Origin of the sequence: Candidatus Macondimonas diazotrophica (assembly GCF_004684205.1) — a bacterium.
Classification (GTDB): Bacteria; Pseudomonadota; Gammaproteobacteria; order UBA5335; family UBA5335; genus Macondimonas; species Macondimonas diazotrophica.
The window spans coordinates 167,420-217,100 of the sequence record NZ_SRIO01000004.1; the positions used below are offsets into that span (position 1 = coordinate 167,420).

Here is a 49,681-nt window from a genome sequence, read left to right on the forward strand (position 1 = left end):
AAGTCCGGCCCAAAGCATCCGGCGGGCGTGGCGTAGCCAGGCGGGCATTCGCCGGCGAGCACGCGTTGGGCGATCTCGAGCGCGGTCCAGGCAGTGAGCGTGTAGGCATTGGGCAAGGTCAGCCGGGCGTGGACGCAATGGCCCGCTGTGTCGCACGCCTCGCCCCAGCAGACCGTCATTTCGCGTGCCCGGGCTTGGGAGTCCGGCCCGACGAGGGTGCGCTGGATGAGGGCCTGAAGCACTTGCCGGAGCGCCGCAAAGCGCAGCAGACCCTGCAGTCGCGCCCCACGTCGGATCCACCGGATCGCCGCAGGCGGCAGGATGAGGTAGGTCTCGATATTGGGGATGCCGGTTGTGTGCCAGGCGGTGGCGACATCGCCCCAGGGGATGGTCATGGCCTCGACTGACTCTTCACCGAGGTCGAGGGTGCGACACTTGTGAGCCAGCGGCACGCGTTGCAGCGCGCCGTCGCGCCGAATCCAGCCCGCCTCGTGGCCCAGTTCGATGGCTGTTCGGGCGGTACCGCGGGACAGCCGGTTCAGGCCGCGGAAGGCCAATGCCAGATGGCTCGCCTCGGGTAGTGCGCGTTTGAGATGGGCGGCCAGACAGTCGGTCGGCACCACATCGAATCCGACACCCGGCATCAGCAGGATGCCGGCTTCCCGGGCCGGTCCGTCCAACGCCATCAAGGCGTCGAAAACGGGAATTTCACCGGTGATGTCGAGGTAGTGGACCCCGGCTTGCAGGCACGCACGGGCGAGTGGTTCGGCGGTGTGGACGAAGGGGCCGGCGGCGTTGAGCACCACGCCGACATCGTTTAGATTCGCGGCGACCGTGTGCGGATCATCCAAGTCGAAAATTCGTGCGGCACAACCGTATTCCGCGGCGATATGACTTACCGCAGCGGCGTTGCGTCCAGCAACGATCAAGGGAACCCCGGCTTCTCGGGCCCGGTCTAAAATCAGTCCAGCGGTATAACCGTTGGCGCCATAGAGCAGAATATGCGGACTCATCGGGTTCCCTCGGTGTCCTCGGATGACGTCGGATTGATGTGCGCGACACGGAAGCGTCAAACTGTCGCGCGTCTTGCAAAGGATAGTGAGAGATGAAGCGCACCATACACTTCTTGATCGGTTGGATCTTCCTTTTGAGCTTGCCGTGGGCGGCGAACGCGGCTGAGTGGCATCTGGGCAAGGATGCGGACGGTGTTCGGGTCTATTCGCGCGATGCCGCCGACGGAAGCATCGAGGTGAAGGCCGAAACCACGCTCGATGTGCCGCTCGCCAGCGTCATGGCACTGATCGTCGATTACGACGCTGCGACCCGTTGGCGCAGCGAGATGATCAAATCGATGAAACTGAAAGACCACCCCAATGATCGAACCTGGATTCTTCAGGTCCATGCCGAGCCGCCATGGCCGCTGCCTGCCAGCGACAACGTAATCGAAGCCGTGCTCTATGCCGAGCCGGAGCAGGTCGTCTACAAGTACAAGGAACGACCGGATCTGCAGCCCCCGGGGACCACCAGTGCCCTCGGCGCCATGAACGGCGAGTGGATCCTGCGTCCGGCGGGTCCGCAACGGACGAAAGTGATCAGCGTCATGTTCATGAAACCAAGCGTTCCGGTGCCCAACTGGTTGATCAAGCGCATGGTGTACAACACTCCCCATGAGCAGATGCTCAAGATGGGCAAGGTCGTCCAGGAGCCGCAATATCGACCCGCTGCGGTGTCGCCCAAGCTCAAGGAATTGCTGGCCCCGACCTTGAAGTCAGCCATATCCGTCGAGCGGAGGGCATCCGCTTCCTGACGCGTGTATTGCATCGGAACTCCAGGGTCTAGGGTGGTGGCGGCCATTTCGCAGCGTGAGACTGTAAAGCCGCTGATCGGCAGGCCGATGATCAAAGGATCACGGCCCACGCAGGCGAACGATGGCAACAGAATGCGGTGCACGTCTCGCGCATATCCATGGGGATTGCTTCGGTATCCGGGAGCATCTCCTCGATGAGCATCTGCGGGACGTCGCCCGCCGCGCGGCCGACCATGCGGAGGCCTTCGGCGGACAGGATTGGGCGTATCTGGCCGGTCTGTGGCACGACCTCGGAAAGTATCGGCCGGGATTTCAGCGTTATCTGCGCGCGGCCAGCGGTACCGAGGCTGAGAACGCCCATATCGAGGGCGGCGCCGGGCGGGTGTCGCACTCCACCGCCGGTGCCTTGCTCGCCTGCGAGCGTTTCGGCACGCCCGGCCGGGTGCTGGCCTATCTGATCGCGAGCCACCATGCCGGACTGTACGACTGGCATTCCGATTCAAGCAGCCTGGAAATGCGGCTTGGCTCGGACGCCGGTCGTACCGAGCTCGCCGAAGCGTTGGCGGCGGCGGCACCGCCAATTCTCGACCATGGCGACTTCGCCCCGGATCTGCGCACCGTGCCAGGCGGTTCGGCTGGCTTCGCGCTGTGGCTGCGGATGCTGTTCTCGGCGCTGGTGGATGCCGACTTCCTCGACACCGAAGCCTTCATGGATGAAGGCAAGGCCGCCGCGCGCGGCGCCTGGCCGGATTTGGCGACGCTGCGCGGGGCGTTCGATGCCCACATGGCCCGGCTCGCGGCGGATGCGCAGAACACGCCCGTCAACCGCCTGCGCGCCCGCATCCTCGCCCAGTGCCGCGACAAGGCACCAGAAAAGCCTGGCATCTTCTCGCTCACCGTGCCCACCGGCGGGGGCAAGACGCTGGCCTCGATGGCCTTCGCGCTCGACCACGCGCTCGCGCACGGCCAGCGGCGGATCATCTACGTCATCCCCTACACCAGCATCATCGAGCAGACTGCGGACGTGTTCCGCGGCATCTTCGGCGAGGCTGTCGTCGAGCACCATAGCAACGCCGAATCCGACCCTGGACGCGAGAACCTGCGCAGCCGCCTGGCCTGCGAGAACTGGGATGCACCCATCGTCGTCACCACCAGCGTCCAGTTTTTCGAATCGCTGTTCGCCGCGCACACCAGCCGCTGCCGTAAGCTGCACAACATCGTGGGTAGCGTGGTGGTGCTCGATGAGGCACAACTGCTGCCGCCAGAGTTTTTGAAGCCGATCCTCGGCGTGCTGAACCTGCTCACCCGCCACTACGGCGTGACCGTGGTGCTCAGCACCGCCACGCAGCCGGCACTCGCCCGGCAGGAATACTTCGATCCGCAAAAGAGCATCGCCGGGCTCGATGACGTGCGCGAGTTGATGCAGGGCGGCCCGCATGTCGCAATACCGGACGAGCTGTACCGGGACCTGCAGCGCGTGCGCGTGCGCCTGCCGGCCAACTGGCAAGCGTGCACCGCGTGGGAGGATCTGGCTGCCGAACTTGTAGCGCACGAAAGCGTCCTGGCGATCGTCAATACCCGCCGTCACGCCGCTGTGCTGCACGCCGTGCTGCCCAAGGACACGCTGCACCTGTCGGCGCTGATGTGCGGCGCGCATCGGGCGGACGTCATCGCCACCATCAAGGCGCGGCTCAAGGCCGGCGACCCTACGCGCGTGGTCAGCACCCAGCTCGTCGAGGCCGGCGTCGATCTCGACTTCCCAGTCGTCTATAGGGCACTGGCCGGACTCGACTCTATCGCCCAAGCCGCCGGGCGCTGCAACCGCGAAGGCCGGTTGCCGGAGTTAGGCGAAGTGGTGGTGTTCGTGCCGCCCGACGCGGCGCCGCCGGGCCTGCTCGCCAAGGGCGAGGGCGCCTGCCGCAGCGTGCTGCACGGCCACGCCGGCGATCCGCTCGACCGCACGCTGTTCGAGCGCTACTTCCGCCAGCTCTATTACCAGTGCGAGCTGGACAAGCACGGCATCGAGAAGCTGCTCACCGTGGATGGCAAGACGCTGGCGGTGAACTTCCGCACCGCCGCCGAAAAATTCCGCCTGATCGACGAAGCCGATCAGGCCAGCGTCGTCGTCCTCTACCGCGGGCCGGACGGGCAGGACGCCACCGTTGATCAGCGCCTCGCGCAACTGCGCCGCGACGGCAGCGCGCGCTGGTTGCTGCGCGCCTTGCAGCGCTACACCGTGAGCATTCCCCAGCGCGACGCCGAGCGTTTGCTGGCGCAGGGCGATATTGAGGAGTTGCTGCCGGGCCTCTTCGTGCAGGTGAGCGATGTGCTTTACCACCCGGTGCTGGGGCTGTTGACCGGCGATGTTGCGGCACCCACAAGCGCGTGGATCGTTGCTGGCTGAGCCGAGGATGGAAACCAATAGACGAACAGACACGCTATGCGGTCTTTGAAATTGTGGGGGGCTTGCGCCCCCCATTAAGAACCGTATTTAGCCGATCTTGGTTTCAATCCGCGTCCAAGCTAGGACGACAGCATATTACCTGTATTGAACCGATCTTGGAAATAAATTAATGTTGCGCCGTCCCTTCGGCTTGGGCGGTGCGGTATGGAATGGATGGTTGGCTTCTTGCGCGAACTGAGGCTACTCCTGACCGAGCTGCCGCCAGACCGCTTCTATGTGCTTTGCGCACTCGCCTTGGCTGTAACGTTCGTATGGTGGTTTCGGTGAGGCGCCACAGGGAGAGAACGACATGAATACCTACTGCCTCGAAGTCCGCGGCGATTTCGCCTGCTTCACCCGCCCGGAGATGAAGGTCGAGCGCGTGAGTTACGACCTCATCACGCCCTCCTCGGCGCGGGCTGTGTTCGAGGCCATTTTGTGGAAGCCGGCCATTCGCTGGCGGGTCCGGCGCATCGAGTTGCTCACCCCCATCCGCTGGATCAACCTGCGCCGCAACGAGGTGGCGGGTGTGGTCTCCACGCGCAACGTGGAGACCGCCATGCGCGCCGGTAGCGGCGATCTCGGGCTCTACATAGAGGACGAGCGCCAGCAGCGCGCCGGTCTTTTTCTGCGCGACGTGGCCTACCGCCTGCACGCGGAAATGACCCTGCAGCCCAACGCGCCGCCGGGCGAGAAGCTCGTCAAATACCGCGAGATGTTCGAGCGCCGCGCCGGCAGGGGCCAGTGCGTGAACCAGCCTTACCTCGGCTGCCGGGAGTTCGCGGCCGCGTTCCGGCTGGTGTCGGACCCGGCCGCCGAACCCGCGCCCATCGCTGAGACGCGCGATCTGGGCTTCATGCTGCACGACCTCGACTTCCTCAATCCGGCCGATCCGGTGCCGCGCTTTTTCCGCGCGCAGATGACGGACGGCGTGGTGGCGGTGCCGGACTTCGATGACGCGGAGGTGTGCGCATGATTCTGCAGGCGCTCGCCGACTACTACCGGCGCAAACAGGCCGACCCTGACCCGGCCGGGCGCCTTCCGGCCTACGGCTTCGAGGAGAAGGAGATTCCCTTCATCCTCGAAATCGACGGCGAGGGCCGGCTGGTACAGATCCTCGACACTCGCAGCGGTGAGGGCAAAAAGAAAACCGCCCAGCGCTTTCTGGTGCCCAAGGCAGTCAAAAAAACCTCCGGCGTCGCGGCCAATCTGCTCTGGGACACCGCCGAGTACGTGCTCGGCATTGACACCCGCGGCAAGCCGGAGCGGGTGGCCGCGCAGCACGCCGCCTTTCGCGCCCGCATCGACGCGCTGCCGGCCGAGGCACAGGCGGATGCGGGCATTGTCGCCGTGCGGGCGTTTCTCGATGGCATCGACATCGATGCACTTGCTACCAGTCCCGTGTGGGAGGAGATCAAGGTCACTAACCCGTTGCTGAGCCTGCGCCGGCACGGCGATGTGGAACTGGTCTGCCAGCGTCCGGCGGTGACCGTGTTGGCAGGGGACGAGCCGGAGGACGAGGCCACCGTGATCTGCCTCGTCAGTGGCGAGCAGGCCGCGCCGGAGCGCCTGCACGCTGCCATCAAGGGCGTGTGGGGTGCGCAAAGCTCGGGCGCCAACATCGTTTCCTTCAACCTCGACGCCTTCAATTCCTACGGCAAGAGCCAGGGCGCCAATGCGCCAGTGGGCAAGGCCGCGGCCTTTGCCTACACCACTGCCCTCAATCACCTACTGGCCAAGGGATCGTCGCAGCGCATCCAGGTGGGCGACACCTCGACGGTATTCTGGGCCGAAGTGCCGCACGAACTCGAAACTGCCTTGCCGGACCTGTTCGGCGAGCCGCCCAAGGACGACCCGGACCGTGGCACCGACGCACTGCGCGCGCTCTACCGTGCCGTCGAGACCGGGCGTTTCGCCGTGGGCAGCGACGACACCCGCTTTTACGTGCTGGGTCTTGCACCTAACGCGGCGCGTATTGCCGTGCGCTTCTGGGACACCGCGCCGGCCATCGAACTGGCGCGGCGCATCCGGCGGCACTTCGACGACATCGCCGTGGCGCGTTCGCCGCGCGACCCGGAGCACCTGTCGCTGTTCCGTCTGCTTACCGCGACCGCCGTGCAGGGCAAGGCCGACAACATCCCGCCCAATCTCGGCGGCGAGGTGATGCGCGCCATCCTCGAAGGCCTGCCCTATCCCGCCACCCTGCTCAACGCCGCCGTACAGCGCTGCCGCGCCGAGCAGCAGGTGAGCTATCCGCGAGCCGCCGCCATCAAGGGCTGGCTCAACCGAGACCACCGGCGCCGCCATTCCGACCTGCCCCTCGACCACAGCGAGTTCAAGGAGAACCTCGACATGGATCAAACCGACGTGCCCTATCGGCTCGGCCGAATGTTCGCCGTACTGGAGCGTATTCAAGAAGAAGCAGCGAAGCCGAGGAAGCTCAACAGCACCATTCGCGATCGGTACTTCGGCGCCGCGTCCACTGCGCCGGTTGCCGTGTTCATGACGCTATTGCGTTTGAAAGTGAGCCATGCCAAGCAGCTCGCGCCGGAATACGCAGGCTACTTCGAACGCCTCTTGGGGGAGATATGCGGGACCGTCGCCGAACCGAAGGTCAGCGACTTTCCGCGCCAACTGTCCCTGCCCGATCAAGGCCGCTTCGCGCTCGGCTATTACCACCAGCGCCAGAGCTTTTTCACCAAACGCGCCGCCGAATCCACAGAAAGTGAAGCCACTCAGGGAGAACCCGCATGAGCCTTGCCCATCGTTATGACTTCGTCCTGCTGTTCGACGTGAAGGACGGCAACCCCAATGGCGACCCGGACGCCGGCAACCTGCCGCGTTTGGATGCCGAAACCGGCCATGGTCTGGTGACTGACGTGGCGCTCAAGCGCAAGGTGCGCAATTTCGTCGGGCTGGTGAACGGCGAGCAGCCGCCGTACGAGATTTACGTGAAGGAAAAGGCCATCCTCAACAACCAGCACAAGCGGGCGTATATCGGCATCGGCCGGGAAGACCTGCTCGTCGGCGACGACAAAAAGCGCAAGGGCGGCGATGCCGTGGATGACGCCCGCACCTGGATGTGCCGCAACTTCTTCGACGTGCGCACCTTCGGCGCCGTGATGTCCACCGGCATCAACTGCGGCCAGGTGCGCGGGCCGATCCAGCTCACCTTCGCGCGCTCGGTCGATCCCATCGTCGCTTCGGAACATTCCATCACGCGCATGGCCGTCGCCACCGAGGCGGAAGCCGAAAAGCAGGAAGGCGACAACCGCACCATGGGCCGCAAGCACACCGTGCCCTATGGCCTGTACCGGGCACACGGCTTCGTGTCGGCTTTTCTCGCCAAGCAGACCGGCTTTTCCGATGACGATCTCACGCTGTTCTGGCAGGCGCTGTGCCAGATGTTCGAGCACGACCGCTCCGCCGCGCGCGGCGAGATGACCACGCGCGGGCTGTACGTGTTCCAGCACGATTCGGAGCTTGGCAATGCGCCCGCGCATGCGCTGTTCGAGCGGGTGCAGGTGCAGCGCAATATGGGGGTGGAAGTACCGCGCTCGTTTGCGGATTATGCGGTGAGCGTCGCGGCGGACGACCTGCCGAATGGCGTGACCCTGATGCAGCCTTGTTGAGAGCCGATACCGGAGCGATACCGATGAGCGAACTTCACGTCATTGTCGAACAGGCCCCGGAGGGCGGCTACCTCGCCCGCGCCGTCGGCGCGGACATCTTCACCGAGGCCGACGACCTGGAGCAGTTGCGCGCCCAGGTGCGGGACGCGGTGCGCTGTCATTTAGAGCCCGGCCAATGCCCGAGCCTGATCCGCCTGCACATCTCGCGCGAGGAGGTCATCGCCGCGTGAGACTGCCGCGTGACCTCACCGGTGCGGAACTGGTCCGGCGCCTGGCCAGGCTCGGGTATGGCATCACGCGCCAGACCGGCAACCACATGCGCCCAACCAGCCAACTGCGCGGTGAACATCACGTCCCGGTGCCACGCCACGATCCGCTGCGCGTGGGAACCCTTGCGGCCGTCCTGGACGCCGTCGCTGCTCATCACGGCCTCGACCGGGATGAGCTGCTGTCGCGCCTCGTGGAGTGAGCTGTGCGCGAGGACGGCGACCCCATTCCTCTCTCCGCCCTCCAGCACTGGTGCTACTGCCCGCGCCAGTGCGGGTTGATTCATCTTGAGCAGGCGTTCGCCGACAACCTCCACACCGCGCGCGGCAACGCGGTGCATCGGCTGGTGGACACGCCCGGCTACGAGATGCAGGCTGGAGTGAAGGTGGAGCGCGCGCTGCCACTGTGGTCCGATCAGTTTGGCCTGATCGGCAAGGCCGATCTGGTCGAGTTCCACTCCAACGGACGCATTTTTCCGGTCGAGTTCAAGCACGGCCGGCGGCGCCAGAAGCGCCACGACGACGTGCAGCTCGCCGCCCAGGCGCTGTGCCTTGAAGAGATGCTCGGCCGGCCGGTCACGCACGGTGCGATCTACCACGCCTCGAGCCGCCGCCGGCGCGAGGTGGAGATCACCCCGGCGCTGCGGGCGCTGGTGGTCGAGACCGCCGGGGCAATCCGCACGATGCTGGCGAGCGGCCGCCTGCCGCCACCGGTGAACGACGCGCGCTGCCGTGAGTGCTCGCTGATCGAGATCTGCCAACCGGCGGCGCTGGCGGGGCAGAACGTGCAACGCGAACTGCGTGCCGAGCTGTTCAGCGCCACCGACGAAGGGTAGCCGCCGTGTACACCCTGCAAAACACGCTCTACGTGATGACGCCAAACGCCTACGCGCACCTGGAGAACAACACGCTGCGCATCGACGTGGAGCGCGAAAAGCGCCTGCAGGTGCCGCTGCATCACCTGGGCAGCCTGGTCTGCTTCGGCAACGTGCTGGTTTCGCCGGCACTGATGCACCGCATGGCCGACGAGGGCAAATCGGTGGTACTGCTGGACGGCAGCGGCCGCTTCAAGGCGCGGCTCGAAGGGCCGGTGTCGGGCAACATCCTGCTGCGTCAGGCACACCATCGCAGCGCGGCGGATGGTGCGTTTGCACTCGAATTTGCCCGCGCCGTCATCGCCGGCAAGCTCAGGAACAGCCGCAGCCTGCTGCTGCGCGCGGCGCGTGAGGCTGCGGATGCCGCAGAGCAGGCGCAGCTTACGCGCGCGGCGGACAACCTCGCCGCGTCGCTGCGCGCCCTGGCGCAAGCACGCGATCTCGACACCCTGCGCGGCGTGGAGGGCGAAGCTGCGCGCGGCTATTTCGCGGCGCTGAATCTGGTCGTCAAACCGCAGGCGCGCGAGCACTTCGCGCTCAACGGCCGCACCCGCCGGCCGCCGCTCGATCGCTTCAACGCGCTGCTGTCGTTCCTCTATTCCATGCTGATGAACGACTGCCGCTCGGCGCTGGAAACTGTCGGCCTTGATCCCCAACTCGGCTATCTGCACGCGGTGCGCCCCGGCCGCGCCGCGCTGGCGCTGGACCTGCAGGAGGAATTTCGCGCCGTGCTGGCTGATCGACTGGCGCTCACCCTCATCAACCGCGGCCAGCTCGGTCCCAGGGATTTTGATGAACGCGAAGGTGGCGCGGTGATGCTGCGCGACAACGGCCGCCGCGCCGTCGTCACCGCCTGGCAGGAGCGCAAGCAGGAGGAAATCACCCACCCGCTGCTTGGCATCAAGGTGTCGATCGGCATCGTCCCCTTCGTGCAGGCGCGGCTGATGGCGCGCACCGTGCGTGGCGAAATGGACGGCTATCTGCCGTACCTGCCGAAATAGGAACTCATCATGTTGGTCGTCGTCACCTACGATGTTTCTACCGAAACCGCCGCTGGCCGACGGCGCCTGCGCCGCGTGGCCAAAGTCTGCGAGAGCACGGGCCAGCGGGTGCAGAAGTCGGTGTTCGAATGTCAAGTCAACGAGATGCAGATGGAACAGCTCGAACGCGCGCTGCTCGCCGAGATCGACGAGACGGCAGACAACCTACGCTTCTACCGGATCACCGAATCGGCCCACCTGCGGGTGAAGCAGTACGGCGTGTTCCGGGCGGTGGACTTCGAGGGGCCGTTGGTGATTTGATGAGGCTGCGCGGACCCTGAGTGAGGTGAAATTCCCCGGACGGTTCGCGCAACGGCTTAATTATTGAAAAGAAAGGAAAGTCTTGTGTTGTGCGGAACTTTACCAAGAGGCAATTGCGCCCGCAGAACAAATTTCGCGCAGCACGCAGAGAATTCGCTTTGGTGGCCGATGGCTGCCAAGGTGGAGTATCTCCCGGCTAAAAAGCCGGGAGCGGATTGAAACCGTGACGAAAGACGCATTTACAGCGAGCCATCCGAGCGTATCTCCCGGCTAAAAAGCCGGGAGCGGTTTTGAAGCTGCTATTGGACTGCCTGTAGCGCTTGACCGGCGGCGGTTTCTTTTTTTCGCGAAGCTCCGGTTCATTCGCCCGGATGTTGCTGCGCCAGGAAGAGCGCCAGACGGGTCATCCTTTCCAGCGCATTGACCGATAGCGTGGCCCCGGAAATGCCGTTGATAGAGCGATCAAGGCGCTGGTTATCGTTCAGGCTGGCGCCTTCGAACTGGCGCGTGAACGCCGGATAGCGTACCTCACCGCCGCGGCTCTCCCGATAGATCAGAATGCGGACCCTTTCGATCCGGCCGTCCTGAATCAGAATACCTGTCGTGATTGGCTGCTCCTTGCCGATTTCCTCGAGAATGAACGCCACACGCCCGGTGGTCCGCCAGTAGGTAATTCGCGGTGGTGGGCGATGCCCCAGGATCGCCGTCGCGCCCTCGCCCAAAGGCCCGGTGAGCCAGAGTGTCTGCGCCGGTGGTGGGTTGCCGTCAAAGCTGTCGGCGATGAAGTCCTCGGGTGCCTGGTACACGCGGGTTGCCCCGCACAAGGCCGCGATCAGAACGACCGCGTATCCGGCGCGCACGACGCGCCGGATACGGGTCTTCCAGCGCGCCGGGGCGCTTCTGTCGTGATGCTCAGAATTGATAGCCGATGCCCAGATTGAAGCCATCGAAGCCACCGCGCCCATCGGGGCCGTTCTGCCACTGATAGTCGGCCTTCAGCACCACTTGCGGAATGGGCCAGAAGTTCACGCCGATGTCGGTCTGGTCGAAGGTGTTGTCGCCCGCTGCGCCCGCTTCGGTCTCCCATTCGCTGTAGCGCGCAAAGACGCCCCACTGCGGCGCAATGCGCCAAGAGGGCTCGACATACCAGCCATACTGCTCATCCCGGCCAACCGCTTCGGCCTCGGCGCTGTCCAGGTCCCATCGTGCGTAGAGGGCGCGCAGGCCCAGCGGACCCCGCTCCAAGGCGACATGGGTTTCCACCAGCACAGCAGGGGTTTCAGGTCCTTCACCCTGGGTGATGTCGCGTTGGTACTGCGACGAAATTCCCCAGGAAACACCCGGTACCCCGGCCCAGCGCAACCGCCCGGTCACGGCCGGATCGCTTGCATCGGCTTCGGAGACTTTCTGGCGTCCGCCGCGGATGCTGAAATCATCGCTGTTCAGCCCCGAATGCAGGGCCAGATCGTATCCCCAGCCGGTTCCGAAGTTGCCGGAGAGGGCAGCGCCGCCTTCCCACCAGGTGGTCGGGATGATCACGCGCTCGATGGGATTGCGTTCGACGCCGTAGAAGGTCGGGGGTTCGTGGGTTTCATTGAGCATCCCCACCGGGACCAGAAACAGGCCGCCCTTGGCCTGCGTGTTGTCGTTCAGGTCAAACTCGATGTACGCCTGTTCCAGCTCGATTTCGCCGTTCTGATCGTCGCCGGCAATGGCGTGTTCCAGCTCGACTTCCGAGCGAAAGCGGATGCGGTCGGTGAAGTCGTAGCCGAGGAACATCACGAAGCGATGAAAATCGATCTCGTCTTTGGTGGCGCCGGTTTCATCGTTTTCCAGATTGTTGTAGTGCAGCTCGCCGTAACCGCCCAAATGGAAGCCATCGAGCGGAGATGTGGCGTTCCCCGGCGCTTCGGCGGCATCGGCCAGCGCGTCGAGCCGGCGTTCGGTTTCCTCGAGCCGCTGGCGCAGATTGTCGATCTCTTCCTGAGGCGTCGGGGCTGCGAATGCGGTTCCCAGTCCTGCCAGGCTTAGTCCACCGAGTTGTAACGCGGTCTTGATCAGTTGCGCTGATGTGGAATTTTTCATTATGGCTATTCCATCTGTCCTGAGTAGAGGAGCGTGCGAATTTACCAAAACGCTTGGATAATGAGAAGTATTATTGCTATTTGTCGCTTTCCGTATCCTCGCCGGTCCGCCCGCGGCGGTTCGACGGTGCTTGCCGGTCAAGGCAGCGTTGGCGGTGCAGGTGACCGGCCTGAAGGATCGGCATGAAAGAGCGCCGAGCCGGGATCGAGCGGTCGAATGGATCGGCTTGGGTCGCGTCGCGGCATCCAAATCTGGCGCGGGCGCGCGCATTCCCTTAAAATTTAAGCCTTTGAGCGCTCTTGGCGATCACTCTAGCGGTTTGTACCCATGCATTACCCCGAATCCTTCGATGTCATCGTGATCGGCGGCGGCCATGCCGGCACCGAGGCGGCGCTGGCGAGCGCGCGGCAGGGGTGCCGCACGCTGCTGCTGACCCACAATCTGGAAACCCTGGGGCAGATGAGCTGCAACCCGGCGATCGGCGGCATCGGCAAGGGGCACCTGGTGCGGGAGGTCGATGCGCTGGGCGGCTTGATGGCGCAGGCGGCGGACCATGCGGGGATCCAGTTCCGCACGCTCAATGCGCGCAAGGGGCCGGCGGTTCGGGCGACCCGTACCCAGGCGGACCGGGCGCTTTATCGTGCGTTTGTGCGTCAGGCACTGGAGCGGCAGCCTAATCTGACACTGTTTCAGCAGGCCGTGGATGATCTTGTCGTCGAGCAAGGACGGATCGGTGGCGCCATCACCCAGATGGGGCTGCGTTTCCGGGCGCGAACGGTGGTCCTGACGGCGGGAACCTTCCTGGCCGGTCGGATCCACATCGGCCTTGCGCAGCACGAAGGCGGCCGTGCCGGCGACCCCCCCGCCCAGACACTGTCCGCCCGGCTGCGGGAGTTGTCTCCGCGCGTCGGCCGGCTCAAGACCGGAACGCCACCGCGCCTGGATGGCCGCACCATCGACTACGCGCGCCTGCAGCCGCAGCCGGGAGACGATCCGCGACCGGTCTTCTCGTTTCTTGGACGAGCGGAACAGCACCCGCCTCAGGTGCTCTGCCATATCACGCACACCAACGAGCGCACCCACGACATCATCCGCGCCGGGCTCGACCGCTCGCCGATGTATACCGGTGTCATCGAAGGCACCGGCCCGCGCTATTGCCCGTCGGTGGAGGACAAGATCACCCGCTTTGCCGACAAGACCGCCCATCAGGTCTTTCTGGAACCCGAAGGGCTGCATACCTCGGAGGTCTATCCGAACGGCATCTCCACCAGTCTGCCCTTCGACGTGCAGTACGCGCTGGTGCGCTCCATGGCCGGGCTGGAAAACGCGCATATCCTGCGGCCGGGCTATGCCATCGAATACGATTTCTTCGATCCGCGCGATCTGTGGCCGTCCCTGGAATCACGGTATCTGCCGGGTCTGTTCATGGCTGGGCAGATCAATGGCACCACGGGCTACGAGGAAGCCGCCGCCCAGGGTCTGATCGCTGGACTCAATGCCGCCCGGCAGGCGCGCGAGTTGCCGCCATGGACGCCGCGCCGGGATGAGGCCTATATCGGGGTGCTCATCGACGACCTCATCACCCGTGGCACGGCCGAGCCTTATCGTATGTTCACCAGTCGCGCCGAGTACCGGCTGCTGCTGCGCGAGGATAACGCCGATCTGCGACTCACGCCGATCGGGCGGGAACTGGGGCTGGTGGATGAGACGCGCTGGGCAGCGTTCGAGCGCAAGCAAACCGCAATCACCCACGAACAGGCGCGGCTCCGGCGAACCTTCCTGCGTCCAGGCGATGGCGCTGCAGCAGCGCTCGAAACGCTGCTGGGCGCGCCGCTCGAGCGCGAGCAGCGTGCGCTCGACCTGTTGCGCCGGCCCGAGGTGGATTACGGCGCGCTGGCCGCGATCATTGGTGATCCGGTTGCGGATCCGGCCGTGGCCGAGCAGATTGAAGTACAGGCCAAGTACGCCGGTTACATCGAGCGCCAGCAGCGCGATATCGAGCGCCAGCGCGTCCATGAGGAAACCCCCTTGCCGGTCGCCTTCGACTACGGGCAGGTCGCCGGCCTGTCCCATGAGGTGCGCCAGAAGCTGGACGCCGGCCGTCCGACCACGCTGGGTCAGGCGGCACGCCTGCCGGGCATCACGCCGGCGGCGATTTCCCTCCTGCTCATCCACCTGAAGCGTCGTGCCGCATGAAGTCACTGATTGTCCAGGCCATTTTGAGATCCGCCATCCTGATTACCGTTTTGGCCGCACTTGCCGGCTGTTCGGACGGCACCGACCGCGACCCGCGCCAGGGTCCGGCGATCGAGGCGGGGCAGTCGATGCTGCGCAAGGCCAACGGCGCCGAGCCGCAGACGCTCGATCCGCATCGCGCCGAGGATGTCTCGTCGTCCAACATCCTGCGCGACCTTTACGAAGGTCTGGTGCTGACCGGCGCCGAGGGGCCGCGGCCCGGCGTGGCCGAGTCCTGGGAAATCAGCGCGGACGGGCTGCGCTATGTGTTCCATCTGCGGCCGGCTGCGCGCTGGTCCAACGGCGATCCGGTGGTGGCCGAGGATTTCGTCGCCGGGCTGCGCCGCACGGTCGATCCGGCGACCGGCTCGAACTACGGCTTGATCCTGGCGCCCATCGCCCAGGCCGAGGCCATTCTGGCCGGGCAGGCCAAAGCCGAGACCCTGGGCGTACAAGCCCTGGATGACCACACGCTGGAGATCCGGCTGAAGGCACCGACGCCCTATTTTCTGAGTCTGCTCACCCATTCGACCACCTATCCCATCCATCGCGCTTCATTGGCGGAATTTGGCGATCGCTTCACCCGACCGGGCAATCTGGTGAGCAACGGGGCCTATCAGCTCACCGAGGCCGTGGTCCAATCCCATGTCATGCTGAGTCGCAATCCACACTACTGGGACGATGCCCAGACCCGCATCGACAAGGTGCGCTATTCGGCCATCGAGGAAGCCTCGAGCGAATTCAAGCGCTACCGCGCCGGGGAAGTGGACTGGGGCGGCGTGCCCACGGCGGATTTCGCCTGGGCGCGCGAGAACCTTGGCGATGAACTGCACATTCAGCCGTACCTGGGCGTGTACTACTTTGGCCTGAACCTCACGCGCCCGCCGTTCCAGGATGCGCCGGCGTTGAGACAGGCCCTGACCCTGGCGGTCGATCGCGAAATCCTGACCGAAAAGATCACCGGCGGCGGTGAGATTCCCGCTTATGGCTGGGTGCCCCCTGGCCTGCCCGGTTACCAGCAGGCCACGCCGGATTACGCTCACTGGACGCGGGAAGCCCGCTTCGCCGAGGCGCGGCGGCTGTATGCCGAAGCGGGCTATTCGGCCGAACGGCCGCTGAAAGTCGAGATCCGCTACAACACGCAGGAAGACAACCGCAAGATCGCGGTGGCCGTTGCCCAGATGTGGAAGCAGGTGCTGGGGGTGGAAGCCACGCTGTTCAACGAGGAATGGAAGGTCTTTTTGCAGAACCGCAAGCAGAAGCAGGTCACGCAGGTGTTTCGCAGCGGCTGGATCGGGGACTATGCCGATCCCTATACCTTCCTGGAGCTGCTGCACTCCCAGCATGGCATCAATGATTCGGGATACGCCAATCCGGCCTATGACGCCTTGCTCGCCCGCATCAGCGCCCTGCCTGGCGGTTCCGAGCGCAATGACCTGATGCGCCAGGCCGAGGCCATGATGCTCGCCGACGATCCGGTGATTCCACTGTTCTTCTATGTCAGCAAGACCCTGATCAAGCCTTGGGTGAAGGGCTACCGGCCCAACATCATGAACCAGCACTACACCAAGGATTTGTGGATCGAGCCGCTCGGCGGCTGAGCTCGCCGTGCGGGAGTGCCGTTCCCGAATCGGGGCATCATCGCAGAACGGATGTTTGTCGGGGCGGTTGCGATGGATGAGTCCACCGAGCCAGCCGTCGGCTGGTGGCACTTCCTCCACGGAGCGGACATTTTGGTGTGAGCGGCTCCGGTCCCAGCTTCTGGGGCAAGCCTTCGAGCAGGCGGCGCTGATCGCCGTCATGACCCAACCGGGACGGGTGCGGCCGGTTCAGGCTGTTCCTATCGCGTGTACGCGCCCGATCCCGAAACCCTGCTGGTGGACTAGCTCAATGCCGTGGTCTACGAGATCGCCACCCGCAGCATGCTGTTTGGCCGCTTCGAGGTGGTGATCGAGGGCTCGTATCTGGCCGCCACGGCCTATGGCGAGCCGCTCGACCCGACACACCATCATCCCGCCGTGGCGGTCAAGGGTGCCAGCTATACTGCGCTGCGGGGGTGGCTCGGGAATTGCGGCCTGCGCCCTGGATGTCTGAGGAGGTTCGCCATGGATCTGGGCGCGCTCGAACGACAGGGTGATTTCACTTGGCATCTGCCGTGGCGGGATGCGATGCGGGTGCCCGGCGTGAGAATTAAGGGGATGCCAGATCTTTTGGGCGGAATGGAATGGACAGCAAAGTCGCCGAGCCGTCGCGCAACGTGGTTGTCTGCCCGGAATCGTCGAAGCGGCCTATGCGCTGCCCGATGCCCACTGGGGTTATGGCTTTCCGATTGGTGGGGGTGCGGCCTTCGGTCCGGCCGAGGGCGGCGTGATCTCCGCCGGTGGAGTGGGTTGCGATATTGTCTGTGGGGTACGCCTGCTGCGCACCGGTCTCATACGTGCCGAGCTGGAGCCGGTCGTCCGCACTGCGCGGGCCGATGCGCGGTTTGCAACCATCCCGGTGGGGCTCGGCCGTGGTGGGGCGCTGCTCTGGATGCCATGCTGGCGGCGGCGCATGAGCCAGCATGAGGCGGTGCGCCGCTGGCAGGAGCGGGCCGTGGTCGACGATTTGGCCGACCGCGGCGTTCTGATTCACAGTCCGTCACTGCGCGGTATGGCCGAAGAAGCGCCCGGTTTGATCCGCAACGTCGCTCGTCTTTTGCCGCGGATCTGCATCCAGGGGTGGGAGTGTCCGGGGAGATTCCGGTGAGATCATCCGAGGCGGACGGGGGCGTCCGGCGCATTCTGCACGTCGACATGGACGCGTTCTTCGCCGCGGTCGAGGTGCTTCGCCATCCCGCGCTTGCCGGCAAGCCGCTGGTCATCGGTGGGCGCGGTGATCCGTTTGCGCGCGGGGTGGTGTCGACAGCGTCCTATGAGGCGCGCCGGTTCGGTGTCCATTCGGCGATGCCGCTGCGTATGGCGCACGAACGGTGCCCGCAGGCCGTTTTCCTGCCCGTGGACTACCGCGAGTACGCCCGCGTTTCGGCGCGGATCAAAGCGATCCTCCGGCAGTTTTCACCGCAGTTGGAGGATGTGGGTATCGATGAGGCCTACCTCGACGTGTCGCAGCTGACGGATCCGTCATCGCGCCTCGCCCGGGCGATCAAGCAGCGCATCTTGACCGAAATCGGCCTCACCTGTTCGATCGGAATCGCGCCCAACAAGCTGTTGGCCAAGATCGCTTCGGATCTGGAGAAACCCGATGGCGTGACGGTATTGACCGAGGTCGATGTCGCCACCCGGATCTGGCCATTGCCGGTGCGCAAGCTGCAGGGCGTGGGGCCCGTTACCGAACGACGCCTCGAGGCGATCGATATCCACACCATCGGCGAGCTGGCGGCCACCCCTCAAGCGCGTCTGGCGGCCCTGTTCGGCCCGGCCCACGGCCGCTTCCTGTGGCGATCTGCGCAAGGCGAGGACGATCGCACGGTCGTGACCCATCGCGAACCCAAGTCACACAGCCGGGAAGTCACGTTTCAGGCTGATGTCGGGGACCGGCAGACCTTGTTGCGGGCCTTGGCGGGCCTGTCGGAACGGGTGGCCGAAGAGCTCCGTGCAGCGGGCCGGAGCGGGAGCACGGTGGGAATCAAGCTGCGTTTTGCCGATTTCGAGACCCGTACCCGAGTCCGGACACTGGCCGTGCCCACACACGCCGGCACGGCTATCTTCGCCGGGGCCCGCGCGTGCCTGGATCGCATTGACCTGGATCGCAAGGTGCGGTTGCTGGGCGTGCGGGTGGGCGAGCTGCGTATCGATCAAACCCGGGCCCTTGAGACGGCGGCTCATGTCGCCGAGGGACAGATGCTCACGCTCGACTTCGGTCATCCAGACGATCCGGCGGTTTAAGCCTGGCGCGGACGGCGCGGAATGTCCGGGGCCGCAATCTCGCGGGCCCGGTTCGAATCGGTCATGTGCAAGGGCTGGGCTGCATCGCTGACCTCCATGCGCGTACGCGATGGGTCTCAGCCGCCCTGACTCGAGCCGGCCCGGTGAACGCTGCTCGCCCATTGCTTCGACGAAACGGACCGCGTCGCCGATCGCCAGGCGAGCGAAGTCGCCTTCCACCAGCGCATGGTGATGGAAATTAGAGATCGCGACCGTCCGGGGGGTTGAATGCGGCCATGGTCACCGTTAGGGCTGATCTCGCGATGGCGGCGGCGCTCGGCGGCGTCGAAACTATTCCGAATCGCGACTTGCAGCTCTTCATGGGTGTGATACACGAGCCCGGATCCCGGCTGACCACCACTGCATGCCCGGGCAGCGTCGCATCGATTCGGACGTGATAGATTGTGCCCTGGTGGTGATGCCGGTGCGGCGCCTCGATCATTACGCGGCAGGCCATGCGGTCGGGCGCGAGCCGTTCGAGCTTCCGGACGCGCGGGCGGACCTGCTTCTCAATGGCCAGGCTGCCGTCCAGATTGCGGTCAGTTCCAGGGGGCTTGCAAGAGCGCCCTCCAAGCGATGGATTGCGGGTGCGGGGTCGCATCGCATGATTCCGGCAGGGACCGGCTCGCTTCGGTGACTGCGCGCCGGTGATGGCCGGTCGTCAACGGCTGGCGTGGGTGCCCTGACGCAGGCCAGCGCGACGTCGTTTCGGGGCGATTGCGGCCTGGATGACGCCGAACCCGGAGGCCGCCGGTTTGTTCGGACCCTTGCGGCAAGCAATCTTCCCGTGATAAAAAGGGCGTTTAGCGCGCAAGGCTGGCAGAGAATGCCGAATGGCCGGCGCGCTCCGCATCGACCCGATTGAGGATTGGATCCCATGTCCCGAGTTTGCCAGGTTACCGGGAAGCGCCCCATCACTGGAAACAACGTTTCCCATGCCAATAACAGGACCAAGCGCCGGTTTTTGCCCAACCTGCATGAGCAGCGCTTCTGGGTCGATTCCGAGCAGCGTTTTGTGCGTCTGCGCGTCTCCACCAAGGGCATCCGCATCATCGACAAGCTGGGAATCGATGCCGTTCTGGCGGATATCCGCAAGCGTGGCGAGAAAGTGTGAGGGGATGAGTCATGCGTGACAAGATCAAATTGGTTTCGACTGCCGGTACCGGTCATTTCTATACCACCACGAAGAACAAGCGCACCAAGCCGGAAAAGATGGAGATCAAGAAGTTCGATCCCGTCGTTCGGCAGCACGTGCTCTACAAGGAAGCCAAGATCAAGTGACCACCGGCGGCTTGGTGCGCTGAGCCGCAGTCGCTGAATTCCAAAAAGCCCGCTTCGAGCGGGCTTTTCCTATTCTGGAATCGGATCGATGCCCGAATTGCCCGAAGTGGAAACCACTCGCCGCGGCATTGCCGCGCAAGTGATCGGTTGCCGTATCGTCCAGGTCTTGGTGCGCCAGAGCGCGTTGCGCTGGCCTGTGCCGGATCTCCCCCTGCACCTGGCGGAGCAGCGCATCGAGGCGATCGGCCGACGGGGCAAATACCTGCTGTTCACGTTTGCCGACGGTACGATGCTGATCCACTTGGGCATGTCGGGCAGCTTGCGTCTGGTGCCCGTCGGCACGCCTGCGATGACGCACGATCATGTGGAGTGGCAATTGGACAATGGCTGGACACTCCGTTTCAACGACCCACGCCGCTTCGGCGCGGTGCTATGGACTGATGCGCCGGTCGAGGAGCACCCGCTGATCCGCCATCTGGGTCCGGAGCCCCTGTCCGCAGCGTTCAACGCCGATTATCTTCGGGCGGTGACTCGCGATCGCAGCGCCGCCATCAAAACGGTGCTGATGGATTCCCGTGTGGTCGTGGGGGTGGGCAACATCTATGCGAACGAAGCGCTGTTTCGTGCCGGCATTCATCCCGCCCGCGCGGCGCGGCGCATCGGATGGATACGCCAGCAGCATCTGGTCGGCTCGATTCGTCACGTCCTTGCGGAGGCGATCGCGGCGGGTGGGACCACACTCCGTGATTTCGTGGGTAGCGACGGTCGCCCGGGGTATTTTGCCCAGCAACTGAGTGTTTACGGCCGCGTTCAAGCGCCATGCCGCCAGTGCGCCACGCCGATCCGGCAGTTCCGTCAGGCACAGCGTTCCAGCTACTTCTGCCCCCGTTGTCAGCGATAAGCCGTGCCCGGTCAAGCGCATCGCCCGGGCGTTGATGACAAATCATTGATTAGCCGTGACAGTTGCGGTAGCATTTTGCCTCTTTTGTCGCCAGCTTGGCGATTCTCCTTGCCTCACCGGCACCGTCGGGAGGCTGTAATCCGTGAGGAGTGTTCATGCGTCACTACGAAATCGTGTTTTTGGTGCACCCCGACCAGAGCGATCAGGTTCCCGCCATGTGCGAGCGGTATCGCTCGGTGATCGAAGCCGATGGCGGCCATATCCATCGTCTGGAAGACTGGGGACGTCGCCAGCTGGCCTATCCCATCGAAAAAATCTACAAGGCCCATTACGTGCTGATGAACGTCGAGTGCAGCCAGAGCGCACTGGGCGAGATCAAGAGCGCATTCCGCTTCAACGACGCGGTGCTGCGCAACCTGATCATGAGCCGTCCCGGTCCGGATACCGCCCCTTCGCCGCTGCTCAAGTCTCGCGATGAAGAGCGCAGCGAGGAAGGTCGTTCCCGTTCGGCCCAGCGTGAAACCGCAGTGGCCGACGAGGACGACGAGGACGGGGATGCCGAGGACAGCAACGACTGAAATCGTGTGGGTTCTGCCCCGGCGCATTCGGCGCCCGGCCCATGAGTCGTGTTTAGGAGAGAATCATGTCGCGTAATTTTCGCCGCCGTAAGTATTGCAAGTTCACCGCCGAAGGCGTCACCGAGATCGACTACAAGGATCTGGCGACTCTCAAGGCCTACATTGCCGAGACCGGAAAGATCGTTCCGAGCCGCATCACGGGAACCAGCGCACGCTATCAGCGTCAGTTGGCCAAAGCCGTGAAGCGTGCGCGGTTCCTGGCCTTGTTGCCCTATACCGACCAGCACTGAGGCGATCCGCAGGGGACAGCATGCAGGCGCTCGCCCGCTATTCATTGTCCGGTCCCTGGCAGGCGGTCCTGGTGATCAGCTTGCTTGGGATCGGCGCTTGGATCTTGTTTCCCCTCATGTATCTCTCTGGAGCATTGCTCGCGCTGGTTGCGATGCAGATGGGGCCGGGAAAGGCGAGTCAGGTGCTGCTGGGTGGACTGGTGGCGCAAGGCATCGCCGGTACGGTACTGATGGCGTCGCCGAGTGTGGCATTGGCGCTGGCTGCGGTGATCTGGGTACCGATCGTTGCTCTCGGTGGGCAGGTCTGGAATCGGGCGAGTCTGCCCCCGGCACTGGCCACGGTGGCGCTCTTGGGGCTGGTTGCCGTGATGGGATTCTATCTGCTGCATGAGGATCCCGGCCTCTGGTGGCAGGAGCGTCTGGAGCACACCATGGCCGTACGAGCCCCTGACGGCTTGATGCCGGGTGGCGACGAGGATCTGGCCGCCCTGATCGGCAGAGTGGCCGCGTACCTGCCAGGCGCATTTGCCGGTGTGTGGGTAATGGGGCTGGCTGCCGGGTTGGTACTGGGGCGCTGGTTGCAATCGTGCCTGTATCGTCCTGGCGCCTTTGGCATTGAGTTCCAGGCTTGGCGACTGGGCAAGCGCTGGTCAGGGGTCGTGGCGGCGTGTCTGTTCGTGGCGAGCTGGCGGACGGATCTGGCGATCAACCTGCTGGTTCCGCTGACCGTGGTCCTGAGTTTGCCGGCCTTTGGCCTGATGCACGCCTTGTTGCAAGGCCGTGCCGGCGCGAAGATCTGGTTGGGATTGCTCTACGCGGCGCTGCTGTTGATGCCGCATCTGGTGGTGGTTTTGGCTGTAGTGGCCTTGTTGGATGGTTGGTTGGATTTCCGGGCGCGCGCACCGAAGATCTGACTGATGAATGTGAACGTATTGGGATGATGACGAGATGGATGTAATTCTTCTGCAGAAAGTCGAAAATCTGGGCGGCTTGGGGGATCGGGCGACCGTGCGTCCCGGGTATGCCCGTAACTATCTCATTCCGTTTGGCAAGGCGGTTCCCGCCACCCCAGACCGGATTGCCGAGTTCGAAAGCCGCCGCGCCGAGCTTGAGCGTGAGGCCGCGGAGAACTTTGCCCATGCGCAAGGTCGCAAGACCGAGCTGGAGAGCGTGACCGTGACCTTGCGGGCCAAGGCATCCGGTGAAGGCAAGCTGTATGGTTCGATCGGCACGGCGGATGTTGCCGAGGCCCTGACGGCCTCCGGTCATCCGGTCGAACGTCGCGAAGTGCGTTTGCCGGAAGGCCCGATTCGCATGGCGGGCGAATACGACGTTACCGTTCATCTGCATTCCGATGTGGACGCGGTGGTGCATATGGTGGTCGTCGGCGAGGAGTGATTCGCTCCAGCGGTGACCGGCAAGCGGGATCTGCGGGCATGGGTGAGCAGGGCGGCAAAGCGGGCTCGGGTCAGCCCGCCGATCTTTCTTCGATGCGGGTTCCACCGCATTCGAGAGAAGCGGAGCAATCCTTGCTCGGCGGTCTCATGCTGGATGAGGCCAGCTGGGAATCCGTCGCCGATCAGGTGACGGAAGAGGACTTTTATTTCTCAGCGCACCGGCTGATCTTCCGTGCCCTGGCTCATCTCGCCGAAACCATCCAGCCCCGTGATGTGGTCACCGTTTCCGAGTGGCTGCAGCGGGAGGGCAATCTGGAAGGCGTGGGCGGTCTGGCCTATCTCGGGATGTTGGCCCGGGATACCCCAAGCGCTGCCAACGTCGCCGCCTATGCCGCCATCGTTCGCGCCCGCAGCGTCCTGCGCCAGCTGATTCGCATCGGCACTGATATTGCGCAAAGCGGCTATGAACCACAGGGGCGCGAAGTCCCTGAGCTGATCGACGCAGCCGAGCGGCAGGTGTTCCAGATTGCCGAGGCGGGGCTGCGCCACAAGCAGGGCTTCGTGCCCATCCGCCGCCTGTTGTCCGAAGCGCTGGACAAGATCGACACTCTGTTCCAATCGGACAATCCCATTACCGGGCTCGGGACCGGGCTGGTCGATTTCGATGACAAGACGGCCGGGCTGCAACCGGGAGATCTGGTCATCATCGCCGGCCGCCCTTCGATGGGCAAGACCAGTTTTGCCATGAACCTGGCCGAGCATGCCGCGATCCGCGACAAGGTGCCGACGGCAATCTTCAGCATGGAAATGCCGGGTCAGCAACTGGCCATGCGCATGATCTCGTCATTGGGCCGGATCGATCAAAGCCGGGTTCGGACAGGCCGTTTGGCCGACACGGATTGGCCGCGCATCACCTCGGCGGCGACCCTGATCGCCGAGGCGCCGATGTTCATCGATGACTCGCCCGCGCTCTCACCGACCGAGATCCGCGCGCGCGCGCGCCGCCTCAAGCGAGAACACGGCCTGGGCCTCATCGTCGTCGACTATCTGCAGTTGATGCAGATTCCGGGCAATCAGGAAAACCGGGCCTCGGAAATCGCCGAAATTTCCCGCAGCCTGAAGGCTCTGGCCAAAGAGCTGAATGTTCCGGTCATTGCCCTGTCCCAGCTCAACCGCAATCTCGAACAGCGCCCCAACAAACGCCCTGTGATGTCCGATTTGCGTGAATCGGGCGGGATCGAGCAGGATGCGGACCTCATCATCTTCATCTACCGCGATGAGGTCTACAATCCGGAAAGTCCCGACAAGGGCAGCGCCGAGATCATCATCGCCAAGCAGCGCAACGGGCCAACCGGGACGGTGCGTCTCACCTTCCTGGGGCAATATACGCGCTTCGAGAATTTCGCCTCGGAGGAGTACGGTGGGGGCTACGCATGAACAGGGTTCCGCGCGGCGCACCCTGGATTCAGATTGACCTTACGGCGCTGACGCATAACCTCGCCGTGGTCCGCCGCCATGCGCGGACCGCGCGGGTGATGGCGGTGGTCAAGGCCGATGCCTACGGTCACGGGCTGCTGGCGGTGGCGCGTACCCTGGCCGCCCATGCCGATGCCTTGGCCGTGGCGCGGCTCGATGAGGCGCTGCGGCTCCGGGCGGGTGGAATCCAGACACCGGTCGCCGTACTGGAAGGCGTGTTCGATGCCGACAGTCTGCAGCTCGCCGCACAGCTCGGTCTGGAGTTGGTGGTTCATGATTCCTTCCAAGTCGATCTCCTTGAGCAGACGGCATTGACGGGGCGTCTGCGCATCTGGCTCAAGGTCGACACGGGTATGGGACGACTCGGAGTCGATCCGGCTCATGCCGGCGCGCTCTGGCGACGGTTGATGGATTGTCCGGCGGTCGAGGCACCGGTCGGGTGGATGACCCATCTGGCTCACGCCCAGCGCGGTGTTTGCCGGGAGACCGATCGGCAATTGGAATGTTTTTCAATCGCGTGTGACGGCCATCCGGGTCCCCGGAACATGGCCAATTCTGCCGGAATTCTGGCGTGGCCGGCGAGTCACGGCGATTGGGTGCGGCCAGGCATCATGCTTTACGGCGTATCGCCATTTTCCGGAGAGCAAGGCGCCGATATCGGTTTGCGTCCGGTGATGTCGCTGCGCTCAGAGCTGGTATCGGTCAAACCATTGGGCCGCGGGGCGCGAGTGGGTTACGGCGGGCACTGGCAGGCGGATCGTGATACCCGGCTTGGCGTGGTCGCGGCGGGCTATGGAGACGGCTATCCACGCACGCTACCCAGTGGAACCCCGGTGTCGGTCAATGGCCGTGCGGTGCCATTGGTGGGTCGTGTGTCGATGGATCTGTTGACCGTCGATCTTGGACCCACCTCCGACGATCGGGTGGGCGCCCCGGTCGTGCTGTGGGGGAACGGCGGTCCTGCCGTCGAGACATTGGCGACCGCGCTGGGGACGATCGGCTACGAACTGCTGTGTCGGGTGACACCACGGGTCCGGCGGGTCGCTGGCGGCCACGATGACGCTTGCGCCGCGCAGGCGCCGGTGGGCGCCCCAATGATCGGCCACCCCGCAGAACGATGCGGGTAAGTGGAGTGATCTGACGAGTGGATGGACTTCACGGGCGTCCACGGACGTGGTGTCGTGCCCCCAGTGATCCGGTCGATCTCCCCGTTCCACAGATTCTCTTCAGTTCACCGTGGATGAAGCATCCAGCACCGGCGCTTCATCCCTGGCCGCCGCCTGGCTGAGTTGCGCACGCAGTCGAGGCAGCGCGTCGGGATGATGCGTTTGGAGATAACGGATCAGACCTTCCCGCACTGCGCAACGGAGATCCCACGCCTGGGGCGCATTGCGCGCGCTCATCAATGCACGCAACTCGATCACCCGTTCACGGCTGTCGGTGACCTGCAGAACATTGACTTTGCCATCCCAAAGGGGATTGGCCTGCAGCAAGCGGGTCAGTTCGGCGCGCAGCGGCTCCAGTGGGACCGCATAGTCGGTATAGAGAAACACGCTGCCGATCAACTCGGCCGAATTGCGCGTCCAGTTCTGAAACGGCTTTTCGATGAAGTAGTTGATCGGTAAGACGATTCGTCGCCAGTCCCACAATCGCACCACCACATAGGTCAGGGTGAGCTCCTCGATCCATCCCCATTCGTTTTCGACGATCACCGCATCGTCGATACGGATGGGTTGGGTCAGGGCGATCTGAAAGCCTGCCAGCAGGTTCCCAAGGATTTTCTGGGCTGCGAATCCCACCACCAGGCCGAGGATGCCGGCGGAGGTCAGCAGGCTGGTTCCCAGCTGGCGGGCACCGTCGAACAACATTAACGTGGACGCGCCGGAGATCAGGAGCACCAGAAAGATCCCCAGTTTCTTCAGAAAGGAGAACTGAGTCCGGATGGATCGGGCCTGAAGATTGTCCTCGACATTGATCGGATAACGGACGGCGACCAGACGTTCCAGGACACCGAGCGCCCGGATCAGCACCCACGCGACGGTGCCGATCAGCAGGATCGAGACGATGAGATTGACGAGCGTGGTATAGCGCGGGGCGGTGGGGAGCAGGGGCCGTGCCAGGAGCAGGGCGATCAGCGGCAGAATGAGTTGCAGGCCATTGGCCAGCACCGGTATCAGCAGTGCCTCCAGCGTCGTGGTTTGTTTTTCACCCCATCGTTCGGCGTATCGGGCCAAGCGGCGCGCGACACGATAGAGCACCCAGAATGTCCAGGCGAAGAGCAGGATATCGGCAAGGCGTTCCAGGGGTGCCAGCACCACGATGCCGGTGTTGCTTTCCAGCGTCTGCATCAAAGGACGCAGAGACAGGTAGCAGCCGGCCACCAGCGTGGCACTGACTACCGGATAGCGGGATGCCACCAACAGTTCCCGAATCACCTGACGCAATTCCGGCGAGGACGCAGGCGCGCGATTCGGGAGGCCATTGGTGGGACGCAGGATGCGATGGAGCACTGCGGCGGCGACCCCGGTAGCGAGCAGGGAACCGATTACGAGCCCCCACAGTGTCCCCGGAATCTTCCCGATCAGATCGATGATGTCGGTCATGACCGCAGTCCCCGCTTCAGTGCATTCGGAACGTGATTTCCATCGGTCGTATGTTGCGTTGGCGATGCTGCCGGACGCCATGATCGCCGCTGTATCGAGCCACGACCTGCCCGCGCCGCGTCTGGGCGGACATGCGACGCGGGGTTTTGAGTTTCCGACGACTCCGGCGCGTTGATCAATCCAGCTGAGCGAGTAGGCCGTTGACCGGGATTGCGAGCCATGCCGGCCGATTGTTCATCTCATAGCGGATCTCATAGAGAGTTTTCTCGATGAGAAACAGCCGCAGCAACTGGCGCCTCAGCGCATCGTCTGCAGGCCAGGTTGGGCATCCCGCGATGGCCTCGTGATAACCGGCCAGAAACGCCTCGACGGTGTGCTGCTCCCAATCGGTGATGCGCGGCTCCAGATGAATCCGGTCAGATGGACGTTCAGTGGTGGCATGCGCCAGCGCCACCGTGCCGGCATAGCTGAAGGAGCGCAGCATGCCCGCCACATCGCGCAACGGTGAATGTTTGGCGCGCCGTTCCGCCAAGGGCCGATCCGGTTCGCCTTCAAAATCAGTGATGACGAAGTCGTCTTCGACCAACAGTACCTGGCCGAGATGGTAATCGCCATGATAGCGGCCGCTCATGAGTTGAACGTTTGCCACCTCATGCGGATGGAGACAGGCCAGCACATCCTGTCGCCGCGACAACAACCGGTTACAGGGGTCCTGAAGAGATTCGGGGAGCTGGTCGATCCGGGCTTCCAGTTGATCGAAGGTCTTGACCGCATCACGATGAACGGTCTCGAACCAGCTTTGGAAATCCGTCGCGGTCGCGGGCTCGGGATCGAAGGCGGGATTTCCGGTGGGCACGCCAAGCGCCTGGTGCAGCTCGGCCGTGCGCTGTCCCAGCTTGTGCATCTGGTGCATGAAAAAGGCATGCTGGTTGTTGCTGACAGCGCCATTGTCCGAAACCGGTTCGGCGAGGATGCGTTCGAGATAGTCGACCGTATAATTCCATGCCAGCCCCTGGTTGCTGACATAGGGCTGCAGCAGGGCCAGCGTCATGGTCTCTCCGGATGGGGCGGTGTACTGCATCGTCCCGCCGACCGGGACAATGTTTGCATAACGCCCCTGTTCGGTGAGGAAACGGCCCACTTCCACTTCCGGGTTGATTCCCCGTTGCAGCCGACCGTAGGCCTTGAGGAAGAGGCGTTCTCCGAACAGCACCGAGAGATTGCTCTGTTCAAGCGCGGGATGATAGATCGGCTCTTCCAGTGCCGTCTCGACATTAGGGATCGCACCGGTGGACTGGAAGCGCACGATTCCCTTGCCAAGGTGCAGCTCCGTGCCCTTCACCATGGCCTGCCCCAGTGCACGGCAGAACGGGTTGTCCCCATAAGCGCTGTACAGAATACCCATGCGGGCTTTTTCACGAACCCGGGCCAGTGTCCAGGGCAGCAAGGCATGCAGCGTCTCGTCGCTGACATCGTCTTCCCAGGCGATGGCAAGCGGCAGGAAATACAACTGTGGTTCACCCTCAGCGAAATGCACTTCGATGAGCGTCAACAACCACTGGCCGTCGTTGGTGCGCCACTCGCTTTGTTCAACGATATCGATGTGTCGGATGACCCGGTCCTTGCCGGCAAACCAGCGTTTGTTCTGCAGATAGGGGGCGAGGATATCCTGTTGGAACTGCGACTGGGTTCGGCTTTCGATGGCGCGCCGCACCGTGCTGGCGATATTGCGACCACTAAAGAACGTCAGCCAGCCCTCGGTCAGCACCAGCACTGGGAACTCGCGCGGGGGGAGATGGTCCTGATGCCAGACCGGCGCCTCGACATCGGTGGCCAGGCGAAAGGCGTAGTAGCCATGCCCTTTCAAGGTCAGCAGATAGGGTAGATCGCCGATGGGTGGAAACGGGGTGTGTCCCAGAAGTTCTACCGGTACGCGATGCTTGTATTCGCTGAGGTTGAGCTCGACGGGCTGGGCGCTGCGCGACAGATTGACCACGCAGAGGATTTTTTCATCGCGCCATTCGCGCACATAGGCCAGGATCTTGCGGTTTCCCGGTTCCAGGAATTTCAGGGTGCCATTGCCGAATGCGCGGTAGGTCTTGCGCGCGGCAATGAGGCGCTTGATCCAGTTGAGCAGTGAGGATGGATTGCGCATCTGCGCTTCCACATTGATGGTCTCATAGCCATAAACTGGGTCCATGACCGGCGGCAGGAACAGCCGCTGCGGATCGGCTCGCGAAAATCCCCCATTGCGATCGGGCGTCCATTGCATCGGGGTGCGTACGCCATTGCGGTCCCCGAGATAGAAATTATCGCCCATGCCGATCTCGTCGCCGTAATAGAGAATGGGCGACCCCGGGAACGTCATGAGCATGAAATTCATCAGCTCGATGCGTTCCCGATCGTTTTCCATCAACGGCGCGAGGCGGCGCCGGATGCCCACGTTGACTCGCGTTCGGGGATCGACGGCGTACATGGTGTACATGTAATCGCGCTCGCGGCTGGTCACCATTTCCAGGGTCAGTTCATCGTGGTTGCGCAGAAAGATCGCCCATTGGCAGTTATCCGGAATATCGGGTGTCTGCGCCATGATTTCGACGATGGGATGGCGATCCTCCTGGGCGATGGCCATGTACAGACGGGGCATCAGCGGGAAGTGATAGGCCATGTGGCATTCATCACCCTCCCCGAAGTATTCCCGTACATCCTCTGGCCACTGATTGGCCTCGGCGAGCAACATGCGGTTGGGGTAGTTGGCATCGATCACCGAGCGGATGTTCTTGATGACCTCATGCGTCTCGGGCAGGTTTTCGTTGTTGGTCCCTTCACGGACGCAAAGATAGGGAATTGCGTCGAGGCGCAGTCCGTCGACACCCATGTCGAGCCAGAAACGCATCACGTGGATCACGGCCTTCACCACGGCCGGATTGTTGTGATTGAGATCCGGCTGGTGGGAAAAGAAGCGGTGCCAGTAGTAGGCTTGCGCCGCATCGTCCCAGGCCCAGTTGGATTTTTCGGTGTCGGTGAAGATGATGCGCGTGCCATCGAATTTCTTGTCGGTATCGCTCCAGACGTAGAAATCGCGTTTGGACGAACCGGGCGGCGCGAAGCGCGCAGCCTGAAACCACGGGTGCTGGTCGGAGGTGTGATTGATGACCAGTTCGGTGATCACCTTCAGTTTGCGCCGATGCGCCTCGCGAATGAACTGCTTGAAATCGGCGCGGGTTCCATATTGCGCGTCGACGTTGTGATAGTCGGAGATATCGTATCCATCGTCGCGGAAAGGCGAGGGGTAGAACGGCAGCAGCCAGATGGTATTGACGCCCAGGTCCTTCACATAGTCGAGCTTCTCGGTCAGTCCGCGGAAATCGCCGGTCCCGTCATTGTTGGCGTCGAAGAATGCCTTGACGTGCAGTTCATAGATGATGGCGTCCTTGTACCAAAGTGGATCATTCCACCAGTCCGAAACGGTTTCGTCAGTGGCATGGTCAGGGGGGATGATGCCGGGCTCCATGAACAGTTCTCCGCGCTTGGTCTTATTGGAAGTAATCGAAGTCACGTTCGCTGCGTAGGCGACGGCGCAAGCGCAGGATGTGAATCGGGGCCGCATGGGGGTCAAGCCGCACGAAGTTGCGTGGGCCCTGCCATAGGTAGCGGGCATCCGACAGCAGGTCATGCGCCTGGTAGGAATCATTGGCACCAATGCCAAAGCTGTCGAGTGGTAACTCGATCCAGCCGGATTGCGCATGGTGCGGGTCGAGATTGGCGACCATGATCAGAATGTTTTCCTCGCCGCCGAGTCCTTCGGCCGATTTGCTGTAACAAAGCAGCATGTCGTTGTCGACCGGATGGAACCGCAGGCCCCAATCCCGTTGCAGGGCCGGATTGTCCCGACGAATGCGATTCAGGCGCGTGATGAAGGGCGCCAGGCTGTCGGGGCGGCTCAGGTCCCAGTGACGCAGCTGGTATTTCTCGGAGTCGAGATATTCTTCGCTACCGGGTTCGCGAGCCTGGTGTTCCAGCAGTTCATAGGCGGGGCCGTACAGGCCGTAGTTGGCGCCCATCGTCGCGGCCAGCGCGACACGGAGCATGAAGGCGGAACGGCCACCATACTGAAGGAATTCGCTCAGAATGTCCGGGGTATTCGGCCAGAGGTTGGGGCGGAAATACTCGCGGGAATCATGCTGGGCCAGCTCGATCAGGTAGTCGGTAAGCTCATGCTTGGTATTGCGCCAAGTGAAATAAGTATAGGACTGGCTGAAGCCTAGCTTGGCGAGCCGATGCATGATGCTGGGCCGGGTGAACGCCTCGGAGAGGAAAATCGTCTCGGGATGCGCCTTCTTGATTTCGGTGATGAGCCACTCCCACATGGGAAACGGTTTGGTGTGGGGATTGTCCACGCGAAACACGCGCACGCCCTGTTCGATCCAGAAGGTGAAAACGCTTTTCAGCTCGTGCCACAAATCCTGCCAGTCTTCGGTCTCGAAATCGAAGGGATAGATGTCCTGATATTTCTTGGGCGGATTCTCGGCGTATTGCACGGTGCCGTCCGCGCGCCGCCGAAACCATGTGGGATGCTCGCGCACATAGGGATGATCCGGCGCGCACTGAAAAGCGATGTCGAGCGCGACGTCGATGTCGAGCGCTCGGGCGCGTTCGATGAAGCGCCGGAAGTCCTCCTGCGTACCCAACTGGGGATGGATGGCCTTGTGGCCGCCCTCGGACGCGCCGATGGCCCATGGGGACCCCACATCCTCTGGGGTGGCTTCGAGCGTGTTGTTGCGCCCCTTGCGGAAGGTTCGGCCGATGGGATGGATGGGCGGCAGGTACACGACATCGAACCCCATCCGGGCGATGTCGGGCAATCGCTGTTCGCAGTCGGCGAAGGTGCCGTGGACGTCTTCGCGGGGTCCGCAGGAACGGGGGAAAAGCTCATACCAACTCGAGTAACGGGCACGGATCGGATCGACCGTCACCGGCAGGATGCGCTCGTATTCGGTGATATGGCGGCGCTCGGCATGACGATCCATGAGACGTTCCAGTTCGGGATCGACGGCGATGGCGCACCCCTCGCTGCCGGTCACGGCATCGCGCAGCGCTTCGGCGTAGTGCAAGAGACTCGTGCGGTCGTCCTGATTCGCCCGGCTCGCCGCTGCCTCCACAAGCATCGCGCCGGTTTTCAAGGCAATCAGGATGTCCCGCTCATTTTCACGACGCACCAGATCGTGACGCCAGGTGCGGAAATGATCCAACCAGGCGATGAGGGTGTACTCATGGCGCCCGATCCGGTCGACCCGGAATTGTGCACGCCAGCGGTCGTTGACCAGCGGCTGCATGGGTGCTTCCTGCCATTCGGCTGATCCAGCAGCGCGGTGACGCACCATGGCCCGTACCCGATCGTGGCCATCGCAGAAAACAGCCGCCTCGACCTCGATGATTTCGCCAATCACGCGCTTGATCGGAAAACGCCCGCAGTCCACTTCGGGCTTGACCGCCTCGATGATGACGCGCTGTCGCCCATCCTTGCTGACTTCAAGCATGCGAGTTCTCCGTTCACGCCGCGGGTACGGGTTTGAGGTAGATGATGCCAAGCGGCGGTAACGTCAGCGACAGGGAGTGGAAGTAGTCCTGCGTCGCCACCGGGGCCGCTTCGATTCGCCCCAGGTTGCCGATGTTGCTACCGCCGTAGATGGCGGCGTCGCTGTTGAGCAGCTCTTCCCACAGGCCGCCCTGCGGGACGCCGATCCGGTAATTGTTCCGAGGCACCGGGGTGAAATTGCACACGATCAGAACGACATCGTCGGGATTTTTGCCCTGGCGCAGAAAGGCGAGCACGGAATTTTCCCAGTCCTGGAAGTCCACCCACGCGAATCCTTCCGGGTTGAAATCGACTGCATGCAGGGCCGGATGGGTTCGATACTGGTGATTGAGGTCGCCGATCCATCGCTGCAGGCTGTCGTGAAGCGGGTACTGCAAAACATGCCATTCCAGGCTTTCCTCGTGCTGCCATTCACGTCGCTGGCCGAATTCACCGCCCATGAACAGCAGTTTCTTGCCCGGATGCGCCCACATGTAGCCATAGAGCAGGCGCAGATTGGCGAATTGCTGCCATTCGTCCCCCGGCATCTTGCCGATGAGCGCGCCTTTACCGTGGACCACTTCATCGTGCGAGAGCGGCAGGAGGAAGTTCTCGGTGAAGGCATACCAGATGCTGAACGAAATCTGTCCCTGATGGTAGCGGCGGTGGATGGGGTCGTTCTGGAAATACTTCAGGGTGTCGTGCATCCATCCCATGTTCCATTTCAAGCCGAAACCGAGCCCGCCGACGTAGGTCGGTCGCGAGACCATCGGCCAGGCAGTGGATTCCTCGGCCATGGTCTGGGTATCGGGATGATCCTGGTAGACCGCTTCGTTGAGCTTGCGGAGAAACTGAATGGCGTCCAGGTTCTCCCGCCCGCCGTGGCGGTTGGGAATCCATTCGCCCTCGCGCCGCCCGTAATCGAGATAGAGCATCGAGGCGACGGCATCGACCCGCAGACCATCCACATGGTATTTCTCCAGCCAGAACAGGGCGCTGGACAGCAAGAACGACCGCACCTCATTGCGTCCGTAGTTGAAGATGGCGCTGTTCCATTCCGGATGAAACCCCTGGCGGGGGTCGGCATGCTCGAACAGATGGGTTCCGTCGAAGTACGCCAGTCCATGCTCGTCGCTCGGAAAGTGCGACGGCACCCAGTCCAGAATCACGCCGATGCCTTGTTGATGCAGGTAATCGACGAGGTACATGAAATCCTGCGGCGAACCATAGCGCGCCGTGGGGGCGAAATAGCCGGTCGTCTGATACCCCCACGAACCATAAAACGGGTGTTCCATGACCGGAAGCAGCTCGACATGGGTAAAACCCAGGCTGCGGACATGTTCGGCCAGCTGGGGCGCGATTTCCCGATAGCTCAGAAAGCGATTGCCTTCTTCCGGGAGGCGTCGCCAGGAACCGAGGTGGACTTCATAGATCGATAGCGGCGCTTCCAGTCCGTTCGCCTCGCGTCGCCGGGCCATCCACTCGGTGTCGTTCCAATCATAGTCCAGCGTCCAGATGCGCGAGGCTGTCTCGGGCGGCGACTGGCTCCAGACGGCGAAAGGATCCGCCTTGTCAACGGCGTAGCCGTGATGGCGGGAAACGATGTGGAACTTGTAGGCGCTGCCGAGCGGCACCCCGGGGATAAAGCCTTCCCAGATGCCCGAGTCATCGGTGCGCGGCGCGAGGGCGTGGCTCTGCTTGTTCCAGTCGTTGAATTCACCCATGACGGAAACCGCCGCGGCGTTGGGTGCCCAAAGTGCGAAGTGCACGCCCGGCTTCCCGGCCATCTGCCGGGGATGGGCCCCGAGCTTATCGTAGAGCCGGGTGTGGGATCCTTCTTTGAAAAGGTAGACGTCGTGGGGCGTGAGGGCAGCGTTGTCGGGAGACCGGATGATCGGCTCGTTGATTTGCATGAGGCAGATTCCTGTCTGGCTGTGCGGTTTGCGGCGGGCAGGAAATGCAGTGGCGGGTTAGGGGCGCTGTGGAAAGCACCCTATCGACGGTTCAGTGAATACAGGTACGGGCTGTTCCCGTGGTGGATGGGAAATGCCTGACGGCCGTACGATCTCATGCCCCCGTTTCCCGACGTTTGACATTAATGCGACCAACTGGGCGGACCAAGGTTCCGTGCCCTATGCGGGTCGGCCGGCGATGATCTGGCATTCGCAGGCGCACGAGTGCGCGCGGCGGTGTCGGCGCGCCGCGTTCGGGATTCAGGGGTTTTGATGGGCTCGGGGCGCGAGCGGCATCAACGCGCCGATCGTGTCCTCGAGGCCGGACTCGTCGAGCCCACAGGCCGCGAGCAATTCCTCGCGGGTACCGTGCTCCAGAAACTGGTCTGGGAGACCCAGGTGGGTGATCGTGACGCTCAGCCCATGGCGGGCCAGGCACTCGGCAACGGCGCTGCCGGCACCACCGGCCACGACGTTGTCTTCAACCGTCACGAGATGACCATGGTTGCGAGCCAATTCCAGCACGAGCGCTTCATCGAGCGGTTTGATGAAACGCATGTTGACGCCGGTGGCCCCGAATTTCCGGGCGGCCTGCATCGCCGGTTCCACCATGACTCCGAAGGCCAGCACGGCGAGGCCATGTCCCGGGTGCCGGATTTCCCCTTGGCCGACCGGCAGGGTGGCTGCCCCGGTATCGAACGGCCGTCCGATGCCTGCTCCGCGGGGATAGCGAACGGCCGTCGGCCCCTCGATGGAGAGAGCGGTATTGAGCATGGCGCAGCATTCGGCTTCGTCAGCCGGTGCCATCACCACCAGATTGGGAATGCAGCGCAGGAAGGAGAGATCGAAGGCGCCGTGATGCGTGGCGCCATCCTGTCCGACCGGACCGGCGCGGTCAATGGCGAAAACGACCGGCAAATTCTGTAGCGCCACATCGTGAATCAGCTGATCGTAGGCGCGCTGTAGGAAGGTCGAGTAGATGGCAACCACCGGATGCATGCCTTCGCAGGCCAAACCCGCCGCAAGGGTTACCGCATGCTGCTCGCAGATCCCTACGTCGAAGTAGCGATCCGCAAAGCGCTTCTCGAACTCCACCAACCCCGAGCCTTCCCGCATGGCAGGTGTGATGCCGAGTACGCGCGGATCGCGCGATGCCGCATCGCAGATCCATGAACCGAAGACCTGACTGTAGGTGGGTTTCGCATCCGGCTTTCCGGGGGGCAGAGTTCCGGTGTCCGGATCGAAGCGGGTCACTCCGTGCCAAGCAATGGGGTCCTGTTCAGCCGGCGCAAATCCCTTGCCCTTGCATGTGACCACATGCAGGAACTGGGGACCGGGACGATCGCGCAGATTGCCCAGCGTCTGGATAAGGGTCGGCAGATCGTGTCCATTGACCGGACCGATATAATTGAAACCCATCTCCTCGAACAGTGTTCCAGGCGCCACCATGCCCTTGACGTGCTCCTCGGCACGCCGGGCGAACTCCCACATTGGCGGCACGTGACGCAGCACCTTTTTCCCTTCTTCCCGAATGCTGGTATAGAAGTGGCCCGAGAGGATCCGTGCCAGATAGTTGGACAGACCACCGACATTCGGGGAAATCGACATTTCGTTGTCGTTCAGGATGACCAGCATGTCGGCGCGCAGATGGCCGGCGTGGTTGAGCGCTTCGTAGGCCATGCCTGCCGTCATGGCGCCATCGCCGATGATGGCTGCAATGCGCCGATGTTCACCTCGGGCGCGGGCACCCAATGCCATCCCGAGCGCGGCACTGATGGAGGTGCTGGAATGCCCGACCCCGAAGCTGTCGAACGGACTCTCCGCGCGCTGCGGGAAGGGCGCCAGCCCGTGCAGCTTGCGGATGGTGGACAAGGCCTCGCGCCGGCCCGTGAGGATTTTGTGGGGGTAGGTCTGATGGCCCACGTCCCAGACCAGGCGATCTTCCGGCGTTTCGAAGATGTAATGCAGCGCAATGGTCAGTTCCACCGTCCCCAGATTGGCGGCGAAGTGTCCACCGGACTTCCCGATGGTTTCGATCAGATAGCCGCGCAATTCCGCAGCCACCGCGGACAGCGATGATTCAGGCAGCCGGCGCAGGGCTGCGGGCGAATCGATTTGCGCCAGCAGAGGGAAACTTGAATTCATGGCAACCTGGAAGCATGAGGTGAACGGAGATTATCGGGATGTAGGCCTTTTGCATCAAGGATAGGTCATCCCGAAACCGGGATATGGATTAGCAATGCCGGTTGAGCAGTTCATCCGCCAGCGTGCGGAGCGGTTCGGCCGCCGAACCGAAAGAAACGAGTTCGCTCATGGCGCGCTGGTGGAGTTCCAGTCCTCGGCGTTGCGCACCATCCAGTCCGAGAAGGACCGGGTAGGTAGCTTTGTCATGAGCCAGATCGGCGCCTTGTCGCTTGCCGAGGGTGGCGGTGTCGGCGGTAATGTCCAGAATGTCGTCGCGGATTTGAAACACAAGGCCCATGGCCGCTGCAAAGCGGTCCAAGTGTTGATAGGCCGGGACATCCTCGTCGAGCGCCAGATCCGCCGCGAGGCGAACCGCCGCGCTGATGAGTGCGCCGGTTTTCTTGCGATGGATGGTTTCCAGATGCGCCTCATCGATTCTGCCGGCGCTCGCCGCCAGATCCATGGCCTGACCGCCGGCCATGCCCCAGGAGCCACAGGCTCGGCTCAGGGTGCGCACCTGCTGCATCTTCTGGGCAGGCGTGGGTCCTTCGCCGGCCACCGGTCGGGAAAGCAGCTCGAAGGCCAGGCACTGCAACGCATCTCCGGCCAGGATCGCCGTCGCCTCGTCGAAGGCGCGATGCGTCGTCGGACGGCCACGCCGGAGATCGTCGTCGTCCATGGCGGGCAGATCATCGTGGACCAGCGAATAGGCGTGAATGATCTCGACTGCGCAGGCGGCATCATCCAACCAGTCGAGCGGCACGTCGAGCAGCATGCCCGTGGCGTAGCACAGCGCCGGGCGTACCCGCTTGCCGCCGCCGAGGACGGCATAACGCATTGCGGCGTGAAGTTTCTGCGGCGCTGCATCGGCAGGCGGTAGTCGGCTTTCCAGCGCCGCGTCGACCCGACTGCGCCATTGGTTCAGGGCCGGACAGATCGGCGGCCGGCTGTTCATTCCGGCGTCGCGTTCGGGTTGAATGGTGCAAGCGGCGCTTGCGGATCCGGCTGGGTCAGCACCAAGACGCGCTGCTCGGCTTGCTGCAGTGCCTGCTGGCAACGTCGGGTCAGTTGAACGCCCCGTTCGAACCGCTCCAGCGATTGCTCAAGGCTGAGTTCGCCGCGCTCGAGCTGCTGGACCAATGTCTCGAGTTCCTTGAGGGCGGCTTCAAAGTCCAGGGTTTCGGCGTTCACGCAACTCACGGGTGCAAGCGGATGGATGGAGTTAGACAAGGTTTCATGCTGCCTCACTCGTCAGGCAAAATCCAGTCTGCCAGGTGGTGGACCGGTGGGCAGGGAAGGCTGGTATCGGTTCGCTGACCGGTGGCAAAATCGCTGCGCTTCCGGGAACCCGCCGGAGTGGATTCAGGTCTCAGATGCGGGATGTTGAGGTCCGGCGTCCGGTCGGCCAGCGAAGCATCAATCCCGTCAAGCAACGACTTCAACAGTGGTAACGGTGAACACCATGACTTGGGTGAAACGTATTTTTCTGTTCGGGCTGACCAATATTGCGGTGATCGTCCTACTGACGGTTGTGCTCCGGGTACTCGGTCTCGATCAGGCGCTTGCCGTCCGCGGCGGCAACCCGCTTGCACTTCTGGTCTTCGCTGCAGTCATGGGGATGGGCGGCTCGTTCATTTCACTGGCGATGTCCAAGTGGATGGCCAAGCGGTTCATGGGGGTACGGGTAATCGAGCAGCCCACCAGCAATCTGGAGCGCTGGCTGGTCGATACTGTCGCACGCATGGCACGCGAGTCGCAGATCGGCATGCCGGAGGTCGGGATCTTCGACAGCCCGGATCCGAATGCCTTTGCCACCGGCATGTCCCGCAACAATGCGCTGGTGGCGGTGAGCACCGGGCTGCTGCAGCGCATGCGCCAGGAAGAGGCCGAGGCGGTCCTGGGTCATGAAGTGGCCCACGTGGCCAATGGCGACATGGTGACCTTGGGTCTGTTGCAGGGGGTGCTCAATACGTTCGTGATCTTCCTGTCACGTATCATCGGCTCGGTCGTTAACAACGCCCTCTCTCGCGGCGAGGAGCGCCAGGGCTACGGGATCGGCTATTTCGCGACCGTCATCGTGGCGGAGATCGTGCTGGGCCTTCTGGCGACCGTGATCGTGATGGCGTTTTCGCGCTGGCGCGAGTTCCGGGCTGATGCTGGCGGTGCGGCACTGACCAGCCGCGCTGCAATGATCGGCGCGCTGGAGCGGTTGCGCGAAGCCCACGAACCGCCGTTGATGCCGGACCAACTGCGCGCCTTCGGAATTCGTTCCGGCGGCGGCATGATGCGGCTGTTCATGAGCCATCCGCCGCTTGAGGAGCGGATCGCGGCGCTGCGGGCTGCGGGCTGATCCGTTAAACCGTCCGCCTTTACGCCCGTTCTCCCTGGCGTCTGGGCGGACGTGTCCGTTGATCCGGAGAATGCAGGACGACCTCAGGTTCCTGCACGTAATGCCCCTGTAGATAGTGCACCCCCAGCTGCCAGAGCATGGCCAGGGTATGGGCGCTTTCCACATGCCCTGCAATGACACTGATGCCATGGCGTTCGGCGTATTCGACGATCTGCCGAATGTGGTTCTGGGCTTCTTGGTTTTCGGCGATTTCCTGCAACAAGATCGGTGCCAGTTTGATGAACTTCGGTGACAGGTGGCTGGCCAGTTGGAGCGCATGCGGACTGGAGCCGAAGTGATCGATTGCGAGGCCATACCCTTCTTGACGTAACCGCTGTGCCAGACTCAGCACAGTCTTCAAATGGGACTCAATATTCCCTTCGGCGATCTGCAGGTACATCGGCGCCGCTGCATCCCCTTTTGGAAGGTGCGTCATGAACCAGTCCAGACTCCGTTCCGACAGGATGCTGGCGGCGGAAAGCTTGACGAAGAACCCAGCCTGGTTGGATGTGCGGCGCTGATCGGTCAAGACCGCAAGGGCGTGACTGAAGACCCAGTGATCCAATTCTTCCGCAACGCCGGTGCGCTCGGCCGCGGGCCAGAACAGCGCCGGCGCCTGCTCTTGTCCTGCCTCATCCAGCAGGCGAAGGCGGACTTCATAATATTCGGTGGCGCTGGCCGTCAGTGATGAAATGGGTTGATAGACCAGATGCAGGCGCTCATGCGCCAACGCCGCTCGTAGGCGGTTCGCCCACGCCGAATCGGCTTGCGCGGTATCCGTCCCGCTGTTTCGGCGTTTGACCACGCCCAAGATCTGGCGCGCGCTGCGCGCATCCAGCGTACTGCGTTCGGTTTCCATGACGGCTGCTTCAAGTGACACCGATGCATGGTCTGGCCATTCCCGGACGCCGAAGAATGCACGCAATACCCGGCTTTGCGTGCCGATCTCCACGACATGCTGCGCCAGCTGGGCCTGCCATTGGCCGGCTTGTTTCTGGGCCTCGTCCAGTGTCGTCGCGGTAAATGCCCCGGTCAGCCAGAAATCCCGCAGTTGAACCAGGACACTTCCGGTCGGCAGCAGGGCTTGCAACGCAAGCGCATAATTTTGCAAGGCGGTTTCGCAGCCAGCATATCCCGCGTCCGGGAGCAGATCAGGCAGCTCGTCGAGATAGATCGTCAGGAGAAATCGGTTGTCGGCGGCGGGTGCGGGAAACTCGGCGAGTGCCCCAAGTGCCGTCTTGATCTGCGCAATTCGCGGGGGAAGGGAGGCCAGGTGTTCGGCCTGCAATTGCGCATTGCGCGTCTCTGCGTCCGCAAGCTGCGCTTTCAGGCGCATCAGGTCCTGCTCCAGCTGAGCACGCTCTGGTACCGGTAGGTCGGATTCGGCGCGGGGGGCGAGCGCCTGTTCGCTGGCCGAATCGGTCGATGGTGCGGGAATCAGGATCTGCAGCGCCCCGGAAACGCCCGATGGGGCCCATCCAACGTGCCAGCTCATGGGGACGGTACGGCCTGCTCGATGTTGACCGGTGACTGAGAGCGCCTGGTCGGGCAGCATTCCGGCTTGAGCGTCCCGCAGGCAGCGCTTGAATGTATTGCGGGACGCTGGTGCGATGATATCCATGACGGGAGTGCCTTCGATATCGGAAGGCTGATCATATCCGAGCAAGCCCGAAAAGGCCGTATTGACCTGGGTCAGCACGCCTTCGGTGATGGTGGCAATCGGATCGGAGGTATGCGCCACGAACTGTTCGTATTGGCGCTGCCATTGGCGCAGCTGCTCGCTTGCGCTCAGACGGCTTACGGCAATGCCGGTCAGCGCGATTTCGCGTTGCGCGACAGCGGCCAGCAAATCCCCAGCCTGAAAATCCATCAAAAAGGCGGCGCCCTGGCGGATCGCTGCCGCCATGCGCGTCGAGTCGGGCCGTTCGCCGCCAACGATGACCGGTATTGGGGGGGTGCATGCCTGGGCACGTACAATGACATCCGGCATCGCGACGGGACCGTTGCTCTCGGGACACAGCAGCAGATCCGGTCGATCCGTGGCCAGCGCCTGATTCAGGGCAGACAGATCCGGAACGTGGCGTGTCCGAACCCGCAGGCCGGCATTGCGCAGGAGGCTGCCGACCATTTCGGCCGAATTCGGTGATCGATTGACGACCCATGCCGAAATTGGAACAGACGCCTCGCTTTTCAAGGTCTCATCTCCCGGGCGATTTCGATCGCCCTGCCGCGTTTCCATGGCTCAAAGGTCGGCTGCCAAAACTTGTTTGGCTGGCTCGCCGGGTTCTTCGCGCGCCAGTCGGGGTACCAGATAGCCTGGCAACTGGGCGGCGAGTTGCCCGATCAACGCGCGGGCATGGGTTTGCTCCACCTCGAAATGCGCTGTACCAGCGACGCGATCGAGGAGATGCAGGTAATACGGCATCACCCCGATTTCGAATAACCGCTTGCTGAGCGCAATCTGCGCATGCGCAGTGTCGTTGACGCCTTTCAGCAGGACGGCTTGGTTGAGCATCACCGCACCGGTGCGACTCATCTTCCTCAGCGCTTCGGCCACGGTCTGATCGAGTTCGAGGGCATGGTTGCTGTGAACGACGATTACCCATTGAAATCGGCGGTTCTCCAACCAACTTGACAGGGCATCGTCGATTCGTTCAGGGAGCACGATGGGGAGCCGGGTGTGCAGGCGAAGCCGTTTGATGTGCGGGATTTCGCTCAGCGCGTCGGTTAATTCGCCCAGTTTCTCATCGGGCAGACTCAAGGGATCACCTCCGCTCAGAATCACCTCTTCGATCGAGGTGTCGTCGCGCAGATAGTCCCAGGCTTCTTGCCACCGGCTGCGTGCGGCATGGGCTTCGGAATAGGGGAAATGGCGGCGGAAGCAGTAGCGGCAGTGGATCGCGCAGGCGCCGGTCAGAATCATCAGCACCCGCCCGTGGTATTTGTGCAGCAGGCCACCGGGGCGCCGGCTGGGTGCGTCACCCACAGGGTCGAGTACGAAACCGGGATGATGTGCGGACTCGGCGTTCAGCGGTAAGACCTGCCGCAACAGGGGGTCGTTCCAGTCGCCGCGACGCATGCGCGCGACGAAGCCCAACGGGACGCGCAGGGGGAACGGGGAGTTCGGATCGAGCGGGCCCGGCGCTTGGGTGGGGTCGAGGTCGAGCCGTGCCAGCAATTCGCCCACATCCCGCACGCCTTGAGCAAGCAGGGATTGCCAGCGCGGCGGCTGTGTCGAGGAAATGCTTCGGGTTATCATGGCGCTCCTGCGGTATCCGTCTCGGCCTTCGTCGGGGATGGATGCAACCGGATCATTTTAGACAACCGGTCGATTTCCGGGGCTTTGCACAGAGCGTCCCCGGGGTTTGTCCCATTTTCATGATGGAATATCCATGGCGATCTACAGCACCAATGAATTCAAATCCGGACTTAAGGTGATGCTTGATGGTGATCCGGCCAGCATCCTGGAAAACGAGTTCGTCAAGCCCGGAAAGGGGCAAGCTTTCAACCGGGTCAAGTTGCGCAACCTCAAGACCGGTCGGGTCATCGAGCGCACCTTCAAATCCGGGGACACCATCGAATCGGCTGACGTGGTCGAGGTGGAAATGCAGTATCTCTACAACGACGGAGACAGCTGGCATTTCATGGTGAGCGATACCTTCGAGCAGCATGCTGCCAATCCCGAGGCGGTTGGCGAGGCCACCAAGTGGATCAAGCCAGAGGATGTGTGCACGGTCATGCTCTACAACAACATCCCGCTGAGTGTGACGGCGCCGAACTTCGTCGTCCTGCGGATCACGGAAACCGACCCGGGCATCCGGGGCGATACAGCCAGCGGCGGCGGCAAGCCCGCTACCCTTGAAACCGGGGCGGTGGTGCGGGTGCCGCTGTTCGTTGAGCAGGGGGAGTTGATCAAGGTCGATACCCGGACCGCGGAGTATGTCTCCCGCGTCAAGGAGTGAAATTCCCCGTCCGCTGGCAGCCCAGCGCCGATCTCGCCGTCTTGCGGCAGCGGGCCACGATTCTGGCTCGGATTCGGACGTTTTTCCAGGAACGCGGCGTGTGGGAGGTGGAAACACCACTGTTTGGCGCGGCGTGTGCCAGCGATCCGCACCTTCAGGCGGTCTGCCTCCCTGAATCCCCTTGGGGGCCGCGCTATTGGCAGACCTCGCCGGAAGCGCATATGAAGCGCCTTCTGGCCGCAGGCTCGGGGCCGATTTACCAGATCTATCGGGCGGCGCGCGCTGGCGAGCGGGGGCGCTTGCATCACCCGGAATTCTCGCTGCTGGAATGGTATCGACCGGGTTTCGATCAGATGGCCTTGATGGCGGAGGTCGCGGAGTTGGCGTGTCTGGTGCTGCGCGATGGCCCCGCCTTGGGACCGACTGAAACGCTGACCTATCGGGATGCATTTCAGCGATATGCCCAGCTGGATCCGTTCACGGCCGGTATTGCGGATTGTCGACGCCGTCTGGTGGCCAGCAGCGGGACGCTGTCCGGTGGCGTTGCGGACCTGGACCGGGACGGCTGGCTGGATCTGGTCATGACGCACTGTGTTGCACCCCATCTGGGTCGGGATGGCCTGTGTTTCATTACCGATTATCCGGCATCACAGGCTGCAATGGCGCGCCTGTTACCCGGCCCACCACCACGCGCGGCGCGTTTCGAACTCTATCTACAGGGTGTCGAACTGGCTAACGGCTATCATGAGTTGTGTGACGCGCAGGAGCAGCGTGCCCGCATCACACAGGATCTCGCCTGGCGCCAGGCGCACGGGCGGGCCGCAGTTCCCGTGGATGAGGCGCTGCTCGCCGCCTTGACCGCCGGTATGCCCGACTGCGTCGGGGTGGCGTTGGGTTTGGATCGGTTGGTGATGATTGCGGTCGGTGCACACGAGATCGATGCCGTGGTAGCGTTTCCGGTCGAGCTGGCCTGATCGAGGGCCCATAGGCGAGCACCATCCGGCTGGTGGAGACCCGGCGATGAATCGATACGGTGACGGTTTTTCCGGACGGTTCGAGCCGGTCTTGCGCTTCGAGACGGTACGGGCGGACCCGGCCTGGTGGTTCGTCTGCGACGGATCCCGCCTCTGGGTGCGCCGGGAAGCCGATGGAAGCTTCAGTCTGCCGCGTGTCACCCGAGCGCTTTTCCTCGGGCTTGCCACGGACCCTGTGCCCCATCCCTTGGGATATCTGGACGGTGTGGCCTGTCAGGCCGTGGGTGCTGACAGTAATGCCGAAACGACGGATCCGCAGGGCCAATGGCTGGATCTGCGCCGGCTTCACGGCCGGTTGCCGCAGGATCTGTTTCTGCTGGCCGGGCGAGCTATCCAGATCGTTGCCTGGGATCGCACGCATCGCTATTGCGGCCAGTGCGCCACAACGCTGGTGTTTGCCGAGAACGATCGGGCCAAGCAATGCCCGGCGTGCGGGCTCCGCCAGTTTCCCCGTCTTGCGCCGGCGGTCATGGCCATGGTAGTGCGCGGGACCGAGGTGCTTCTCGCACGCGGGCCGGAGTTCCCTGAAGGCATGTTCAGTATCCTGGCCGGTTTCGTCGAACCCGGGGAAACACTGGAAAGCTGTGTGCGCCGCGAAGTTGCCGAAGAAGTCGGCATCGAGGTCGGTCCCATGCGCTATCTTGGTTCGCAACCCTGGCCGTTTCCCCATTCCCTGATGATCGGCTTCGTGTGTGAATATCGGGCTGGAGCGTTGCGTCCTGACGGGGTGGAGATCGTGGAGGCCGGCTGGTTCGATTACCGGGCGTTGCCGCCGCATCCCGGACCCATGAGCCTGGCCGGCGTGCTGATCGCCGATTTCGTGGCCGATTGCACCCAGCGGTTCGGTGTCGCCTGAGGCGCGGCGTGATCCGGCCGTGTCCGCCTGGGAGTGGCCGAGTGACTTGTCATTCAGGAGCTTTTCACCATGCCTCTTGCACGCATTGTCAGTGCGATGGCCATTTTGCTGTCCGTCCTGGGCGCGGTTGCTCCCGCTGCCGGTGAAGCGTATCGAGGGCTGGGTCTCATCACACCGTATCCGGATCAGACCTTGCCAACCGGTAGCGGTCATCTCATTCCCCTGACCGTGGCGAATTACGGTCTGCCGCCCCAATGGGTCGATGTGCGGGTGGTACAGGCGCCGCCGGGCTGGACCGTCGTACTCCAGGCTGGAGGCCGCCCGGTCGGTGCCGTTCTGGTCGAACCGGACCAGAGCCGGGCCTTGTCGCTTTGGGTCGAGCCACCGGAAAGGGCGGCAGGCGGGCCGTTTCCGCTCGTGCTCGAAGCCCATTCGTCATCGGCGCGGGCACGACTTCCGCTACGGCTCCATCTGAGCGAACAGGCCCCGCAACCGTTGGCGCTTGAAGTGGGATTGCCGGTACTCCGGGGGGCTGCGCGGACGGTGTTCACTTTCGAGTTGACAGTGCGAAATCCCACGGAGCGTGATGTCATGGCGGCGCTGAGCGCGCGCGCGCCTGACGGGTTTCGTGTCGATTTTCTGCCCCGTTTCAGCGAGCAGGAAATCACGGGTTTACCGGTCAAGGCAGGGGATTCCGCTCAGATCGATGTGCGCGTCGCCGCGCCGCGGGGTACTCCGGCCGAGACCTATCCCATCACCGTCACGGCGCTGGCAGGCACCATGAGCGCGAGTCAGGAGCTCACCCTCGAGATCACAGGGGAACCGCGTCTTAAGATGGCCCCGCCCGATGAACGCCTGTCCGGTACGGCCTATCTTGGCGTCGAAACCCCGCTGCAGTTGCAGATCGAGAACGTGGGGACGGCGCCTGCCGAGGATTTGCGGCTGAGCGGATTCGCACCGGCGAACTGGTCTTTGCGCCTGGAGCCTGCGCAGATCGACCGGCTGGCGCCCGGAGCGCGCACGATGGTCACGGCGGTGTTCAAGCCCGGAGCGAAATCCCTGGCCGGCGATTATCTGCTGACCTTCGAGGCGCATGGCCGCGGAACCGAGGCGACGCTTGAGTATCGCGTGACCGCGCTCACATCGACACTCTGGGGTCTGGTCGGAATTGCGCTCGCCGCCGTGGCCTTGCTCCTGGTCGGTCTGGTCGTGGTGCGTTATGGGCGGCGATAGCGCGCCGGTGATCGAAACCCGCCATTTAGGCAAGCGCTACGGCAAGACCTGGGTCGTGCGCGAGGTAACGATGGCCGTGGCGGCTGGAGAAATCATCGGTCTGCTGGGGCCCAATGGGGCCGGCAAGACGACGACCATTCTGATGCTGCTGGGCCTGACCGAGCCCAGCAGCGGTTCGGTCCGGGTGCTTGGCCTGGATCCGGCGCGCCGGCCGTTGTCGGTGAAGCGCCGCGTGGGCTATCTGCCGGATCGGGTCGGGTTTTATGACGAGCTCAGTGGCCGCGAGAATCTGGTCTACACCGCGCGGCTCAATGGGCTGGCTTCGCCTGTCTTTTCGCCGCGCATCGAAGCGGCCTTGATGCGCATGGGGCTGGCCGATGTCGCTCATCATCGTGTAGCCACCTATTCGCGCGGCATGCGGCAGCGGCTGGGTTTGGCCGAACTGCTGGTCAAGGCGCCGCAGGTGGCGATTCTGGATGAACCGACGCTGGGGCTGGATCCCGAAGCCGCTGACAGCTTTCTGTCGCTGGTGCGCGGTCTGCGCGCTGAGGGCATGACGGTGCTTCTTTCCTCGCATTTGCTGCATCAGGTCCAGGCGGTCTGCGATCGGGTTGCCCTGTTTCATCGGGGACAGCTGGCACTGATGGATTCGGTGCCCGCGCTGGCACGCCGGGTATTGGGCGCGCAGTGGTGTCTGGAGGTCGCGATCGACGGCGATCCGGCGCGGACCCGGACGGTGCTGGCGGCCTTGCCCGAGGTGCACGTCGAACCGTTGACCCCAAATCACTACGTGCTTCGCGCCACGCGGGATGTCCGGCCGCAGCTCATGGCAAGCCTCGCGGCCGCGGGCCTGGGTCTGGCTGTACTGATTCCCAAAACACCCGACCTGGACGAAATCTATCGCCGGTATTTTCAAGACGAGAATCGGGATGGCCAGACGTGAGGGCTCCCCCTGGACGGGGGTGAACGTGATTGCCCGCAAGGTCTTCGCCGATCACCTAACCTCGTTGCGGCTGGGCATATTGGAAGGGTTGGTGTTCATGGCGGCGCTAGCCGCGGTCTATGGCGCCAGCGAGGTGCTGCGTCAGACGGTGGCCGAGAGCCCCTACGTCTTTCTGCATCTGTTTACGGCGACACGTGAGCCGTTGCCATCGCTGTCCGAGTTCCTGGGTTTTTTCGTGCCGTTGGTGGCCATTGGCCTCGGTTTTGACGCAGTCAATGCCGAACTGGTTCGAGGCACCTTGAGTCGGGTTCTGGCTCAGCCGGTCTATCGCGATGCCTTTCTGGCCGGCAAGTTTCTGGGAACGCTGGCGATCCTGTTTTTGCTGCTGGTGACCTTGTGGGTGCTGACAGTGGGGTTGGGGATCTGGTTTCTGGGAGTTCCACCCGATGGCGAGGAAATGATCCGGCTGGGTTGCTTCTGGCTGGTTACGCTGCTGTACGCGGGGGTATGGCTGGCCTTGGCCGTGTTGGTTTCGGTACTGATCACCCAACCTGCCTCTGCGGCCCTGGTGGCCTTGGGCATCTGGTTGTTCGTATGGCTGTTCTGGCCCCTGGTGGCCCAGGTGCTTTCCGAAATCCCGGGATTCGTGCCGGGCGGCGCCGCAATGCCGATCGAAACCTACGCCATGCGGCAAGGATTGGAACGTCTGGCGCCGACGGTGCTGTACGCCGAAGCCGTGCAGCCCTTGCTGGTTCCGGAGATGCGGACGATCGGGCGCGTATTCAGCAGCCAGCTCGAGGGCGCGGTTCTCGGAAACCCCCTGCCGGTGGCGCAAAGCATTGGCATGGTGGGGCCACGCGCAGCGGGGCTTCTCGCGACGGTTCTTCTGCTGATGTCAACGAGTTATGTTATTTTTCAAAGACGGGAGATCCGTGCCTGAGGGGGCATGGAATCGGCCATTGGCCACTCCCGATAAAACGATCAGAAAAATGGTCTTTCATGGAGGAGACAATCGATGTCCGCACTCGCTCAATTGCGCCAGATGCCCGAAGCCCGCAAGGGCGCACTGGCACCGCTGCGTCAGGTTGGATTGATCAATGGTATGCGCACGCTGACCAAGGCGCTGATCCGCAGCCGCCTGGACCGCAATGAACTGCCACGCCAATTCCTGCTGTCTTTCTGGGACACGCTGGGCAGCCGTGAGGCGCTTATCTTCGAAGGCCAGCGCATCACCTTCGCCCAATTCAAGGACCGTGTGCTTCGCTTTGCCGATGTATTGCACGGACTGGGGCTGAAAACGGGCGATCGCTTCGCCGAACTGCTCTACAACAGCCCGGTCTGGTTCGAAGCCATGGCGGCTGGCACGCTGACCGGGATTCACATGCCGATGCTCAACTGGCATCTGCGGCCGCACGAGCTGGCCCAATGCATCAATGCCGCCCAGCCACAGATGCTGTTGATCGACCATGAATTTCTCGACCGCATTCTGCCCATCCGCGACCAGATCCCGTCCGTCAAGCACTACATCGTGGTCGGCGGCGAGCCGCCCGAGGGCATGCATTCCTATGAGGCGCTGATGGCCCGCGCGCAGCCCGTCCTGCCACCCGGTAAGCTCGACATGGCGCCGCGTCCCTACAGCGGCGGCACCACCGGCACGCCCAAGTACATGAATATCAACCGCGAGCGGCTGGCGAGCGATTCCGACGAAGATCGTCGTGGCGCCAAGAAGGAAGACCTGGTGCGTATGGGGCTGATGCAGCTCACGGCCTTTTATTACTACAAGCTGGGCGAGATCCATGATCCCGTCACCGGCAACGTCCGGACCCTGATTCCCGGGCCGTTGTATCACGCCGGCGTGCAGGTCGGGGTGCTGCCCTTTTTCGTCGGCGGCACAGCGGTGCCGATGCGCAAGTTCACGGCCGAGGGCTTTCTCAAGGCCATCCAGGACGAGCGCATCAACTGGACTTTCGTGGCGCCGACCATGCTGGAGCGGGTGGTGGCCCTGCCCGATGAAGTAAAGAACAAGTACAACCTCGCCAGCATGCGGACCATCATCTGCGCCGCCGCACCCTGTCCGCCCAAGGTGAAACAGGAGATCAACGCCCTGTTCCGCCGCCAGGGCGCCAAGGACGATGTCTTCCATGAATATTACGCGGCTTCCGAGACGGGGCTCGTCACCATTCTCGCGCCCGAGGACTATCAGGCGAACCCCAAGCGCTACGACAGTGTCGGCAAGGTGCGCGGCTGCGAGGTCGGTATCTGGGATCCGGACAAGCAGGCCTGGTGTCCCACCGGCAAGGAAGGCAAGGTCATCATGCGCACCCCGACGGTGTACGGCCTCGAGTATGCCGGCGTGGATGAGGCGGCCATGCGCAAGAATTTCCTCGAGATCGGCGGGCAACTCTGGTATGACGACGGTCTGATTGGTTATCTGGACGAGGACGGTTTTCTGTA

44 protein-coding genes and 1 pseudogene (1 of these 45 only partly in view) are annotated in these 49,681 nt (G+C 63.2%); 33 read left to right on the forward strand and 12 right to left on the reverse strand.

What is annotated here, in order from left to right; translation table 11 throughout:
- On the reverse strand, nt 1-1,013 hold the 5' portion of the coding sequence (locus E4680_RS04670) for a saccharopine dehydrogenase family protein (protein WP_135281228.1). The gene continues 43 nt to the left of window position 1, outside the view; the window shows 1,013 of its 1,056 coding nt (coding positions 1-1,013); its start codon is at nt 1,011-1,013; the stop codon falls past the left edge of the window.
- A gap of 92 nt (nt 1,014-1,105) precedes the next feature.
- Between E4680_RS04670 and E4680_RS04675 the strand changes: the two genes are divergently transcribed.
- The 10 genes from E4680_RS04675 to cas2 all read left to right on the forward strand — a co-directional run bounded on the left by E4680_RS04675 (nt 1,106) and on the right by cas2 (nt 10,324).
- Entirely contained in the window at nt 1,106-1,807 is a 702-nt protein-coding gene (locus tag E4680_RS04675; protein ID WP_135281229.1) for an SRPBCC family protein, read from the forward strand.
- 121 nt (nt 1,808-1,928) lie between these two features.
- On the forward strand, nt 1,929-4,211 hold the full coding sequence (cas3, locus tag E4680_RS04680) for a CRISPR-associated helicase Cas3' (protein WP_135281230.1): 2,283 nt from the start codon (nt 1,929-1,931) through the stop codon (nt 4,209-4,211).
- A gap of 349 nt (nt 4,212-4,560) precedes the next feature.
- Entirely contained in the window at nt 4,561-5,226 is a 666-nt protein-coding gene (gene cas5c, locus E4680_RS04685; protein WP_135281231.1) for a type I-C CRISPR-associated protein Cas5c, read from the forward strand.
- Nucleotides 5,223-7,004, forward strand: a complete 1,782-nt coding sequence (gene cas8c / locus E4680_RS04690; RefSeq protein ID WP_135281232.1) for a type I-C CRISPR-associated protein Cas8c/Csd1 — start codon at nt 5,223-5,225, stop codon at nt 7,002-7,004. Before cas5c ends, cas8c begins: the two co-directional genes overlap by 4 nt.
- Nucleotides 7,001-7,882 carry a type I-C CRISPR-associated protein Cas7/Csd2 gene (cas7c, locus tag E4680_RS04695; protein ID WP_135281233.1) on the forward strand — a complete coding sequence of 294 codons (882 nt, stop codon included), beginning with the start codon at nt 7,001-7,003 and terminating at the stop codon, nt 7,880-7,882. The genes cas8c and cas7c overlap by 4 nt, the downstream gene beginning before the upstream one ends.
- A 23-nt stretch (nt 7,883-7,905) precedes the next feature.
- Complete coding sequence (locus E4680_RS04700; protein ID WP_135281234.1) at nt 7,906-8,112, forward strand: 2-oxoisovalerate dehydrogenase; 207 nt, start codon at nt 7,906-7,908, stop codon at nt 8,110-8,112.
- The gene (locus E4680_RS04705; protein WP_135281235.1) at nt 8,109-8,351 is read left to right on the forward strand and encodes a type II toxin-antitoxin system HicA family toxin; all 243 of its coding nucleotides are present in this window, start codon (nt 8,109-8,111) and stop codon (nt 8,349-8,351) included. The genes E4680_RS04700 and E4680_RS04705 overlap by 4 nt, the downstream gene beginning before the upstream one ends.
- Before the next feature lie 3 nt (nt 8,352-8,354).
- Nucleotides 8,355-8,984, forward strand: a complete 630-nt coding sequence (gene cas4 / locus E4680_RS04710) for a CRISPR-associated protein Cas4 (protein ID WP_135281236.1) — start codon at nt 8,355-8,357, stop codon at nt 8,982-8,984.
- Nucleotides 8,985-8,989: 5 nt separating this feature from the next.
- Nucleotides 8,990-10,024, forward strand: coding sequence for a type I-C CRISPR-associated endonuclease Cas1c (gene cas1c, locus E4680_RS04715; RefSeq protein ID WP_135281237.1), 1,035 nt, complete (start codon nt 8,990-8,992; stop codon nt 10,022-10,024).
- Nucleotides 10,025-10,033: 9 nt separating this feature from the next.
- Entirely contained in the window at nt 10,034-10,324 is a 291-nt protein-coding gene (cas2, locus tag E4680_RS04720) for a CRISPR-associated endonuclease Cas2 (protein ID WP_135281238.1), read from the forward strand.
- A 359-nt stretch (nt 10,325-10,683) separates the two neighbouring features.
- On the opposite strand, the gene E4680_RS04725 is transcribed toward cas2, so the two are convergent.
- Together E4680_RS04725 and E4680_RS04730 are read right to left on the reverse strand one after the other, a co-directional pair.
- A complete protein-coding gene (locus tag E4680_RS04725; protein ID WP_167792385.1) occupies nt 10,684-11,271 on the reverse strand; it encodes an FMN-binding protein in 588 nt (195 codons plus the stop codon).
- Nucleotides 11,237-12,409, reverse strand: coding sequence for a porin (locus E4680_RS04730; protein WP_135281240.1), 1,173 nt, complete (start codon nt 12,407-12,409; stop codon nt 11,237-11,239). The genes E4680_RS04725 and E4680_RS04730 overlap by 35 nt, the downstream gene beginning before the upstream one ends.
- Before the next feature lie 327 nt (nt 12,410-12,736).
- Here E4680_RS04730 and mnmG point away from each other — a divergent pair, with 327 nt between their 5' ends.
- From mnmG to alr, 15 genes and pseudogenes are all read left to right on the forward strand, one after another.
- The gene (mnmG, locus tag E4680_RS04735; protein ID WP_135281241.1) at nt 12,737-14,605 is read left to right on the forward strand and encodes a tRNA uridine-5-carboxymethylaminomethyl(34) synthesis enzyme MnmG; all 1,869 of its coding nucleotides are present in this window, start codon (nt 12,737-12,739) and stop codon (nt 14,603-14,605) included.
- Nucleotides 14,602-16,245, forward strand: a complete 1,644-nt coding sequence (locus tag E4680_RS04740) for a peptide ABC transporter substrate-binding protein (RefSeq protein ID WP_135281242.1) — start codon at nt 14,602-14,604, stop codon at nt 16,243-16,245. The genes mnmG and E4680_RS04740 overlap by 4 nt, the downstream gene beginning before the upstream one ends.
- Nucleotides 16,246-16,539: 294 nt before the next feature.
- Nucleotides 16,540-16,686 (forward strand): annotated as a pseudogene (locus tag E4680_RS14575) (archease); the annotation flags it as partial.
- 253 nt (nt 16,687-16,939) lie between these two features.
- On the forward strand, nt 16,940-17,392 hold the full coding sequence (locus tag E4680_RS14535; protein ID WP_276605613.1) for an RtcB family protein: 453 nt from the start codon (nt 16,940-16,942) through the stop codon (nt 17,390-17,392).
- Nucleotides 17,389-18,531: a DNA polymerase IV gene (locus E4680_RS04760; RefSeq protein ID WP_240696117.1), complete on the forward strand. Its 1,143-nt coding sequence runs from the start codon at nt 17,389-17,391 to the stop codon at nt 18,529-18,531. The genes E4680_RS14535 and E4680_RS04760 overlap by 4 nt, the downstream gene beginning before the upstream one ends.
- Before the next feature lie 433 nt (nt 18,532-18,964).
- Nucleotides 18,965-19,207, forward strand: coding sequence for a hypothetical protein (locus tag E4680_RS04765; protein ID WP_135281244.1), 243 nt, complete (start codon nt 18,965-18,967; stop codon nt 19,205-19,207).
- 240 nt (nt 19,208-19,447) lie between these two features.
- The gene (rpmB, locus tag E4680_RS04770; protein WP_135281245.1) at nt 19,448-19,684 is read left to right on the forward strand and encodes a 50S ribosomal protein L28; all 237 of its coding nucleotides are present in this window, start codon (nt 19,448-19,450) and stop codon (nt 19,682-19,684) included.
- Between the two features lie 11 nt (nt 19,685-19,695).
- Complete coding sequence (gene rpmG, locus E4680_RS04775) at nt 19,696-19,851, forward strand: 50S ribosomal protein L33 (RefSeq protein WP_135281246.1); 156 nt, start codon at nt 19,696-19,698, stop codon at nt 19,849-19,851.
- A gap of 88 nt (nt 19,852-19,939) precedes the next feature.
- Nucleotides 19,940-20,752, forward strand: coding sequence for a bifunctional DNA-formamidopyrimidine glycosylase/DNA-(apurinic or apyrimidinic site) lyase (gene mutM, locus E4680_RS04780; RefSeq protein WP_135281247.1), 813 nt, complete (start codon nt 19,940-19,942; stop codon nt 20,750-20,752).
- A 155-nt stretch (nt 20,753-20,907) separates the two neighbouring features.
- Complete coding sequence (gene rpsF / locus E4680_RS04785; RefSeq protein WP_135281248.1) at nt 20,908-21,330, forward strand: 30S ribosomal protein S6; 423 nt, start codon at nt 20,908-20,910, stop codon at nt 21,328-21,330.
- Nucleotides 21,331-21,395: 65 nt separating this feature from the next.
- Entirely contained in the window at nt 21,396-21,620 is a 225-nt protein-coding gene (rpsR, locus tag E4680_RS04790; RefSeq protein ID WP_135281249.1) for a 30S ribosomal protein S18, read from the forward strand.
- Between the two features lie 20 nt (nt 21,621-21,640).
- The gene (locus E4680_RS04795; protein ID WP_135281250.1) at nt 21,641-22,534 is read left to right on the forward strand and encodes a hypothetical protein; all 894 of its coding nucleotides are present in this window, start codon (nt 21,641-21,643) and stop codon (nt 22,532-22,534) included.
- 34 nt (nt 22,535-22,568) lie between these two features.
- Nucleotides 22,569-23,018: a 50S ribosomal protein L9 gene (rplI, locus tag E4680_RS04800; protein WP_135281251.1), complete on the forward strand. Its 450-nt coding sequence runs from the start codon at nt 22,569-22,571 to the stop codon at nt 23,016-23,018.
- Nucleotides 23,019-23,056: 38 nt separating this feature from the next.
- Nucleotides 23,057-24,454 (forward strand): replicative DNA helicase, encoded by a 1,398-nt coding sequence (dnaB, locus tag E4680_RS04805; protein ID WP_135281252.1) that lies wholly within the window; start codon nt 23,057-23,059, stop codon nt 24,452-24,454.
- On the forward strand, nt 24,451-25,620 hold the full coding sequence (alr, locus tag E4680_RS04810; protein WP_135281253.1) for an alanine racemase: 1,170 nt from the start codon (nt 24,451-24,453) through the stop codon (nt 25,618-25,620). The genes dnaB and alr overlap by 4 nt, the downstream gene beginning before the upstream one ends.
- A gap of 99 nt (nt 25,621-25,719) precedes the next feature.
- Here the strand turns inward: alr and E4680_RS04815 are convergent, their stop codons facing one another.
- From E4680_RS04815 to xseB, 7 genes are all read right to left on the reverse strand, one after another.
- Nucleotides 25,720-27,096 carry a mechanosensitive ion channel family protein gene (locus E4680_RS04815; protein WP_167792386.1) on the reverse strand — a complete coding sequence of 459 codons (1,377 nt, stop codon included), beginning with the start codon at nt 27,094-27,096 and terminating at the stop codon, nt 25,720-25,722.
- A 175-nt stretch (nt 27,097-27,271) separates the two neighbouring features.
- Nucleotides 27,272-30,610, reverse strand: a complete 3,339-nt coding sequence (gene treS, locus E4680_RS04820; RefSeq protein WP_135281255.1) for a maltose alpha-D-glucosyltransferase — start codon at nt 30,608-30,610, stop codon at nt 27,272-27,274.
- Between the two features lie 22 nt (nt 30,611-30,632).
- Complete coding sequence (locus E4680_RS04825) at nt 30,633-32,636, reverse strand: alpha-1,4-glucan--maltose-1-phosphate maltosyltransferase (RefSeq protein WP_135281256.1); 2,004 nt, start codon at nt 32,634-32,636, stop codon at nt 30,633-30,635.
- A 13-nt stretch (nt 32,637-32,649) separates the two neighbouring features.
- Nucleotides 32,650-34,587, reverse strand: a complete 1,938-nt coding sequence (gene glgB, locus E4680_RS04830; RefSeq protein ID WP_135281257.1) for a 1,4-alpha-glucan branching protein GlgB — start codon at nt 34,585-34,587, stop codon at nt 32,650-32,652.
- A gap of 300 nt (nt 34,588-34,887) precedes the next feature.
- Nucleotides 34,888-36,771 (reverse strand): 1-deoxy-D-xylulose-5-phosphate synthase, encoded by a 1,884-nt coding sequence (dxs, locus tag E4680_RS04835; protein ID WP_135281258.1) that lies wholly within the window; start codon nt 36,769-36,771, stop codon nt 34,888-34,890.
- A gap of 88 nt (nt 36,772-36,859) precedes the next feature.
- Nucleotides 36,860-37,765 (reverse strand): polyprenyl synthetase family protein, encoded by a 906-nt coding sequence (locus tag E4680_RS04840; protein WP_135281259.1) that lies wholly within the window; start codon nt 37,763-37,765, stop codon nt 36,860-36,862.
- Nucleotides 37,762-38,040, reverse strand: a complete 279-nt coding sequence (gene xseB / locus E4680_RS04845) for an exodeoxyribonuclease VII small subunit (protein WP_240696118.1) — start codon at nt 38,038-38,040, stop codon at nt 37,762-37,764. The genes E4680_RS04840 and xseB overlap by 4 nt, the downstream gene beginning before the upstream one ends.
- Before the next feature lie 241 nt (nt 38,041-38,281).
- On the opposite strand from xseB, the gene htpX reads away from it, so the two are divergent.
- On the forward strand, nt 38,282-39,160 hold the full coding sequence (gene htpX / locus E4680_RS04850; RefSeq protein ID WP_135281285.1) for a protease HtpX: 879 nt from the start codon (nt 38,282-38,284) through the stop codon (nt 39,158-39,160).
- Between the two features lie 19 nt (nt 39,161-39,179).
- Here the strand turns inward: htpX and E4680_RS04855 are convergent, their stop codons facing one another.
- Nucleotides 39,180-41,393 carry an EAL domain-containing protein gene (locus E4680_RS04855; RefSeq protein WP_167792387.1) on the reverse strand — a complete coding sequence of 738 codons (2,214 nt, stop codon included), beginning with the start codon at nt 41,391-41,393 and terminating at the stop codon, nt 39,180-39,182.
- Nucleotides 41,394-41,441: 48 nt separating this feature from the next.
- The gene (gene epmB, locus E4680_RS04860; protein ID WP_135281261.1) at nt 41,442-42,458 is read right to left on the reverse strand and encodes an EF-P beta-lysylation protein EpmB; all 1,017 of its coding nucleotides are present in this window, start codon (nt 42,456-42,458) and stop codon (nt 41,442-41,444) included.
- 133 nt (nt 42,459-42,591) lie between these two features.
- On the opposite strand from epmB, the gene efp reads away from it, so the two are divergent.
- From efp to E4680_RS04895, 7 genes are all read left to right on the forward strand, one after another.
- A complete protein-coding gene (efp, locus tag E4680_RS04865) occupies nt 42,592-43,161 on the forward strand; it encodes an elongation factor P (RefSeq protein ID WP_135281262.1) in 570 nt (189 codons plus the stop codon).
- Nucleotides 43,158-44,135, forward strand: coding sequence for an EF-P lysine aminoacylase EpmA (epmA, locus tag E4680_RS04870; protein ID WP_135281263.1), 978 nt, complete (start codon nt 43,158-43,160; stop codon nt 44,133-44,135). The genes efp and epmA overlap by 4 nt, the downstream gene beginning before the upstream one ends.
- A gap of 46 nt (nt 44,136-44,181) precedes the next feature.
- Nucleotides 44,182-45,051: an NAD(+) diphosphatase gene (nudC, locus tag E4680_RS04875; RefSeq protein WP_135281264.1), complete on the forward strand. Its 870-nt coding sequence runs from the start codon at nt 44,182-44,184 to the stop codon at nt 45,049-45,051.
- Nucleotides 45,052-45,120: 69 nt separating this feature from the next.
- Nucleotides 45,121-46,284 carry a COG1470 family protein gene (locus E4680_RS04880; protein WP_135281265.1) on the forward strand — a complete coding sequence of 388 codons (1,164 nt, stop codon included), beginning with the start codon at nt 45,121-45,123 and terminating at the stop codon, nt 46,282-46,284.
- Nucleotides 46,271-47,227, forward strand: coding sequence for an ABC transporter ATP-binding protein (locus tag E4680_RS04885; protein ID WP_135281266.1), 957 nt, complete (start codon nt 46,271-46,273; stop codon nt 47,225-47,227). The genes E4680_RS04880 and E4680_RS04885 overlap by 14 nt, the downstream gene beginning before the upstream one ends.
- Nucleotides 47,214-48,167: an ABC transporter permease gene (locus E4680_RS04890; protein WP_135281267.1), complete on the forward strand. Its 954-nt coding sequence runs from the start codon at nt 47,214-47,216 to the stop codon at nt 48,165-48,167. The genes E4680_RS04885 and E4680_RS04890 overlap by 14 nt, the downstream gene beginning before the upstream one ends.
- Before the next feature lie 75 nt (nt 48,168-48,242).
- On the forward strand, nt 48,243-49,681 hold a 1,439-nt coding region (locus E4680_RS04895; protein ID WP_167792388.1), incomplete at its 3' end, for an AMP-binding protein.

What these genes read in the sequence shown, in the direction of transcription:
- E4680_RS04675 (WP_135281229.1), top strand. Translation starts at nt 1,106, where the DNA reads ATGAAGCGCACCATACACTTCTTGATCGGTTGGATCTTCCTTTTGAGC.
- cas3 (WP_135281230.1), top strand. Translation starts at nt 1,929, where the DNA reads ATGGCAACAGAATGCGGTGCACGTCTCGCGCATATCCATGGGGATTGC.
- cas5c (WP_135281231.1), top strand. Translation starts at nt 4,561, where the DNA reads ATGAATACCTACTGCCTCGAAGTCCGCGGCGATTTCGCCTGCTTCACC.
- cas8c (WP_135281232.1), top strand. Translation starts at nt 5,223, where the DNA reads ATGATTCTGCAGGCGCTCGCCGACTACTACCGGCGCAAACAGGCCGAC.
- cas7c (WP_135281233.1), top strand. Translation starts at nt 7,001, where the DNA reads ATGAGCCTTGCCCATCGTTATGACTTCGTCCTGCTGTTCGACGTGAAG.
- E4680_RS04700 (WP_135281234.1), top strand. Translation starts at nt 7,906, where the DNA reads ATGAGCGAACTTCACGTCATTGTCGAACAGGCCCCGGAGGGCGGCTAC.
- cas2 (WP_135281238.1), top strand. Translation starts at nt 10,034, where the DNA reads ATGTTGGTCGTCGTCACCTACGATGTTTCTACCGAAACCGCCGCTGGC.
- E4680_RS04725 (WP_167792385.1), bottom strand. Translation starts at nt 11,271, where the DNA reads ATGGCTTCAATCTGGGCATCGGCTATCAATTCTGAGCATCACGACAGA.
- E4680_RS04730 (WP_135281240.1), bottom strand. Translation starts at nt 12,409, where the DNA reads ATGAAAAATTCCACATCAGCGCAACTGATCAAGACCGCGTTACAACTC.
- mnmG (WP_135281241.1), top strand. Translation starts at nt 12,737, where the DNA reads ATGCATTACCCCGAATCCTTCGATGTCATCGTGATCGGCGGCGGCCAT.
- E4680_RS04740 (WP_135281242.1), top strand. Translation starts at nt 14,602, where the DNA reads ATGAAGTCACTGATTGTCCAGGCCATTTTGAGATCCGCCATCCTGATT.
- rpmB (WP_135281245.1), top strand. Translation starts at nt 19,448, where the DNA reads ATGTCCCGAGTTTGCCAGGTTACCGGGAAGCGCCCCATCACTGGAAAC.
- rpmG (WP_135281246.1), top strand. Translation starts at nt 19,696, where the DNA reads ATGCGTGACAAGATCAAATTGGTTTCGACTGCCGGTACCGGTCATTTC.
- mutM (WP_135281247.1), top strand. Translation starts at nt 19,940, where the DNA reads ATGCCCGAATTGCCCGAAGTGGAAACCACTCGCCGCGGCATTGCCGCG.
- rpsF (WP_135281248.1), top strand. Translation starts at nt 20,908, where the DNA reads ATGCGTCACTACGAAATCGTGTTTTTGGTGCACCCCGACCAGAGCGAT.
- rpsR (WP_135281249.1), top strand. Translation starts at nt 21,396, where the DNA reads ATGTCGCGTAATTTTCGCCGCCGTAAGTATTGCAAGTTCACCGCCGAA.
- E4680_RS04795 (WP_135281250.1), top strand. Translation starts at nt 21,641, where the DNA reads ATGCAGGCGCTCGCCCGCTATTCATTGTCCGGTCCCTGGCAGGCGGTC.
- rplI (WP_135281251.1), top strand. Translation starts at nt 22,569, where the DNA reads ATGGATGTAATTCTTCTGCAGAAAGTCGAAAATCTGGGCGGCTTGGGG.
- dnaB (WP_135281252.1), top strand. Translation starts at nt 23,057, where the DNA reads ATGGGTGAGCAGGGCGGCAAAGCGGGCTCGGGTCAGCCCGCCGATCTT.
- alr (WP_135281253.1), top strand. Translation starts at nt 24,451, where the DNA reads ATGAACAGGGTTCCGCGCGGCGCACCCTGGATTCAGATTGACCTTACG.
- E4680_RS04815 (WP_167792386.1), bottom strand. Translation starts at nt 27,096, where the DNA reads ATGACCGACATCATCGATCTGATCGGGAAGATTCCGGGGACACTGTGG.
- treS (WP_135281255.1), bottom strand. Translation starts at nt 30,610, where the DNA reads ATGGAGCCCGGCATCATCCCCCCTGACCATGCCACTGACGAAACCGTT.
- E4680_RS04825 (WP_135281256.1), bottom strand. Translation starts at nt 32,636, where the DNA reads ATGCTTGAAGTCAGCAAGGATGGGCGACAGCGCGTCATCATCGAGGCG.
- glgB (WP_135281257.1), bottom strand. Translation starts at nt 34,587, where the DNA reads ATGCAAATCAACGAGCCGATCATCCGGTCTCCCGACAACGCTGCCCTC.
- dxs (WP_135281258.1), bottom strand. Translation starts at nt 36,771, where the DNA reads ATGAATTCAAGTTTCCCTCTGCTGGCGCAAATCGATTCGCCCGCAGCC.
- E4680_RS04840 (WP_135281259.1), bottom strand. Translation starts at nt 37,765, where the DNA reads ATGAACAGCCGGCCGCCGATCTGTCCGGCCCTGAACCAATGGCGCAGT.
- epmB (WP_135281261.1), bottom strand. Translation starts at nt 42,458, where the DNA reads ATGATAACCCGAAGCATTTCCTCGACACAGCCGCCGCGCTGGCAATCC.
- efp (WP_135281262.1), top strand. Translation starts at nt 42,592, where the DNA reads ATGGCGATCTACAGCACCAATGAATTCAAATCCGGACTTAAGGTGATG.
- nudC (WP_135281264.1), top strand. Translation starts at nt 44,182, where the DNA reads ATGAATCGATACGGTGACGGTTTTTCCGGACGGTTCGAGCCGGTCTTG.
- E4680_RS04880 (WP_135281265.1), top strand. Translation starts at nt 45,121, where the DNA reads ATGCCTCTTGCACGCATTGTCAGTGCGATGGCCATTTTGCTGTCCGTC.
- E4680_RS04885 (WP_135281266.1), top strand. Translation starts at nt 46,271, where the DNA reads ATGGGCGGCGATAGCGCGCCGGTGATCGAAACCCGCCATTTAGGCAAG.
- E4680_RS04890 (WP_135281267.1), top strand. Translation starts at nt 47,214, where the DNA reads ATGGCCAGACGTGAGGGCTCCCCCTGGACGGGGGTGAACGTGATTGCC.